The following is a 56629-nucleotide window of genomic DNA, read 5'->3' on the forward strand; positions in this document are numbered from 1 at the left end:
ACGCCACCTTGGCGATCGCGAGCCCGACCGCGATCGTCACCAGTACCCCGATGATGCCGGCGAGCGCGCCGGACACCTGGGCGTTGCCGATCCCGCTCACCCCGTAGTCCGCGAGCGGGCTGCCGGCCACCGCCGAGTCCTTGGCCGCGCCGTCGAACCCGAGCTTCGCGCCGACGAACTCCAGCCCGTCCGGGTGCGCGCTGGCGAACAGGCTGACGACTCCGGCGACCGACAGGGTGGCAGCGATCCCGACGCCCAGAGTCCGGCCGGTGGGCTTCGCCGCGATCGGCCGGTCCGGCGACACCGTCGAGCTGTTGCCGTCGGCATCGACCAGGACGAGGGCCGGCTGCAGGTGGCGGGCGGCGTACACGAGGTCGGGGCGGGTCGCGACGACGGCGCTCAGCACCGCCGCGGTGATCGCGGCCTCGCCGAGGCCGACCAGGAGGTGCCAGCCGACCATCGCGGTGGCGAGCTTGCCGAGCGGGATGTCGACCGCGCCGCCGATCGCGTACAGACCGGTGAACGCGAGCGCGGCGACCGGGACCGAGACGAGGGCGCCGAGCGTGGTCGCGGGCACCACGCTGCCGACCCGCTTGGGCAGCACCTGCAGTACCGCGCGGATCACGAAGTACCCCACCAGGACGGTGATCAGGCCCATCAAGGTGATGTTCGTGCCGAGCGCGGTGAGGCCGCCGTCGGCGAAGAGCAGGCCCTGGACGAGCAGCACCGTCGACATCACCAGCACCGCCGACCACGGGCCGACCAGGGCGGCCGCCAGCGCGCCGCCGAGCAGGTGACCGCTGGTGCCGGCGCCGACCGGGAAGTTCACCATCTGGACGGCGAAGACGAAGGCCGCGGTCAGGCCGGCCAGCGCCGGGCCGGTCTCACGGATCTCCCGGTTGGCCCGCTGCAGGCTGAACCCGACCGCTCCCGCCGCGATCAGGCCGGTGGCGACGGAGGTGGGCGCGTCGAAGAACCCGTCAGGAACATGCATGCCGACATTCTTGATCTACTTGCGACCGAATCGCAACAAGGCGTTCAGAACGCCTTCAGCGCCTCCCCGATCGCGCGGTGGAAGGTCGGGTATGCGTAGATCATCTGTTGCAGAGAGTGAACCGGGACCGCGGCGTGCACCGCGACCGCCAGCGCGGCCATCACCTCGCCGCCGGTCGGTCCCGAACTGGTCGCGCCGACCAGCACGCCGCGTTCATTGTCCATCACGAGCTTGATGAATCCCTCGTTGCCCGCCTTGTGGATCCAGCCCCGGGTCGACGCGGGGATCTGGGTGATCCCGGTCCGTACGTCGAGGCCTTCGTCGCGGGCCTGCTTCTCGGTCTTCCCGACCGCGCCGATCTCCGGGTCGGTGAAGGTGACCCGGGGCATCGCGTGATAGCTCGCCACCGGCGCTCCCTCCGCGCCGAGGATGTCGAGCACGGCCACGTTCGCCTGGTACATCGCGTTGTGGGTGAAGACGCCGACGCCGGTGACGTCGCCGATCGCCCAGATGCCGTCGCCCGCGCGCACGTGCCCGTCCACCGCGATGGATCGCGCGTCGGGATCGAGACCCACTTTGTCCAGTCCTAGACCCTTGATGTCCACCCGGCGCCCGGTTGCCACCAGCAACTTCTCGCCGGTGACCGTGCCGCCGTCGGTCAGCGTCAGGGTGAAGGTGTCGCCGTCGTGCCGCACGGACTTGGCCTGCGAGCCGAGCCGGAAGGTGACCCCGTCCTTCTCGAGCGCGGCCTGGGCCAGCTCGCTGGACTCCGGCTCCTCCATCGCGATCACCCGGTCGGCACCCTCGACCACGGTCACGTCCACGCCGAACCGCGCGTACACCTGGGTCAGCTCCAGGCCGATCGCGCCGCCGCCGAGCACGATCATGGTGGCCGGCAGCGTGTCCGCCTCGATCGCCTCGCGGTTGGTCCAGTACGGCGTACCGGCGAGGCCGTCGATCGGCGGGATCAGCGGGACCGTACCGGTGGCGATGACGATGCCGCGGGATACCTCGTACTCCTGGTCGCCCGCCTGCACCGTGCGCGGGCCGGTGATCGTGCCGCGGCCGCGGACGAAGGTGACGCCCTTCCTCACCAGGCGGTCGACCGCGACCTGGTCGTTCCAGTTGTCCGTCGCCTCCTCGCGGATCCGCTTGGCCACCGGAGCCCAGTCGGGCTCGACGGTCGACGTACCGGCGATGCCTTCGACGCGGCGGGTCTCGGCGATCAGGTTCCCGGCGCGGATCATCATCTTGCTCGGGATGCAGCCGTAGTACGGGCACTCGCCCCCGACCAGCCGCGGCTCCACCCCGACGACGTTCAGTCCCGCCTCCGCGAGCCGCCCTGAGGTCTCCTCGCCACCGACGCCCAGCCCGACAACGACCACATCCACCTGTTCAGCCATGCCGCCAATCTCGCAGACGGACCGTCGCAGGCCAAGCCCTGCCGCGGCGCGTCAGCGGACGGTGAGTACGGGCGCCTGTAGTCACCGTGAGGATTCAGCCGCTGTTCACCGGCCGGTCGTGCGCGCTCCCTACGCTCGGCGCTCCTTCGATGAATGCTGTGGGGGCAATGAGTCTGGCAGTGGACTTCTCCGGCCTGGGGGACATCAATCTCGAGACGGTGATCGCGGCGATCGCGCTGATCGGCACCGTGATCGTCTGGCTGGTCGACAGGTACTTCCTGCGCCGCAAGCGGCTCGTCTACCGGGTCCAGGTCGACGCCCCGATCGGCGTCTTCCCCAGCTCGCACATGGTGGACGTCGAGGTCCGCTACCAGGGCGCGGTGGTGCCAGACCCGAGCATCGTGCTGCTGCGGGTCGACAACGCCGGCGGGATGGACATCGAGCCGCACCACATGCACGAGAAGGTGTCGTTCGCGTTCCCGGACCGCAAGATCGTCGGGCTCGAGGTGACCGAGGCCAAGCCCGAGGCGCTCGGTCAGATGCTGCAGCGCCAGCTCGACTCGGAGAACTTCATCGAGACGAGCAAGCTGATCCTGCCGCGGACCGCGATCAACCGCGGCGACAGCTTCAAGTTCCTGCTGGTGCTCAGCGGCCGCGGCGACGGCGTGACGCACTCGGGCTACCTCGCGGGTGGATCAGCGGGTGGTGGGGTCTATCACGAACCCCGGCCGCGCGGTCCGGGGCGGCGCACCCTGATGTTCGGGGCGTTGTCGCTGCTCCTGGTGGGTGCCCTGGTCGCGCTCTTCGTGGTCGACGTGCTCCAGCCGCCGGACAACTGCGCCTCCGGCCGCCTCCAGATCATCGGCTCGACCGCGGTGGAGCCGACCATGAAGGAGCTCCGGAGCGCCTATGCGGCCGAATGCACACAGGCCGACATCACGATCGCCGCGAACGGCAGCCGCAGTGGCACCCGGGCGCTGAACGAGACCGCCACGCGGGACCCAGCGGCCGCCGGACAGCTGATCGCCATGTCGGACGGCCCGGCCGAGGACTCCCCAGACCTCCGCGGCCGGTCGATCGCGGTGGTCGTCTTCGCGGTCGTCCTGAACCGCTCGACGGACGTGACCGCGCTGACCGTGACCCAGTTGCGGGACATCTACGCGGGACGGCTGACCAACTGGAAGCAGCTCGGCGGGCGGGACCTGCCGATCCGGATGGTGAGCCGCGTCGGCCCCGACTCCGGCTCGCGCCGCACCTTCCGGGACAAGGTGCTGGCCGGCGACCAGGAACTCGGGATCTCCTCCGACGACTGCCGCACCAAGGACGACCCGGTCGCCAAGCACCACCGCTGCGAGGTCGGTACGACGGAGGAACTGCTGTCCCGGCTGAACGACATCGAGGGCGCGATCGGGTACGCCGAGCTGGGCGGCTCGCGGAAATACCCCGTCGTCACGGTGGCGTCGATCGACGGGGTGGTGCCGGACGCGTCGAAGGTGGCGGACCGGTCGTACCGGTTCTGGGAGGTCGAGCACGCCTACACCTACAAGGCGCCCGGACAGGACTCCCTGCAAGAGGCGTTCCTGGATTACCTCGGTTCGATGCAGGCCCGCCCGATCCTGGCCCGCGACGGTCTGGTGCCCTGCCCTGAACTGCCTTCCGCGTTCTGCGGGTGAACACCCTGGCGATAAACCTGTATCCGGCGGAAGGCTGCTAACGGTAGGTTGTGGATCTGCCGTTAGACTGCTGGAGGTTGCCGTGTTCGTGATCGCTCATCTCAGTGACCCGCATCTCGACGGGTCGGCGGAGGCGCGGGATCGCCTGCGCCTTGTCACGACGTACCTGCGGGAGTTCGCACGACCGGTCGACGTCGTGCTCGTCACCGGCGACCTGGCCGACCACGGCGCGGAGTCGGAGTACGCCGAGGTCGCGGCCGAGCTGGAGCTCGACGTACCGGTGTTGATGCTGCCCGGGAACCACGACGTCAGCGGACCACTGCGCGCCGGACTCACGGCGTACGTCGAGTCGCCGGGTGACGGGCATCCCGTGCATCAGGTGCGGGATGTCGCGGGGGCCAGGTTCGTGCTGCTCGACACGTCGGTGCCGGGTGAGGACCACGGGCTGTTGAGCGCGGAGTCACTCGAGTGGCTGTCCGCAGTACTGGCGGAACCGGTGACCGGGCCGTTGTTCGTGGCGTTCCACCATCCGCCGAACGAGCTCCAGCACCCGGTCCTCGACCAGTGGATCCTGCAGTCGCCGGACGGTTTCGAGGCGGTGCTCCGCGACAAGCCGATCACCGCGCTGCTCGCCGGCCACGTCCACAACGGGGTGTCGACCACCTTCGCCGGGTTCCCGCTGTTGGTTGCACCTGGCATCAGGTCCACCGCTCCCCTGCCCTTCGAACCGGCTGCCGCCGCGGGGCTGGTCGACCTGACGGCGCCACCCGGGCTGGCGCTGCACGTCGCCGCGCCGGGTCAACCTCTTGTCACGGTTTACCGCCATCTGACGTCAAGCTGAACGTGAGGGCCTACCCTGCCTCACCCTCGACCTCAAGCTGAGACTGGAGCCCGGCTGATGAGCGATGAACTGATGGTCCGGCCGATCGGCCGGGTGGAGTCCGTACTGACCGATCGGCAGGACGCGCCGCGTCAGGCCGACGAGGGAGCACCCGACGCGTGGCTGGTGTTCGACGAGGGAGTGCGCGCGGCGCTGGCCGACCTCGGCATCGGCGACGAGATCCTGCTGATCACCTGGTTCGACCGCGCCGACCGTGACGTTCAGGCGGTGCACCCGCGGGGAGACGAGAACCGTCCGCTCACCGGCGTCTTCAGTACCCGCTCGCCGGACCGCCCCAACCCCCTCGGCCTCCACCGAGTCACGATCACCGCGGTCGCCGGCCTGCGCCTCCAGGTCGATCACCTCGAGGCACTTGACGGCACCCCGATCGTCGACGTCAAACCCGTCCTCGGCGACTCCACCGAGCGCTGACCGACCTGCTCTGCGCGAGGCTTCTCAGTCGAACAAGCGGAGCAACTGGCTGCGATAGCGGGGATTCCACAGGACTTCTCGGAGTTGGTCGATGTCGCCGACCGGCCAGCGTTCGGCGAGCTGCTTCACCGCCGGGTCTTCGATCTGGGCACTGAGTGTGCCCGGGAAGTCTCCCCAGAAGACCTTGAAAGGCCGGTTCCACATCTGCTCGACGTCTGTCGAGACAGGTGGCGTGATCTGCAATGCGTTGTGCATGGCGGCCACCAGTTCGTACGCCGCCGTCAGCGCCTCCTCCCGCTCCGGCCAGGTTTCGGCCCGGAGAACCTTCCGCAGGATCGGCGACAAGTCGGCGGCGCAGGCCAGCCGGGAGAAGGCCGTCCCGAACCACTTCGAGTACGGCGCGTACTGCCGCTCCATCAGGAAGCACAGCCGCATCAGGTCGTGCACGAGCCGCGACGCGATCACCGCCGAGCCGAGCTCGTCGCCGACGAAACCCGCGCGGCCGACCAGGTTGACCTCCGGGTGGACGCGCCACCAGCCCGCCACCAGCAGGTAGAGCCACACGTCGTGCGGGTAGTAGGCGAAGCGATCGCGGACGGCTTCCAGGCCGACCTCATCGTGATAGACCGCGCCGGCGGTGATCATCCGGAGTCGCTGTTCAGGGAGAGTGAGCCAGTCGCGCGCTTCGATCTCGCGGTCGACGTCGAAGTCCAGGTGATCCAGGAAGTAGCCGCGCACAGTGTGGATCCCGTAGTCGGTCGGACGGTCCGCGAACCGGGGCGGCACCTGCTGACGCAGGGTTTCTGCGATCGCCTCGCCTTGGCGGGCCTGGTCGTCGTCGCGCACGAAGAGAAGGACGCGTGGCTCCCAGTTATGGTCTCCGGACATCTCGTCGTCGAAGCCCAGGACCTCTGAACCGCGGCCGAGTAGCGCCGCACTGTGCGGCAACGAAGGAAACTCCGCCGCCAGGATCGGCAGCACCGCCTCCAGGTAGAAGCGCCGGCTCAGCTCCAGACCGGGAACGAACGCAGACACGAGGCGGACTCCTTGGTAGGCCAGTTGCCGAGAACTGGGCGTTAAGGTCGGCGGCATGGTCGTTCACCACCTCACCAAGGACGAGGCTCGCCGGATCGCGATCCACGCGCAACTGCTCGATGCGCCGCGCCCGACCGATCTCGTCGCCGTCGTCGAGCGCCTCACGCTCCTGCAGATCGACCCGACCGCGGCCATCGCACCGAGCGCCGACCTCGTCCTGTGGAGCCGGCTGGGCTCGACCTATGAACCCGCCGAGCTGACCAAGGCCGTCGAACACGACCGCTCACTCGTCGAGACCGTCGCCTACATCCGCCCGCCGCGAGACGTGCCGGCCGTGATCGCCGAGGTCCGGGACGCGGAGCCGCACCCCTTCACCGCCGCGTGGCTCGCGACGAACGAGCCCTTCCGCCGCGACATCCTCGCGCTGCTGGAGAAGGAGGGCCCGCTGCTCTCGCGCGACATCCCTGACACGAGCGTCGAGCCGTGGCCGTCGACGGGCTGGACCAACAACCGCAACCTCACGAGGATGCTGGAGGCCCTCACCCTCCGAGGGCAGGTCGCGATCTCGGGACGCAGGGGCCGTCAGCGCTACTGGGACCTCCCTGAGCGGGTCTACCCGGCCGGCCTGCCGACCCTCGACCTCGACGCCGCCATCCAGCACCGAAACGAACGCCGGCTCGCGGCGCTCGGCATCTCGCGATCCACCGGCACCCAGATGCCAGGCGAGCCGCCGTACGTCGGTGACGCGGGTGAAGAGGCACACATCGAGGGCGTCCCCGGCACCTGGCGCGTCCACCCGGCGTACGTCGGTCTGCCGTTCGAGGGGCGTACTGCGCTGCTCTCGCCGTTCGACCGGCTCATCCACGACCGCGTCCGCGCCGAGCAACTCTTCGGCTTCGAGTACATCCTCGAGATGTACAAGCCCAAGGACAAGCGCCGCTGGGGCTACTTCGCCCTCCCCGTCCTGCACGGCGATCGCCTGGTCGGCAAGCTCGACGCCACCGCCGACCGCAAGGCCGGCACCCTCGTCGTCAACGCGATCCACGAGGACGTCCGCTTCACCAAGCCCATCACCGCCGCAGTCCGCGCCGAGATCAACAACCTCGCCACCTGGCTCGGACTCAAGGTCACCCACCCCTGAGCCCGGCGCCGGCGGACGTTCGGTCAGAAGTTGATCTAGTGGCCTTCCCGAGCGTGATTCTGGCCCGATTTCGCCTCAGATGACCGAGGTACTCGCTCACGGCCGGCTGTACCGAGTTGGACCTAGACGTGCAGGGTGGGCCGGTAGATGAGCTCTTGGATGTGGCCGTCGAGCGTCCGGCTCTCGATCAGCTCGAGGTCGAAGTCGGCCGCACCCCGGAAGATCGGGTCCACTCCGGTCTGGCCGGTGATGACAGGGAAGATCGTCACCTGGACGCGGTCGACCAGACCGGCCGCCATCAGCGCCCGGTTCAGCGACAGGCTGCCGTGCGAGCGCAACGGCACCTCGGACTCCTCCTTGAGCCGGGCCACGACGTCGACGGCATCGCCGCTCACAAGGGTCGCGTCCGGCCAGTCGAGGGGTCCTTCAAGGGTGGTCGACACCACCGTTGTCGGCAGGTTCCTCATCCGGGTGTTCACCGGGTCACCCACCTCGGACTCTTCGGTGCTCGGGCCGAGCAACTGCACGAATTGCCGAAAGGTCTTGGCCCCGAGGACCATCCGCTGCTCCTCGCTGTACACGGCGAGGCGGCGGTCGTCCAACTCGGGACCTTGCTTGCCCCAGTAACCGCCCCAGTCGCCACTGCTGTTGTAGGAGCCGAAGCCGTCCAGGCTGGAAAAGACGTCGAAGGTGTAAGTAGCAGTCATGATGCTCTCCTTGAATACGGTGGCGCGCCCTCGTGGGCAGCCACTCACTCCTGCTACGAACACATCGGCCCCGCTCCGACACCGCATCCCGGACTTTCTTTCGACGACTTTCTCGTCTTCACTGACAGATTCCGGCGCGCTATCCCCTGCCGTGCGGGAGGAGCAGCGTCGAAGACACTCAGCGCCGGAGGTGCGCCATGCTCGTCTTCCTGCTGGTCATCTCGCCCATCGTGCTCCTAGCGATCTGGGCCATCGTCTACGACGTAAAGCACCGTCGGGCGCCGCTGACGGACAACAACCCGCGAGCGGTCGCAAAGAAGGTGAGGATCGAAGGTGAGGGCAAGTCGTCCGAGTGGGGAGCAGGAGGAGGAGTCTGACCGGCGACCTCCGATCGGCCAAAGTCGATCCACGACGGGCGACCGCCCGGTTGCGTAGTGCATGCGCACGCTCGATGCGTTCATCGTCGTTCCACGACGAGGCCGAGCCCTGTAACCGGTGACTGGTATCTCGCCCATGACTCTGCACGGACGAGACCTGCGCACGGGCCGGGACGGTCTCCCTGGGCGGCAGGCCCATGCGGCCTGCCGGCCGAACCCAGCCGCCCCCGGCCCATCGCACGGAGCACGTCCAGGTCCTGACCACAGCAAAACGACGGCAGACGATGGCAGTCGCCGCCAGGCGAGAACCCACGTCTGCCGCCGCAATGGCGGGATCGGAGCGTGGTCACTCCGAGCGTGACCTAGAAGTTGATCATGTGCCCTTCGAGGCCGTGGAAGACTTCCTGGAGGGCCTCGCTGAGGGTCGGGTGAGCGTGCACGTTGCGGGCCAGTTCCTTGGTGGTCAGGTCCCACTTCTGGGCCAGGGTCAGCTCGGGCAGGAGCTCGGTGACCTCGGGGCCGATCAGGTGCGCGCCGAGCAGTTCGCCGTACTTGGCGTCGCTGATCACCTTGACGAAGCCGGTCGGGTCGCCGAGGCCGTGCGCCTTGCCGTTGGCGGTGAAGGGGAACTTGGCGACCTTCACGTCGAAGCCCTCCAGCCGCGCCTGCTCCTCGGTCCAGCCGAAGCTGGCGATCTGCGGCTGGCAGAACGTCGCCCGCGGGATCATCACGTGGTCGAGTTCCATCGTCTCGACTCCAGCGATCGTCTCGGCCGCGACCACGCCCTGCGCCTCGGCCGCGTGGGCGAGCATCAGCTTGGCGTTCACGTCGCCGATGGCGAAGATGTTCGGCACGTTGGTGCGCAGGAATCCGTCGGCCCTGATGGCGCCGCGCTCGGTCAGCTCGACGCCGATCTTGTCCAGGCCGTAGCCGTCGACGCGCGGCTGGAAGCCGATCGCCTGCAGCACCTTGTCGGTCTCCAGCGTCTGCTGGGCGCCGTCATTGCCGGTGACGGTGACCTTGACCTTCTCGCCGGAGTCGTCGATCGAGTCGACCCGGGTGCCGGTGAGGACGTCGACGCCGAGCTTCTTGTAGGCCTTCGCCAGTTCCTTGGAGACCTCGATGTCCTCGAGCGGGACCAGCCGGTCCAGGAACTCGACGATGGTCACCTTGACGCCATAGTTGGCCAGCACGTAGGCGAACTCGACGCCGATCGCGCCGGCGCCGGCGATCACCATGCTGCCCGGCAGCTCCTCGGTGAGGATCTGCTCCTCGTACGTCACGACCCGCTCGCTCAGCTGGGTGCCCGGCAGCAGCTTGGTGGTGGCGCCGGTGGCGATGATGCAGTTGTCGAAGGTGACGGTCACAGTTTCTTCAGCGTTCCCGTCGCCATTCAATGTGACGTCGAGGGTGTTCGCGTCGACGAAGGTGCCCCAGCCGTCGAGCTCGGTGATGTTGTTCTTCTTCATCAGGAAGTGCACGCCCTTGACGCGGCCGTCGGCCACCTTCCGGCTGCGCTGCACCGCGGTCGGGAAGTCGAAGCTGACCTCGCCGCTGATGCCGAAGGTCTTCGCCTCCTTGCGGAAGATGTGCGCCAGCTCGGCGTTGCGCAGCAGCGCCTTGGACGGGATGCAGCCCACGTTCAGGCAGACACCGCCCCAGTACTTCTTCTCGATGATGGCGGTCTTGAGGCCGAGCTGGGCAGCGCGGATCGCCGCGACGTACCCACCCGGACCCGCGCCGAGGACAACAACGTCAAAGTGCGAGGCCATGCCATGAACTTTAGTGGGTCGCACCAGCGGTTGAGACCACCGGGAGCCCAGCGTGACGGCGGTCACCTCCGAGCGGGCCTTCACGCTCATTGTCACCGTCCGTGGTGAGCCGATGGTCGGGGTCCGGCGGCAGGCGCGCGCAGTGGGGTATCGCCAGGACGCCAGGGCGCTTAGGCTGGGCAGGCGCGGGGGGCCAGGTTGCCCACGCATGCTCGTGAGGCGAGTGATGGGGACTTGATGCTGGGGCTGGGGTTACTGCGAGAGGGTCGAGGGCTGCGGTTCGCCGCGCTCGGTACGTTGCTGGCTGTTTTCGCCGTGCCCGCATACGCCGACGACCCGACGCCTCCTCCGCCGGCCTCGGTGACCGATGTGAACCGGTCCCTCGAGCAGCTCCAGGCCGAGGCCGCCGCGATCCAGGCGGACTTCGCCAAGACGACCATCGCCTACACCAACGCGCTGAAGGCGGCGCAGACGGCCGAGGCTGCCGCCAAGCGGGCAGAAGCGTTCGCGGCCGCCTCCAAGACCAAGTCCGACGCCGAGCGTCGCCGCCTCGGCATCCTGACGGCCCAGGCCTACCAAATGGGCATCCCGACGGTGCTCGGCACCGAGTCGATGCTGTGGTCGCTGGCGCCGGTCGCGGAGAACCTGCAGGAGATCGCCGACCGCCAGACCGCCATCAAGCAGCTCGGCAGCACCCAGGTCGCGCAGTACCAGGCAGCGACGGCCGCTGAGTCGGCAGCCGGTACTGCGGCCTCGGACGCGGCGACCAAGCGGGCAGCGGCCGACAAGGCGGCCGAGACGGCACAGCAGCTGAGCAAGGACGTCCAGAGCAAGGCAGCCAGCGCGTCGATGGCGATGCAGGGCCAGCTCGGCGACCTGGCCGGAGCTACCCAGCTGTCTAAGCAACTGCAGACCACCCGGAACCAGCAGGCACTGTCCAACTGGCAGACATACCTGACCGAGCTGGCCGCGACCAAGGTGAAGCCGCCGGCCGCCGCCACGATCAAGAACCCGGCCAAGCTCCCGCGGGGTCTCCAGCCTCTCAAGGTGCGCGGGCGCCCCGTCGCGGGTGCGGCGGCCGTGGTGGATGGCGGCCGGACCGTCCGGGTCCTCCCGGCCGAGACGATCCGCGCGGTCAACCAGGCCTTCGCCCTGCTCGGCAAGCCGTACGGCGTCGCAGCCACCGGCCCGGACAAGTACGGGTGCCTCGGCGCCGCCCGGGTCGCCTGGCAGCCGTACACGACGCTGCCGAACCTGATCGGCAAGGTCTACCCGAACTACCAGAAGGTGACGGGCGCCTCGGTCCAGCCCGGCGATTTGCTGGTGATGGGCAGCAGGACGGTCGGCCTGTTCCACATCGGCATCGCCCTCGACAACGGCGAGATGATCGCCGCCGACGAGGCCAAGGGTTCCGTCGTCGTCACCTCCGTCCCGGACAGCCTGTACGCCACCCTCCGTCCGACGCTCGGCCGACCCACCAAGGCGCAGGTCGCCCCGGCGAGCACCTCCGGCGCGTATGCCTTCCGCTGCGGCAACACCACCACGTCGTACGACGTCGGTACCGGCGAGTGGACCTGGCCGCTGGCCGAGGGCACCTACCAGATCGGTACTTCGTTCGGCCAGGCCGGGGCGATGTGGGCCACCGGGTTCCACACCGGCCAGGACTTCCCGGCTCCGGTCGGTACTCCGGTCCGGGCTGTCACCGCCGGCACTGTGCGGATCGAGCACCCGGCCTGGGCTGGCAACCTGGTGCGCATCGATCACGGCAACGGCCTCGAGACGCTCTACGCGCACCTGGACTCGATCGACGTCGCCGACGGAGCGCGGGTCTCGGCCGGCCAGCGGATCGGCGCCGTCGGCACCCAGGGCAACTCGACCGGCCCCCACCTGCACTTCGAGGTACGCCTCGGTGGTGACGCGGTGAACCCGATGCCGTTCCTGGCGACCGGCAGCGCGAGTCTCGGCTGGGGTGGCTACAGCAACGGCCTGATCCCTGCGTCCAAGCTGTGCGGGATCACCTCGGGTCATGCGCTTCGCTGCGACGCGGCGGCGGCGTACCAGCAGTTGGCGAGCGCCTACAAGAAGGCCTTCGGCAAGACGCTGTGCATCACCGACTCCTACCGTTCCTACGAGTCCCAGGTCGACCTGTACGGCCGCAAGCCGTCTCTGGCCGCCCTGCCCGGTACGTCGAACCACGGCTGGGGTGTAGCCGTCGACCTCTGTGGCGGCATCGACCGCTTCGGCACAGCGCAGTACCGCTGGATGGCGACCCACGCAGCCGCCTTCGGCTGGGTCCACCCAGCCTGGGCCAAGCAGGGCGGCACCCGCGAAGAACCCTGGCACTGGGAATTCGGCAACCCCGCAAGTGCCTGACCGCCCCCTCCGCTGGATCCGCAAGCACCGGTGGCTCTCCGCAGCCGGCGCTGTCGTCCTCGTAGTCGTATTCGGCGTCGCCGCGACTCCCTACCTGTCGGCCTTCGGCACCACCCAGGGCTGGCAGGGCTACGGCAACGGCATGATGCCGGCCTCCGAGCTCTGCCGGATCGCCGGTGGCCACAAGCTGCGGTGTGACGCAGCCGCGGCGTACGGGGCGTTGGCGGAGGGCTACGAAGCGCACTTCGGGAAGGAGTTGTGCATCACCGACTCCTATCGGCCCTATCGCGCTCAGGTTGAGCTGATCAGGCGGAAGCCAGGGCTGGGTGCCTTTCCCGGTACTTCGAACCACGGCTGGGGCATCGCGGTGGACCTGTGTGACGGGATCAACGATTTCGGGACGCCGGAACACCTGTGGATGCAGGCGAACGCGGAGGCCTACGGCTGGGTGAATCCGGAGTGGGCGCGCGAAGGGGGCTCGCGGCAAGAACCTTGGCACTGGGAGTTCGTGCCGGCTGCCGGGCGGTAGACCGGCGACCACGTACGCTGGGGAGGTGGCCGAGAAGACCAGTCCCGACCGCACGGATCACAACATCACGCTGGACGCCCAGGACGATCGCTGGGAGTGGCGCCGCAAGATCCGTGCGAACCCGCGCAAGCACCTGATCTACCGGATGGGGGTGGGGGTGGTCGGTGGCCTGCTCCTCATCGCCGCGCCACTGACCGGTTGGCTGCCCGGACCGGGCGGCATCCCCTTGTTCATCCTGGGTCTGGCTGTGCTGTCGAGCGAGTTCGAGTGGGCGCAGCGGCTGCTCTACCGGGTGAAGGGCTGGGTATTCGAGTTCACCGCTTGGACCGGCAAGCAGCCGGCCTGGCTGAAGGCGCTCGGCACCGTTGCGCTGTTCCTCTGCGTACTGGTGGCGATCTGGCTCTACCTGGCCGTGCTCGGCGTCCCCGGCTGGCTGCCCGACTCGTGGGAGTCCTTCCTCCACAAGCTGCCCCTGCTGGGGTAATGAGCTTGAGCGTCACATCAGTGTGATGGTTTGAGAATGGGCGGCATGAGCCGCCCGAACTCGTCCGCCGCGACCCTGGCCGTGCTGTCCGTCGCGCAGTTCCTGATCGCTCTCGACTACTCGATCATCTACATCGCGTTGCCGAGCGTGGCCACGGACCTCACCCTCGACCCAGCCCTCGCCCAGTGGGTCATCAGCGCGTACGCCGTGCTGTTCGCCGGCTTCCTGGTGGTCGGTGGCCGGCTCACCGACCGGCTCGGGGCGAAGCGGTTGTTTGTCAGCGCGATCATCGGCTTCGGCCTCGCCAGCGCGGTCGGCGGTGTCGCCTCCGACGGCACCGCGCTCCTGATCGCGCGAGGCGCCCAAGGCCTCGGCGCCGCCCTGCTGCAGCCGGCGATCCTCGGCTTGATCGGCACCACCTTCACCGCCGGACCCGCCCGCAGCCGGGCCCTCGCCGTCTGGGGCTCGGTCGGCGCCTCGGGCCTGGCCGCCGGCGCGATCCTCGGCGGCGTACTGACGAGTGCCTCCTGGCGACTGACCTTCCTCGTCAACGTGCCGCTCACCCTGCTCGCGGCAGTGGGAGCGACCATCTGGATCACCTCCAACTCGTCGAGAGTCGCCTCTCGGGTGCCCTTCATAGCCTCAGCCCTCGGTACTGCGACCGTCCTGGCGCTGGTGATCGGCCTGACCCTTGGCACCGATCACCAGCCGGCCGCGATGGTCAGCCTCGCCCTGGCAGCCGTCCTGTTCCTGGTGTTCGTCCGCAACGAGCGCAGGTCCACGAATGCCCTGATCGAGCGCGGGCTTCGCAGTACGGCTTCGTTGAAGACAGGTGCCGCCGCAACCGCGCTCTACATGGCCAGCGTCGGCTCAGAGTTCTACGTGCTGACGCTGCTCCTCCAATCCCAGAAGGGCTACACGCCCCTCCAAGCCGGCCTGGCGTTCCTCCCGCTCGCAGTGCTCGTCACTGCCGGCAACACGGCCGCCGAACGCGCCGTACGTCGGTACGGCCCGGCTGTGGTTCTCGCCGCGGGCTTCGTGATCGCAGCTGTCGGACTCCTGTGGCTAGCAGTCGCTCTGGACGGCACCTCGTACGCCGCGAGCCTGCTGCCCGGGTTGCTGCTCAGTGGGTTCGGGCACGGGGTGATCTACACCTCCATGTTCATCATCGGCACCCACGACGTGGCTCCTGCCCAGCAGGGAACGGCCGGAGCCCTGCTGACAACGTCGCAGTACCTAGCTGGAGCCCTCACGATCGCCGTGCTCACTCTGGTACTCACCGCGTCCCCGGGTCCCGCCGAGTTCCGCACAGCCTTCCTGCTGACCACCGCAGCCGCAGCGGGTGGCGCAGTACTGGCGCTGAGGCGGTCTGTCGTGCGGCAGGCGGTCACGCAGGAGTGCTGACGGCGTAGTCGCGGATCGGGAGTCCGCTGCTCCTCTTCTGGCCCATCCGGAGCATCTGGTTCAGCAGGAACGCGTTGCCGAGCAGGTGGTTCCGCGCCACGAGGCCGAAGCGAGTGCCCGGCGCCAGGAACTTGCCGGTGCGGTTGCCCCCGGACTGGCAAGCCTGGACCGGTTTGCGCAACTGCTGTTCGTACGCCGCGAATGCGGCCGCGTGGTTGCCACCTGACCTCGCCAACTCCCCGGCGAGCACGTAGGCCGCGACGATCGCAGTACCGGTTCCCATGCCGCCGACGGTTGCTCCGTAACCGGCGTCGCCCAGCAAGACCACCCAGCCGGACGACCAACCCTCCGCGTCGACGCGGCTGATCGAGTCGAAGTACAGCTCCGTGGAGTCGGCCAGTCCGTCCAGGATCTGCGGCACGTGCCAGCCGAGTCCGCTGTAGGCCTCGCGGAGGATCGCGTGCTGCTGCGCCACGTCCCGCCGGTCGTAGGTCAGTTCGGGCGAAGCGAAGATGAACATCGCGCCCGCCTTGCCCGGATCCCGGTGGTCCACGCCGACACTCGCGAGCCGGCCGGGCACGTTGTACATCAGCGACTCGCGCTCGATGCCGAAGGAGTTCGGCAACTCCCAGCCGGCGATGTAGTAACCCAGGTGGCTGACGTAGTCCCGCTCCGGCCCGAAGGCGAGCCGCCGTACGACGGAGTGCAGGCCGTCCGCCCCGACGACCAGGTCGAACCTCCGCGCGGTTCCACTCTCGAAGGTGACGTCGACGCCGCCTTCGTGCTGGTCGAGCGTGGCGATCGAATCCCCGAAGATGTACTCCGCGTCGTGCTTGCTGTGGTCGTAGAGCACTTGAGAGAGATCCGAGCGCAGGACCTCCAGGTCTCCCCCGGCGAACTCCGGCGGTAGCCGCAGTACCTGCTTGCCCTCTTCGTCGACGAACCGCATCGCACTGCCACCGGTCTGCCGGGCGCGGAGATCGTCGAGCACGCCCATCCGCTCGAGGACGACCTTGTTCACATCGCCCCGGAAGTCGACCGCGTACCCGCCCTGGCGCAGCGCCGGAGCGAGCTCGACGACGGTCACGTCGTGGCCGTAACGCCCAAGCCAGTAAGCGATTGCGGGGCCGGCGACACTCGCGCCGGAGATCAGGATTTTCATCGGAGTCCTCTCGGGAACTAAAATTGTGTCCGGCGGACACAATAATGTGTATGGTAGACACAGTTGTCCGCCGACGCCAACCCGAGGAGCGAGGACCACCGCGATGACCGACCTGCTCTGGGGGCGTCAGCAGCCGCCGAGCCGCGGGCCGAAACCCGCGATGACGCTGGACGGCATCGCCCGCGCCGCGATCGCGATCGCCGACGCCGAAGGTCTCGACGCGGTCTCCATGCAGCGCGTCGCCGGCGAGCTGCCCTTCACCAAGATGGCCCTGTACCGCTACGTGCCCGGCAAGGCGGAACTCGTCGCCGTGATGACCGACCTCGCGATGGGCCTGCCGCCCGAACACCCCGAACGCCCGTGGCGAGAGGCCCTCAAGACCTGGGCGCTCGACCTCTACGCGGGCTTCGAGATGCACCCCTGGCTGCTTCTCTCGACGGTCGGTCGCCGCGCGCTCGGACCGAACGAGCTCACCTGGATGGACCGCGGAGTACAGGCTCTGGCCGGCAGCGGCCTGAACGGCGGCGAGCAGCTCGATTCCCTGGCGGTGATCGCCGGACACGTGCGGACGATCGCCCAGCAGTCACTGACGCTGCCCGGCGGGACCACGGGAACGACCGAGGAGGACATCACCGCCACCCTCACGGAGGTCCTGAGCGCACAGGCCGAGCGCTTCCCCAGCCTGGCGGCGGCGATGGGAACGGCCGCGGGCTCGGAGAATCAGGGCCTCGAGTTCGGGCTCGACCGCATCCTCGACGGGATCGAGCTGCTGATCACCGCACGGAAGGGCTGAGCCTGGGCGCGTTGAAACGTTGCCGATAGGTGGACGCGCTCAGCCCGTAGTGGGACTTGAACCGCCGGGCGAAGTAGTTCTGATCCGGCCAGCCCACCGACTCCCCGATCCGGCTGATCGGGTCGTCGGTGTGCAACAACCGATCGGCCGCGAGCTCGACGCGATGCCGGGACAGATAGGCCATCGGCGGCAGACCCGTGGCGGACTTGAACAGGCGCACCAGGTACCCCGGCGCGAGGTGCAGCTTGTCAGCCAATTCGGTGAGCGTCCACTGCCTGGCCGGATCGGCCTCCATCATCCGCATCGCGTCCAGAACGGCGGGATGTGTCTGGCCGCGGAGATCGTCACGGTCGCCGATCGTCCGCGCGACGCAACTCAGGTACAACGACAACCGGCCGACGATGTCGCCGCGATGCCGGCTGACCGGCTGGTCGCGCAACTGCCGGAGCCCGTCGAGGTGCTCGACACCCTCGGCGAATGTGGCCGGATCGAGATGGGTGGTGAGGATGCCACGCCGCTGCGCCGAGAACGGTCCGGTCCACAACAGGTAACCCAGCAAGGGATCCTCGCGGGTCCAGGCCAGTTCGCGCTGCACCAGGTCGGCCGAGAAGCAGCAGTTGTAGATCTCGAGCGCGCGGCAGCCCTCGTACTCGTGCCAGACCCCCGGCCGGAGCAGGATCAGGTCGCCGACCGCGAGTTGCTGGCGTCCCGCGAGGCTGTGGTGGACGCCTTCTCCCCCGGTCACCAGGGCGAGTTCGAAGAAGCTGTGCGTGTGCAGCGGATGCGATTCCTCGTGCACGTGCGGACCTGCGTGCACCAGCGTCCCGTCGACGAAGTGCAGCAGCGTCCCAGTGGTCCTGACAGGCTCGTCGGCCATGCCTCACGTTACCGCCCGAGGTGCATTTTGTGCTACCACGAGTGCACTGCGGGCTAGCCCCCGGCGGCCGTCGGCCGCAGGATCGTGGGACAGGCGAAACCTTCCCGCCACCCATCCGAAACAGAATCAGGTCCTTCGCCACAGCACCCACTGAATCGTTTCACTCGCCCGCTTGGAGTCTCATGTCGAACGTCGCCGCAGACAGCCCTCGCACCCCTGCCACCCCGCTCGCCACTCCCTCCTCTCCCCGCTTCGAACACCGGACCGACGCCGGGCCCGTGCTGGGCATCGGCACCGCCACCCCGCGCTTGTCCTGGCAGGTCCCGACGGCTGCCGATGGGTACGAGCAGACGGCGTACGAGGTCGAGATCCTCACCAGTGGCACGGCGGAGGCCCATCCGGTCGAGTCCAGTGAGCAGGTGCTGGTTCCCTGGCCGGGCGAGCCGTTGAGGTCGCGGGAGTCGGCGCAGGTCCGGGTACGGGTCCGGGGTGACAGTGACTGGAGCGACTGGAGCGAGCCCGCGACGGTCGAGGCCGGACTGCTCGGTGCCGACGACTGGACCGCGCGGTTCGTGAGCCCGCGCGAGATCGGTGCCGTGGGTTCACCCGCGCCCGTGCTCGGTGGGGTGCTCCAACTGCCCGAGGGGATCAGCCGCGCCCGGCTGTACTCCACCGCGCACGGCATCTACCTGCCCGAGCTCAACGGCGAGCGAGTCGGCCAGGACGAGCTCGCACCCGGCTGGACGGCGTACCAGCAGCGACTTCGCTACCAGACGTACGACGTGACCGACCTCGTGCGCGCCGGCGAGAACCGGCTCGAGTTCCTGGTCGGCAACGGCTGGTACCGCGGCCGCCTCGGCTTCCACGGCAAGAACTCCCTGTACGGCGACCGGCTGGCCGTCCTCGCGCAGCTCGAGGTCACCACCACCGACGGCGAGGTTCACGTCTTCGGCAGCGACGACACCTGGACCGCGCACGAGAGCGCGATCACCGCCGACGACCTCTACGACGGCCAGAGCACCGACCTCCGCCGCGTCGCGGGTCAGGCCACAGCTGTCGACGTGCTCGACGCCGACCTCAACCTCCTCGGCGCCCCCGACGGTCCGCCGGTGCGAGTCACCGACGTACTGCCGGCCGTCGAGATCACCACCTCGCCTGCAGGCAAGACGTTGGTCGACTTCGGGCAGAACCTCGTCGGCAGGGTCCGGCTCAAGGTCCGCGGCGGATCCGTCGGCGACGAGGTCGTCCTGCGGCACGCGGAAGTGCTGGAGAACGGCGAGCTCGGCGTACGACCGCTCCGCACTGCCAAGGCCACCGACTCCTACATCCTCGCCGGGCCCGACGAGGTGACGCTCGACTCGCCACTCACCTTCCACGGCTTCCGGTACGCCGAAGTCACCGGCGTGCCGGACCTTCGGAAGGATGACCTCGAGGCCGTCGTGATCAACTCCGACCTGCGCCGGACCGGCTGGTTCGAGTCGTCGCACGAGCTGCTCAACCGCTTCCACGACAACGTGGTCTGGGGGATGCGCGGCAACTTCGTCGACGTACCGACCGACTGTCCGCAGCGCGACGAGCGGCTCGGCTGGACCGGCGACATCCAGGTCTTCTCCCCCACCGCGAGCTTCCTGTTCGACACCGCCGGGTTCCTCACCGGCTGGCTGGCCGATCTCGCCGCGGAGCAGCAGAAGGACGGCTCGGTGCCGTTCGTCGTACCGGACATCCTCCGGCAGGCCGGGCCGGCCACCGCGGCCTGGGGCGACGCGGCAACGATCGTCCCGTGGGTGATCTACGAGCGGACCGGGGACGTCGCTCTGCTGGCTCGTCAACTGCCGAGCATGCGGGCGTGGGTGGACCGGATGGCCGACCTGGCCGGCAACGACCTGCTCTGGGCCGGCGGTTTCCAGTTCGGCGACTGGCTCGACCCGACGGCGCCGCCGGAGAACCCCTTCCGCGCGAAGGCGGACCCGGACGTCATCGCCACCGCGCACCTCGCCCGCTCCGCCGAGGTGGTCGCGCAGGCGGCCGAGCTGGTCGGCGATGCCGAACTGGCCCGGGAGTACGCCGACCTGGCCGCCCGCGTCCGGCAGGCGTTCGCGGCGGAGTACACCACGGACGGCGGGCGCGTCCTGAGCGATGCCGCGACAACCTACGCCCTCGCCCTGCAATGGGCCTTGCTGCCGACCGACGAACAGCGCCGGCGCGCCGGGGAACGCCTCGCGGATCTGGTCCGTACGGCGGGCTTCCGGATCAGCACCGGTTTCGTCGGTACGCCGCTGATGGCCGACGCTTTGGCCGATTCCGGACATCCTGACCTGGCATACCGGCTTCTGCTGCAGACAGGCTGCCCCTCTTGGCTGTACGCAGTGACGATGGGCGCGACGACGGTCTGGGAACGCTGGGACAGCATGCTGCCGGACGGCAGCATCAACCCCGGCCAGATGACGTCGTTCAACCACTACGCGCTCGGCGCGGTGGCCGACTGGATGCACCGCCGGGTCGCCGGTCTCGCACCAGGCGATCCGGGCTACCGCACGATCGTCGTACGCCCGCTTCTCACCTCGCAACTCACCAGTGCGGCGGCCAAGCACCTCACGCCGTACGGCGAGGCCGCCGTCTCGTGGAGCCGGGCCGACGGACAGGTGCGGCTCAGCGTCACCGTGCCGGTCGGATCACGGGCAGAGGTTCACGTACCCGGCGAAAGCGCACCGATCAGCGTCGGTCACGGCACGCACGAGTGGACTGCCGACGACCCGTACGCCGTGGCGCGGCAACTGCCGGCCGATGCGAGCATCCGGCAGCTGATGGACCACGAAGCCAGCTGGGACGCGGTGGCGACCGCGGCCCGGAACCACGAGATCGTCACCGATGACGCCGAGCTCGCCGCCCGGCTCGAGCGCTACCTCGACCAACCGGCCGCTCAGCTGGTCGAAGCCATCAGCCCACGGGGCTTCTCGCCCACCGCCGAGGCCCTGCAGGCCGAGCTCGACGGTCTACTCCACCCCTGATGAACATCCCTTGGAGGTCATGATGACGTTCCGCCCACGCATGAGAGGACTTGCCGTCGTTGCGGCCGGCTCGCTCGCCCTGACCGCCTGCAGCGCGGGCAGTCTCGGTTCCAGTGACGATGCAGGCGGCGCCGCATCGGTCAGCATCACCTACCTGGCCGGCAACCTGGAACAGGACGTCAAGGAGGCCAACCAGCTCATCAAGGACTTCACCGCCAAGAACCCCACCGTCACGGTCAAGCTCGAGACCCGGCCGGGCGGCAGCGAGGGTGACAACATCGTCAAGACCCGGCTGTCGACCGGCGACATGTCCGACGTGTTCGCCTACAACACCGGTTCGCTGTTCCAGGCGATCGCACCGGAGAAGAACCTCACCCCGATCAGCGACCAGCCCTACATCGGTGATCTGGACGAGAACTTCAAGAAGACGGTGACGGCCGGCGACAAGGTCTACGGGGTGCCGTCCGGCGGCTTCATGGGCGGCGCCGTCCTCTACAGCATCCCGGTCTACACCAGGCTCGGGCTGAAGGTGCCGGCGACGTGGGCCGAGTTCATGGCCAACAACGCCAAGATCAAGGCGGCGGGGATCGCGCCGGTGATCCAGACCTACGGCGAGACCTGGACGTCGCAGCTGTTCGTCCTCGGCGACTTCCACAATGTCGCGGCGGTCGAGCCGGACTTCGCCGACCGGTACACGAAGAACCAGGCGAAGTACGCCACCTCCCCGGCCGCCCTGAAGGGCTTCGAGCACACCCAGCAGGTGCACGACTCCGGCTACGAGAACAAGGACTTCGCCTCGGCCAAGCTCCCCGACGGTCTCCGCATGCTTGCCCAGGGCAAGGGTGCGCACTACCCGATCCTGACCGGTGTGGTCAACGACATGGTCTCCACCTACCCCAACGCCGCCAAGGACGTCGGACTGTTCGCGCTGCCTGGTGACGACGCGAGCAAGAACGGCCTGACCGTGTGGACTCCTGGCGGCGTCTACATCCCGAACACCACGACCGGCGAGAAGCTGGACGCGGCGAAGAAGTTCCTCGCCTTCATCGCCAGCCCGGACGGCTGCAAGTCCCTGGCCACCACGGGCGTCCCGACCGGCCCGTACGCGGTCAAGGGATGCGAACTGCCGGCCGACGTACCGCAGTCGATCAAGGACATGCAGCCCTACCTCGACAAGTCCGGTGGCTCCAGCCTGGCGCTGGAGTTCGTGTCGCCGGTCAAGGGCCCGTCGCTGGAGCAGATCACCGTCGAGGTCGGCTCCGGCATCCAGAAGGCCAAGGACGGCGCCGCCCGGTACGACGAGGACGTCAAGAAGCAGGCGCAGCAGCTCGGGCTGGCGGGTTGGTGAGGTCTGTGACCGTCACCTCGATCCGCCCTCGCTCACGCGCTGACGCGACCCCGGCCGCACGTGCGGCCGGGGGGAAGATCTACACGCCGTACAAGTACTGGTTCTACCTGCCCGCCGCGGTGCTCTATGGCGTGCTGTTCGTCGTTCCGACCTTCGCCTCGTTCTACTACAGCCTGACTCGATGGACCCTGTTCGATTCGAAGTTCATCGGCCTGGACAACTTCAGGCTGTTCTTCTCCGAGCCCCAGCTGGTCAAGGGCTTCACCAACACGCTGATCTATGCGTTCGTCACCTCCGGGTCGAAGGTGGTCCTGGGCCTGCTGCTGGCCGTGCTGCTGACCTCCCGGATCGTCGGCCGCGCCTATCTCCGGTCGGTCGTCTTCTTCCCCGTGCTGGCCAGCACGATCGGCGTCGCGATCATGTTCACCGTGCTGATGAACCCCGAACGCGGGCTGATCAACGGCGCGCTGGGCCTGATCGGCATCGACGGGCCGGGCTGGCTGACAGACCCGAGGTACGCGCTGATGTCGGTCGCGCTGGTCGACGTGTGGAAGGGCGTCGGGCTGGCCACCCTGATCTACATCGCAGGCATCGTGTCGATCCCGCGCGAGTACATGGAGGCCGCCCGGGTCGACGGAGCCGGCGCCTGGGAGACGTTCCGCCGGATCGTGCTGCCGCTGTCCCGGCCGGCCACCGTCACCGTGATCATCCTGTCCCTGATCGGCGGCCTGCGGTCGTTCGAGCTGATCTGGGTGATGACACGCGGCGGTCCCGGCTTCACCTCGGACGTGATCGCCTCCGTCATCTACAAGCAGTACCAGGCCGGGTTCTACGGTCTGTCGACGGCCGGCAACGTGGTGCTGTTCCTCGTGGTCACCGCGATCGTCCTGCCGCTGTCATGGTTCCTGAACCGCAAGGAGGTGGACATGTGAGCACCGCCGAACTGGTGAATCACAAGCCGGGCCGCAACTATCTGCTCAGCGCGGTCGCGATCCTGGCCTCGATCGTGGTGTTCGTCATCCCGTTCGCCTTCATCGTGCTGACCGCGGTGAAGGACCGGCAGCAGTCCGCGCTGCTCGACTTCTCCTGGCCGCACCAGCTCCGCATCGTCCAGAACTTCGTCGAGGTCGTCCAGGCTCGCGACTACATGCTGGTGATCGCCTACATCAACAGCACGATCCTGACCGTGGCCAGCGTCACCGGCATGGTGGTGCTGGCGGCGATGGCCGGATTCGTGCTGCAGCGACGCCGGAGCCGGTGGAACCCGTTCATCAACTTCCTGGTGCTGTCCGGGCTGATCATCCCACCGGCCGTGGTCCCGACGATCTGGGTGCTGCAGAGCCTCGGCCTGTTCCGGACCATGTCCGGGCTGATCCTGATCGAGATCGCGTTCGGGCTGTCGTTCTGCATCCTGCTCTTCCGGGCGTTCGTCGCGACGATCCCCCGCGAGCTCGACGAGGCGGCGATCATCGACGGCGCCGGACCGCTGCGGCTGTTCTTCCGGGTCATCTTCCCGCTGCTGAGATCGGTCATCGTGACGGTCGTCGTGGTCCAGTCGGTGGCGGTGTTCAACGACTTCGTGAATCCGCTGTACTTCCTGCCCGGCGACCAGAACGCGACCGTCCAGCTGACCCTCTACAACTTCCAGAGCCAGTTCAGCACCCAGTACAACCTGCTCTTCATGAACATCCTGCTGATCACCATCCCACCCCTGATCATGTTCATGTTCTTCAACCGCCAGATCGTCGCCGGTCTGACGTCAGGAGCCGTGAAGGGCTGATCCGTACGATGTCGGGATCGGCATCGGAGGATTGCGATGGGGTTCTACACCGAACGCGTCGTACCGCGGATCGTCAACGTCGCGTGTGGGACGAAGTCAGCGGTTCCACTGCGGCGAAGGGTCTGCGAAGGACTGACAGGTGAAGTCGTCGAGATCGGGTTCGGCACGGGCCACAACGTTCCCTACTACCCGCCGACGGTGACGAGCGTGACCGCCGTCGAGCCGTCCGATCTCGGCTGGCGACTCGCGGCCGATCGGGTCGCGGCGGCCGGTGTCCCGGTGCGGCGAGCCGGCCTCGACGGCCAGTCGCTGCCGTTGGACGACGACACCTTCGACGCGGCCCTGTCCACCTGGACGCTCTGCACGATCCCCGATGTGGACGCCGCCCTCCGCGAAGTACGGCGGGTGCTCAAGCCAGGTGGGACCCTGCACTTCGTCGAGCACGGGCTCGCCCCCGAGACGGACGAGTCCGTACGCCGGTGGCAGCGGCACCTCGATCCACTGGAGCAGCGGCTCTTCGGCGGTTGCCACCTCGACCGGCCGATCGTCGAGCTGGTGACCGCAGCGGGGTTCACGATCACCGAGCTCGACGTCTTCTACGAGAAGGGGTCACCGAAGACGATCGGCGCTTTCTCCCTCGGAGTGGCGACCTCAGGCAGTCTTTCGGAAGAGTAGGTAGGCCTCTACAGGTCCGCGTAGTACCGCTCGACGGCGTCGTAGTCCACCGAGCTGTCGGGCTTCATGCCGAGCGCGTCGTAGTGCTTGCGGCGCGCGCGCATGTCGGCCAGCAGGATCGCCCGCGCGTGCGTGGCCACCTCCTGGGCCACCTCGGCCGGTACGACGATCACGCCGTCGTCGTCGCAGCCGACCATGTCACCCGGGCTCACCTGGGTACCGCCGCAGGCGATCGTGGTCTGCGTCTCGACCACCTTGATCCGGCCCGGGATGATGGTGCGGCCGCGGTGCCGCGAGCAGATCGGAGTGCGCTGCGCGGTGATCTCGGCGGTGTCGCGGCAGTACCCGTCGGTGACGATGCCGGCCGCGCCGCGGGAGACCGCGCCCATCCCGTTCTCCGAGCCCCAGAAGCCGACCTCCTTGCCGCCGCCGGCGTCCATCACCACGACGTGGCCGGGCTGCAGGTCGTCCGGCAGCTTGACGTTGCCGGTCTCCTCGAACCAGATCCGGTGCGCCTCGACGATGTCCTGGGTGTTGTCGAGCCGCCACATCGGCCGGTTCGACGGGACGGCCCGGATGGTCGCGGCCTGGCCCCAGAACTTCATCCCGAGCCATAGCGGCCGCACGTCCGGCGACATCAGGCCGATGTCGAAGTAGCCGATGCCGTCGAGTGCGTCGGCCACGTCCACCACCCGCAGGTGCCGGTACAGGCTGGACAGGTCGTTGGCGTCGGCGGTCTCGGTGGATTGGCTGGTGACAGTCATGGACAGACCTTTCAGTTGATCCGGTAGAAGTGCGCGGCGGTGCCTCCGAGGACCGCCGCTAGATCGTTCGGGTCGTCGAGCAGGCGCTCGACGGAACCGCGCAGACTTCTCCACGCGGTCTGGTAGTCGGCCCGCAGCAGCACGACGGGCCAGTTGCTCGCGAGCATCAGCCGCTCCGCGCCGAAGCAGTCGACAGCCCGCTTCAGGAAGGGATTCAGCTCGTCGTCGGGCCACCGAGGCAGTGCGGTCAGCAGGTCGATGCCGAGGGACACCTTGAGCGCGATCCCTGGACACTCGGCCAACTGCCGCAGCTGCCCGGCCCACGGCTCCCACCCGCCCGAGTCGAGCGGTGGCCGGCCAAGGTGATCCACGATAATCCGCAACTCCGGTACTGCGTGCGCCAGCGCCGTCACGGCCGCCGTCTGTGCCGCGGTGACTGGTACGACGTCCCAACTCAACCCGGCATCGGCGAGTTCCCTGAAGAGCTCGACCGAGTCCGGTTTGGTGAGCCAGTCCAGGGGGTCTCGCGCGATCAGGCAGCGCACTCCCCTGAGGTAGGGATTCCGCTGTCGCGCCAGCTCCGCGCGGGCCGCGGTGGGATCCGACAGCGGCAGCCACCCGACGACCGCGTGGACGAATGGCGCGTCGACGGCATACGCGGCCAGTCGGTCGTTCTCGGCGGGTTCGTCGACGGACTGGATCAGCACGGTGCCGTCCACGCCCGCCGCGGCGAGTTCGGTGCGCAGCTCGTCCGGGGTGTAGTCCCTCGCGATCGCCCCGTGCCGGTCGTCCCGCCAGGGCTGTTCCTGCGCGGCCACCCGCCAGAAGTGATGGTGCGCGTCGATCACGGGCATCTCAGCGTCCTTCCCACTCGATGGTCCGGTGCTCCAGGAAGGCGGCGACACCTGATCTGAAGTCCTGGCTGGCGTAAACAGAGGCGAGCACGTCGTCCGCGTCGGCGTTCGGGCCGTCCCGGTCGATCCGTCGCTCGACCTCCTTCAACGCGGCCAGCGTCAGTGGGGCGTTCCTGCAGATCAGCCGCAGCAACTCGTCCACCTGCTGGTCCAGCGAGTCCCGTTCCATGATCTCCGCGACGAAACCGGCTGTCAGCGCTTCCGTTGCCGGTAGCAACCGTGCGGTCAGCAGCATCGCCATCGTCCGGCCCGCTCCGAGCCGCTGCCGGAGCCTCGCCACCACGGCCGGCGGCAACGTGTTGCCCAGCGTCCGAGCCACCGGTGCGCCGAAGACCGCATCGGGCGTGGCGACCACCAGATCGCAACAGGCGGCCAGGGCCAGCCCTGCTCCCACCGCTGGACCTTCCACGATCCCGACCACCGGTACGCGAATCTCCAGCAGGCTCGAGATCACCCGGCCGACCCGATGCTCGTACTCGACGCCTTGCTCGCCGGTCTCGAAGTCCGCGAACTGCCGGATGTCGGTGCCCGCGGCAAACGCCTCGCCGCCCGCGCCGCGTAACACGACGACCCGGATCCCGGGGTCCTCGGCCACGAGATCCCGCACCCGCAGCAGGCCGTCGTACACGGGCCAGGTGATCGCGTTGCGCCGCCCGGGGTTCGACAGCCACAGCCGCAGGATCGGGCCGTCGCGCTCGACCACCAGCTCGCCTGAGCTCATCGCGCCCGCTCTTCGGCCGCCGGCTCAGCCTGTTCTGCTGCCGCCGGCTCACCCTGCTCTTCTGCCGCGAGCTCACCCAGTACTTCGGCCGTGTGCTCGCCGAGCAGGGGCGGGTGTCGCCGGATGCCGGCGGGAGTGCCGCTCAGCCGCACGGGTGAGCCGAGGACGCGGACCTTGCCCTCCACCGGGTGGTCGATCTCCTGGACCATCCCGCGCGCCCGGACGTGCGGATCCTCGTCGAGCACCTGCCGGTAGTCGCGGATCGGCCCAGCCGGTACACCGGCCGCCAGCAACAGGGTGACCCATTCGTCGGTGGTCGCCGCGGCCAGCTTCTCCTCGAGGTCGGCCGCCAGTTCGTCGCGGTGTGCCATTCGGTCGGTATTGGTGAGGTAGCGCGGATCCTTCCTCAAGTGGGCGACCTCCAGGGCCGTGCACAGTCGTTGCCAGAGGCGCTCGTTGTTGGCGCCGAGGGTCAGGTACCCATCCTTCGTCCGTAACGCCTGGTAGGGCGCCGACATCCGGTTGGCCGAGCCCAGCGGCTGCGGCACCTGGCCGGTCGCCCAGTACTCGGTCGACTCCCAGACCGACATCGCCAGCGCGGACTCGAACAGCGACGTCTCCACGTGCTGCCCCCGCCCGTTGCGGGCCCGGGCGTGCACCGCCGAGACGATGCCGAACGCACAGAACATGCCCGCGCCGAGATCCCCGACCGGCAGTCCACACTTCACCGGTACTCCGTCCGGCGTGCCGGTGATGCTCATGACGCCCGACATCGCCTGCGCGATCAGGTCGTACCCGGGCCGGTCGGCGTACGGGCCGGTCTGGCCGAAGCCGGAGACGCTCGCGTAGATGAGGCGCGGGTTGAGCTCGGCGAGGGTCTCGTAGTCGACGTTGAGCCGCTTCGTCACACCGGGGCGGAAGTTCTCCACCACGACGTCGGCGGTCCGCACCAGCCGGTGGAAGTCCGCGAGGCCCTCGGGCGACTTGAGGTCGAGGCAGACGCTGCGCTTGTTCCGGTTCAGGGCGAGGAAGGCGCGGCTGTCCTCGCCGTGCACCGCGTAGCCCCAGGACCGGCGGGTCTGGTCACCGGACTGCGGGTTCTCGATCTTGATCACGTCCGCGCCCAGGTCGGCCAGCAGCATCGTGCAGAACGGTCCCGCCATCACCTGGGTCAGATCCAGCACCCGTAGTCCGTCCAGGGCGCCCTCGGTCGCAGTCACTTCAGCCACCGAGCCCCGCATTCGCCTCCGTGAAGAAGGAGTCGGCGGCCTGCTGCACCGTCTTCTTGCCGAACGCGATCTCCTCGTACGCCCGGGTGAAGGCCGACTCGAAGGTGGCCTGGTAGCCCGGCGGGTAGAGGATCGTCGGCGGCTTCTTCGCCACGATCTGCGCGTACAGCTCCAGCTCGTGCTTCTTCAGCGCCGGCAGCTCCGGGTCGTTGATCTGCGCGTCGAGCACCTTCGTGTTGGTGGCGGCGCCGTTGTCGGACTTGAACACCTTGCCGGCCTCGAGGTCGTTGGTGAAGAAGTCGATGAAGGCCGCCGCGGTCGGCACGTTGTCGCAGTTGGTCGGGATCGCGAAGCCTGAGGTGAACATCGCGTTGCCGGAGCCGCTCGGGCCGGACGGCATCGGCAGCGTGGTCAGCTTCTGGCCACCGGCCTTGCTCGCCAGCGTCGCGGAGGCGGGCGTCAGCGCATTGCCCGGCATGCTGTCGGTCATCAGCCGGCCCTGGGCGATGAAGTTCTGCTCGGCGCCCTCCGGCTCGTCGGCCTGGGTGTCGGCGCTCATCGTCACCCCGGACTTGCGCAGCGTCTCCCACATCTCCCAGTACTCGACGAGGGACTCCTTGGTGAAGCCGAGCTTGCCGTCGTCGGTGAACAGCTGCTTGCCGTTGGCCAGCTGGTAGGCGATGAAGTAGTTCGGCAGGCCGCCGCGCGCACCGGCCGCGAAGACCCCGGCGGGCAGCTTGCCCTTCGCCTTCGCGATCCACTCGGTGTACTGCTTCCAGTCGTAGCCCTCGGGCGGCACACCGATCCCGGCCTGCTGCGCGAGCGACTCGTTCACCCCGACCGCGTCGTACGCCGCGCCGTACGGGAGGAAGTAGAGCTTGCCGTCCGGGCCGCGGCCGGTGTCGACGACCTCCTTGGGGATGTCGTCCACCTTGATCGCGCCGGACTCGATCATCGGGTCCAGCGGGAGCAGCACCTTGCGCTTGGTGTAGTCGTTCAGCTGCCTGCCCTGCAGTTGCATCACGCACGGCAGCGTCTTGCTGGACGCCTGGATGTTGAGCTTGTTGAAGTAGTTGCCGAAGTCGGCGTTCTGCCGGTCGATGGTGACGCCGGGATGGGCCTTGACGAACATGTCCGTGACCGCGTTCGTCTTGGCGGCCCGGCTCGCGCCACCCCAGAAGGTGAGCTGCAGGCTGCCGGTGATGTCGCCCTTGCCGTCCTGGCCGCCGGTCGCGCTGTCACTGCCGGTGTCACCGACCGAGGTTCCGTTGCAGCCGGCCACTGCCAGCAGGGCCGCGCACGCCACGGCCGCGGTACCGAGTCTTCTCATCACAGTCTCCTAGTCACTTGAGTCCGGTGGTCGCGACGCCCTCGATCAGCAGCTTCTGGGCCCCCAGGAAGAAGCCGACGATCGGTGCCAGCGCGAGCGTCGACATGGCGAACAGCGAGCCGTAGGCCGACTCACCCGTCACGTCGAGGAACGAGTTCAGGCCGAGCGAGACGGTCCACAGCTCGGGCCGGTTCAGGTAGAGCAGCGGACCGAGGAAGTCGTTCCAGCTGTTGATGAAGGTGAACAGCGCGGTGGTCCCGAGGGCCGGGAGCGCCAGCGGCATGATGATCCGGAGGAACGTCTTCCAGTGCCCGCAGCCGTCGATCCGGGCCGCGTCGTCCAGCTCCCGCGGCAGCGTCCGGATGAACTGGACCATCAGGAAGATGAAGAACGCCTCGACGCCCAGCCACTTGGGCACCACCAGCGGCAGATAGGTGTTCATCCAGGCGAGCTCGTTGAACAGGATGTACTGCGGCACCAGCGTGACGTGGTACGGCAGCAGCATCGTAGCCAGCAGCAACCCGAAGAGCACCCGCTTGAAGGGGAACTCCAGCCGGGCGAAGGCGTAGGCGGTCAGCGAGCAGGAGAACAGGTTGCCCGCGATCGACAGCGCCGTGATCGCGATCGAGTTGAGGAAGTAGCGGGAGAAGTCCAGCTGGCCCGCGCTCCAGCCGTGCTTGTAGTTGTCCAGCGTGTAGTGCCGCGAGAACAACCCGAGGCTGTTCATCACCTCGGCCGACGGCCGGAACGACGCGGCCACCATCCAGACCACCGGGTACAGCATCACGATCAGCACGGTGATCAGCACCGCGTGCCGGACCAGCCCGAGGACCACGGGGTTGCGGGTGGCGCGCCGGCCGAACAGCGGGCGTGCCCCGATCGACACAGAAGTCATCGTTCGTCTCCGTAGTAGACCCAGCGCCGGGCGGTCAGGAAGAGGAACCCGGTGAACGCGGCGAGCACGATCACCAGCGCCCAGGCCATCGCGGAGGCGTAGCCCATCTTCAGCTCGGCGAATCCCTGCTGGTAGAGGTAGAGCGTGTAGAACAAGGTCGAGTCGGCCGGTCCGCCGGAACCGCGGCTGACCACGAACGCGCCGGTGAACGCCTGGAACGCGTGGATCGTGTCGAGCAGCAGGTTGAAGAAGATCAGCGGCGTCATCAGCGGCAGGGTGACGCTGAAGAACCGCCTGATCGGTCCGGCTCCGTCGACGGCGGCCGCCTCGTGCAGTTCCGCCGGGACCTGGCGCAGCCCCGCCAGGAAGATGATCATCGTGGCGCCGAACGCCCACAGGTTCAGCGTCACGATTGTCCACAACGCGGTGCCCGGATTGCCGACCCAGCTGCCGTGGGTGATCCCGAACAGGCTCAGCACCTGGTTCACCAGCCCGGTGCTGCCGAAGATCTGCCGCCAGAGCACGGCGATCGCGACGCTCGCGCCCATCAGCGACGGCAGGTAGAACAGCGCGCGATAGCCGGAGAGGAAGTTGATCCCCTTGTTCAGCAGCAGCGCCAGCGCCATCGAGACGATCAACAGCAGCGGCACCGACACCACGACGTACACGAGCGTCACCCGGACCGAGGACAGGTAGCGTGGGTCGGCGGTGAACATCCGCTCGAAGTTGTCCAAGCCGATCCACCGCGGCGGGCTCAGCAGGTCGTAACTGGTGAAAGCGAGATAGGCGGAGTACAGCATCGGGCCGATCGTCAGCAGCAAGATGCCGATCAACCAGGGGCTCAGGAAGAGATAAGCGGTCAGCCCCTCCCGCCCGGTCCGGGACGTCTTCACGATCCCGCCCCCTTCCGTGCGCGGTCCTCCACCCGATCGGCGAGGTACTGCGCGAGCAGGCCGGCGACCGGGAGCGGTACAGAGCGCTCTCTCGCCGCTGCCACCACGTCCCAGAGGTCCTTGCTCCACGGCCGGTCCCGCACCGGCGTACCGGCCTGGTCGTAGGCGGCGGCGACGTCATCGAAGAATCCCCAGTTGCGGGTGATCCACGACTCCCCCGTGCTGCTCGCGACCGCGTCGAGCACCACCTGCTCCGGTACGTCGTACGCGCCGGCCAGGTCGAGCGCCTCCTGCACCCCGGCCAGCGCGGAGAACATCATCAACTGGTTCGCGAGCTTCACCGCTGCCCCGGCACCGGCCGGTCCTGCATGGATCACGTCATCGGCCACTGAATCGAGCACCGGCCGGACGCGTTCCAGCAGTTCGGCGCGGCCACCGGCCATCACCGTCAGAGAGCCGGCGAGCGCTCTCTCGGCTCCCCCACTCACGGGTACGTCGAGGAACCCGAGTCCCCGGTCTTCCAGCAGCCCAGCCAGCCGTCTCGCCGTGCCGGGGAGGATCGTGCTGTGCGCCAGGACGACTGATCCCGGAGTCAGCCTCGAGAGCAACTCGTCCACGATCTGGGTGACGGCCTCGTCGTCCGGAACGGCGAGAGCGATCACCGTGCAGTCGGCCAGATCTGCCGATCCCCCGACCGTCAGGGCGTCCAGGCCGGCGGCCCGCGCAGGATCGCGGTCGTACACCGACAAGTTCCAGCCGTCGCGTGCGAGGGCCTGGCTCATCGGCTTGCCGAGATTGCCCAGACCGACGAAGCCGAGCCGGTCCGAGCGGGTGACAACTGTGGGGATCTGGGCCACGGAACGCCTCCAGTTCACTTGACCGGGATGTCTATGAACTATTGTCTACAATAGATAGTCGACGCTGACAAGATCGGCGACCACAATGGAACCGTGGACCCGCTACCTTGCGGGGTCGGGATGGGTGACTAGGAGTCGGGTGGGTATGGGCGAGCCGCAGCAGGGTGCACTGGAGTCGCTGAGCCTGGTTCAGCTCGCGGCCAACGCGATCCGCCGGATGATCCTGGCGGGCGAGCTGGCCGAGGGTGAACGGCTGATCGAGGAACGGCTGACCGAGCAGCTCGGGATCAGCCGTCCCCCACTGCGGGAGGCACTCCGGGTGCTGGAGCAGGAAGGGCTGATCGTGACCCGGCCGCGCCGCGGGTCCATGGTGGCCACCCTGACCGACCAGGACGTCTTCGAGATCCTGACGCTGCGGTCAGCGCTGGAGCGGCTGGCGATCGAGCTCGGGGTGCCGGTGCAGGTCCCGGAGCGGCTGAAGGTCGCCCAGGAGGCCTTGCTCGAGATGGAGCGCTGTGCCGCGGCGCAGGATCGCGGCAGCCTGGTGCAGGCCGGCTACCGGTTCCACTCGTCCCTAGTCGCGCTCGCCGGACACCGCCGGCTTGAGGAGGCCTACGCGTCCGTGCAACAGCAACTCCTGCTCTGTATGGCGCGCAACCTCTACGCCCGCGAGCACTACCACGAGGGACTCCCCGAGCACGTCGCCCGGCACCGGTATCTCCTGGAGCTGGTCGAGGCCGGCGACCCGGCCGCCGTACTGGCCGAGCTGGCGGTGCACGGAGAGCGGTCCTTCAGCGAGCTTCAGAGCAACGTCGGCAAGCGCTCGGCGAGCAGCTCGTAGTCCTTCGGGCCGTTGTAGGCGTGCGCTGACAGCCGGGTGAACACCCGGCCGTCGAACGCGGTCAGCGTGATCTCGGCCTTCAGGTCGCGGGACACCCGGATCTTGAAGGCCTCCCCCGCCTCCGGGCTCGGCACGCCGTCGAAGGGCAGCTCCACCAGCCGCATCGTCGCGGCCGGGTGGGCGACCTCCGCCACGCTCGTGCCGAGGGCCTTCGCGACGATCTTCGCGCCCTCGTCGATCACTCCGGACAGGTGCATCCGGCGCCGGGGCCAGTCCAGCTCCTCGAGCACGCGCAGCGACTCGGGCGCCGCGATCCACGGGGCATAGTCGAACGTGCCCTGCATGTCGAAGCGCTCGGGCAGGCGCTCGTCGTACTCGGACCAGGAGACGATCAGCGGGAGGGTCTCCGTCCGCCACTTCTCCGCGACCACCAGACCGGCGGTAGCGCGGGGCGAGGCCGGCCACTTGTGGAAGTTGCCGGTCCAGAAGTCCGCGCCATCCTCGGCCGGCGCGTCGATCAGGGCGGGCGCGTGGGCGCCGTCCACGATCGTCGGCACATCGAGGGTCTTGCAGAGCTCGACCAACTGCCGGATCGGGAACACCATCGCCGTCGCCGAGCTGATCTGGTCGACGATCAGAGCCGCCGTCCGGTCGTCCAGGGCGGCGCCGATCATCGCGACCACCGTGGCGTCGTCGGCCTCCAGCGGTACGTTGACCACGGCCACCTCGGCCTGGTTCGCCCGGGCGAACCTCTCGGCGGCGTACAGCACCGCGCCGTACGCGTGGTTGGTCAGCACGATCCGGCTGCCGGGGTGGATCGGCAGGGCGGCCAGCGCGGCGGTGACCCCGGCGCTCGCGTTCGGCACCAGTGCGAAGCCCGCCGGGTCCGTCCGCAGGAAGGCGGCCAGCTCCAGCCGGCTGGCGGTCAGCCGGTCCCCGACCGAGCGGAACCAGCGCATCGGGTTGGCCTCGGTCTCGGCGCGCAGTGCGGCCATAACCTCCAGCGTGCGGCGCGGAACCGCGCCGTACGAGCCATGGTTCAGGTGCAGGACGCCGGGATCGAGGGACCACAGGTCGGGGCGGGGTGCGCTGAAGGCGGTCACCCTCACAACGGTACTGAATAGCCCGGCGCCGCGAGCCGGACGTCCCCCTGGTCGGACATACTTCGGCGTGTGTATCCCTACCTCGACCACGACGGGCCGATCGCGATGGCCCACCGCGGCGGCGCGTTGCACCCGGACAACATCGGCTTCGAGAACTCGATGCACGCCTTCGAGCAGGCGGTCGGCCTCGGCTACCGGTACCTCGAGACCGACCTGCACGCCACCAGCGACGGTGTCGTCGTGGCCTTCCACGACCACCGGCTGGACCGGGTCACCGACCGGACCGGGGAGGTCTCGCAGCTGCCCTGGTCGGAGGTGCGCAAGGCGAGGATCAACGGGCACGAGCCGATCCCGCTGCTCAGCGAGGTCCTCGAGCGGTTCCCCGAAGCCCGGCTCAACCTGGACATCAAGGCCGACAACGGCGTGCTTCCGACCGCGAAAGTGCTGCGAGACCTGAACGCGATCGACCGGGTCTGCGTGTCGTCGTTCTCGCAGGCCCGGGTCCGGCAGATCCGCCGGGAGGTCGGCGAACGGCTGGCCACCGGGTTCGGCCACCAGGAGATCGCCCGGCTGCGGTTCGCGCCGCTCCGCCTCTCCTCCCCCGGCGCCTGCCTGCAGATCCCCGAGTACTTCGGACGCCTGCGGGTGCTCACCCCGGGGCTGCTCCGCCGGGCTCATGCCCTGGGCAAGCAGGTGCACGTGTGGACGGTCGACGACCCCGCCCGGATGCACCGCCTGCTCGACGCCGGTGTGGACGGGCTGATCACGGACCGGACGGACCTGCTCCGCGCCGTCCTGATCGACCGCGGCCAATGGAAGAGCTAGCCATCCCTCAACCGGTGTCGGCCTGGCGGTTCGGGGCCCACAGGCGGTCGGCGTCGCCGGCTTCGAGGCGGCCTCGGTAGACGTCGATCTTGTGGTCGATGAGCTCGAGGTTCTCCTCCAGCTCGGCGATCCGGGCTCTCACGTCGGCGCGATGGGCTTCCATCAGAGCCAGCCGCTTGTCCTCGTTGCCGTGCCCGGCGGCCACGAGTTCGGCGTACCGGCGGATGGTCTTGATGGGCATGCCGGTGGCCCGCAGTCTCGTGCAGACGGTGATCCACTCGAGGTCGAGCTGGTGGTAGCGCCGGCTGCCTCCGGCGGTGCGGTCGACCGGTGTGACGACCAGGCCGGCGCGTTCGTAGTAGCGCAAGGTGTGCGCGGTGACTCCGGTGCGGCGAGCTGCCTCGGCGATGCTCAGCCCCGCCTGGTTGACTTCGAGCATGCTCTAAATCCTAGCGTCGCGAGCATGAGCACTTCCCTCCTTGCCACCCACCCGCCCGACCTCGGCCGACGCCGCCGCCTTCTCGTGCTGGCGATCTGCTGCGCCAGCATCGTCGTCGTGGTGATGGACATATCCATCGTCAACGTCGCGTTGCCGGCCATCCGCCGAGACCTGCACGCCTCTGTGTCCGGCCTGCAGTGGACGGTCGACGCGTACACCCTGGTCCTGGCCGGCTTCCTGCTGCTGGCCGGGTCCACCGCCGACCGGGTCGGCCGCTGCCGGATCTTCCAGTTCGGCCTTGCCACCTTCGGGCTCGGCTCGCTGCTGTGCAGTCTGGCGCCGAGCATCGGCTGGTTGATCGGGGCGCGCGCTGTCCAAGCCGTCGGCGGCACGATGCTCAACCCGGTCGCGATGGCGATCGTTGCCAGCACGTTCCCTGACCGGGCCGAACGGGCCAGAGCCATCGGGGTGTTCGGTGCGATGTCCGGGCTTGCGCTGGGGCTGGGTCCGATCCTCGGCGGCGCTTTGGTCGACGGCTTCGGCTGGCGCTCCATCTTCTGGGTCAACGTGCCGATCGTGGTCGCCGCGATCGTCTGCACCAGGCTGTTCGTGCCCGAGTCCCGCGCCGCCCGGGCACGCCGGTTCGATCCGGTGGGCCAGACTCTGGTCATCCTCGTGCTCGGCAGTCTCGTCTACGCGATCATCGAGTCCAGGAAGCTGGGCTGGACCTCTCCGGTCATCCTCGTCTTGTTGGCCATCGCGGTGCTCGGCGTGGGCGGAGTCCTCGCCTACGAACCGCGCCGTACGGACCCGCTGCTCGAGCTGCGCCTCTTCCGCAGCGTGCCGTTCAGCTCGGCGATCCTGATGGCGCTCTTCGCCTTGTGCGGGTTCAGTGCCTTCCTGTTCGTCACCACCCAGTACCTGCAGGACGTGCGCGGTCTCTCGGCGCTTACGGCCGGCCTGTGCCTGCTTCCGGTCGGAGTCCTGATCATCGTGCTCTCCCCGCTCACCGGTCGGATGGTCGGCTCGCGAGGTCCCAGGCTGCCGCTAGTGGTTGCCGGTACCGCGCTGGCGCTCGCCGGCGGCACGTCGCTGTGGCTCGAACCGGACACGCCTCTGCCGGCGGTGCTCGCGATCTACCTGCTGGTCGGCATCGCGCTCGGCACGGTCAACCCGCCGATCACCAACACGGCGATCTCCGGTATGCCGACGTCGATGGCCGGTGTGGCGGCCTCGCTGGCCTCGGTCGGCCGGCAGACCGGTACCACGCTCGGCGTCGCGATCTCCGGCGCGATCCTGGCACCGGCCGCAGCCGGCGGTGGGATGGCGTTCACCCACGCGGAGCACAGCGTGTGGTGGCTGGTGGCCGGCCTCGGCATCGGCGTACTCGTGCTGGGGTTGCTCAGCACCGGGCGCCGGGCCGCGGACACCGCCGCCCGTGCTGCGACATTGTTCAGAGGCGCGGACTGAAGTGTTATCGAAGAAGACACCGAGTCCGCCTCTCACCTGGGACACTCCTCCGCATGGGATTCCTCTCGGCGCCTGCCACCGTCGACAAGCGTGAGTACTGGGGCTTCAGCCTCTACGACTGGGCGAACTCCGGTTACGTCACCACCGTCGGCACGGTGCTCTTCGCGCCGTACCTCACCTCGGTCGCCGAGACCGCCGCCTGCGGCCGGGTCGGTACGACGGAAGACCCGTGCCACACCAACCTCCAGGTGCTCGGGCTCGGCATCTCTCCCGGCTCGCTCGCGTTCTACGTCGTCACGGTGGCGACGCTGATCTCTGCGCTGTTCCTGCCGGTCGTCGGCGCGATCGCGGACCGGTCGCCGCGCAAGAAGCTGCTGATGTGCGGCTTCGCCTGGGTCGGGGCGCTCGCCGCCTGCAGCATGGTGTTCGTCACCGACGGCCGGTGGGCGCTCGGCGCGCTGCTGCTGTTCATCGGCAACCTGTGTCTGGGGTCGTCCCTGGTCGTGTACGACTCGATCCTGATCGACATCGCCGGACCGGACGACCGCGACGACGTCTCCTCCCGAGCCTGGGCCTTCGGCTACCTGGGCGGCTTCATCCTGCTGGCGATCAACCTGGGCGTGGTCACCGCGCACGACGCGCTCGGCATGAGCCAGGCCACCGCGGTCCGGCTGAGCCTGCTCAGCGCCGGACTGTGGTGGGGCCTGTTCACGTTCATCCCGTACCTGCGGCTGCGCGACCGGCCGCCCGCGAGCGTCGTACCGGTCGGTGGCGGAAGCCTGATCAGGCAGAGCTTCGGGCAGCTGTTCGCGACCCTGCGGCACATCCGGACCTACCCGATGACGTTGCTGTTCCTGGTCGCGTACCTGTTCTTCAACGACGGGATCCAGACCGTCATCTCGGTCTCCTCGACCTACGGCGAGAAGCAGCTCGGGTTCGAGACCCAGGTGCTGATCATGACGATCCTGCTGGTCCAGTTCATCGCGTTCTTCGGCGCGCTCGCGTTCGGCCGGTTCGCCCGGCGGTTCGGCAGCCAGCGCACGATCATGGGCGGCCTGGTGATCTGGATAGTGATCGTGATCGCCGGGTTCCTGCTGCCGGCCGGGCAGATCGTGCCGTTCCTCGCGATGGGCGCGGCGATCGGCATCGTGCTCGGCGGCACCCAGGCGCTGTCCCGGTCCGCGTTCAGCCAGCTGATCCCGAAGGGCCGCGAGGCGGAGTACTTCAGCCTGTACCAGGCCGGCGAACGGGGCACCTCCTGGCTCGGCACCCTCGTCTTCGGCCTGGTCCACCAGATCACTGGCTCCTACCGCCCGGCGATCGTTGCCCTCGGCCTCTTCTTCGTCATCGGCCTGGTCCTGCTGTCTCGGGTGGACATGCGCCGAGGAATCCGCGAAGCCGGCAACATCCAACCCACCCTCGTCTAACCCACCCACTCCACCCCGAACACCGCTCCGAGCCGCGGTCACCGCCCCCACCCCCGCGAGTCACGCCGGGCTAAACCACCGCATCCACGCGCCACCGCGGTCAACCCGCGCCGCCGCCGACGCGCAACCGTGGGGCCTGCTACCGCCACCGCCTCCACCCGCACGCCGCCGCCGGGCCTACGCCGCCTCCTCCACCCGCCACTGCGTCAGACCCACGCCAGCAGCGCCGCCCGTAGCCGGCGCCCCGCACCTTTAAGGGGTTAACTCTTCGGTTGTGGGTTCGCCCACCTGCGGTCCAGGGGGGTAACCCCAACCGGAGGGGTTGACCCCCGAAAGGCGTGGAGGTGGTGGTGGGTCAGCGGGGTGGGCGCGCGCAGGTAGCGGGGGCACAGGGACCGGGCTGGGACGTGGTGGAGCGACGCCACTCCGAGTAGCCGAGGCGCACGCACCCGCGCCGCATGAGGGGTTAACCCTTCGGTTGTGGGTTCGCCCACCTGCAGTCCAGGGGGGTAACCCCAACCGGCGGGGTTAACCCTCATGCGGCGCGGGTGGTCGGCAGGTGGGCGTGGCGGTGTGGTGCCGTTGGCCCGGGGGCTAGGTGGGTAGGCGGGTGACGTGGGCGGCTGGGGTCGCGGGCGGTTGGGGTTGAGGGTGGTTGGGGTTGAGGGTGGTTGGGGTTGAGGGTGGTTGGGGTTGAGGGTGGTTGGGGTTGAGGGTCAGCGGGTGGATGGGGTGGTGCTGGGGTTGCGGTTGAAGCCGGCGGTGGGGAGGTTGCCCTGGCGGACGGTGCGGGCGGTCAGGGAGCCGTCGGTGGTCTCGCCGCTGACGATCACCTGCTGGCCTGTTTTCAGGTCGGCGGCGGTGCCCTTGTCGGTGATCTCGATCGACGTGTCGCCAGTGAGCTTCACTGTGACGTCGCCGTTCTGGGTCTTCACGACGAGCTGCGACTGGTTCGCCGAGACGACCGTGCCGATCGCGGCACTCCCCTGCCCGCCGCCCGGCTGCCCCTGGCCCTGACCTTGACCTTGACCCTGTCCCTGGCCGCGGAAGCCGCCGTACCCACCGGCGCCGCGTCCCGCCTGCGGGGTGGTCGTCGTACTGTCCGAGGCGAAGGCCGCGTGCAGCCCGGCTCCTCCGGCCAGGCCGACCGCCAGCACGACGATGCCGGCCAATACGGCGGTTGCCGCGGGCAAGTTCACGGTCTTCTTCGGCTTCAGGGCCGTGTCCAGCTCTTGGTCGTTGCCGAGCTGGGCGAACTCGTCGGGCGTCTGCCGGTCGGCGTTCTCGTGGTGCGGCGTGGTCATGCCTGGTACCTCTCTGGGAAGGGTCCTACTCGTGGCGGAGCGCGTCGATCGGACGGAGTCCGGCGGCGCGGTGGGCGGGCATGCTGCCGAAGAACAGCCCGACCGCGGCGGAGACGCCGAAGGCCAGCGCGATCGACGACGGGACGAGGACGGGCTGGACGCCGGCCAGCTGGAACCGGCTGACGATCAGGGCCGCGGCGACCCCGACCGCGCCGCCGAGCAGGCTCAGCAGGCTCGCCTCGATCAGGAACTGGCCGAGGATCGCGCGGCGGCGGGCCCCGAGGGCCTTGCGGATGCCGATCTCCCGGGTCCGCTCGGTGACGGTGACCAGCATGATGTTGGTGACGCCGATGCCGCCGACGATCAGGCTGATCGCGGCCACCGTGGCCAGCAGCGCGGTGAAGGTCGCGGCGGTGTCCTGGCTGGTCTGCAGGATCTGCGCGGAGTTCGTGATCCGGTACGGCGAGGTCTGGGTGGCTGGCACCTGGTGCCTGGCGGCGAGGAGTTGCGTCACCTCGGCCTGGGCGGTGTCCACCTGGTCCTTGTCGGCCGCCTGCACCACGATCTGGTTCAGCGCGCCGTACCCGGCCTGCGTCGCCCGGAGCGTGCTGATCGGCACGATCGCGGTCGCGTTCGGATCGGTGAACCCGGTGCTGTCCTTGCTCGCGAGCACCCCCAGTACTGCGAAGTCGACCGCGCCGAGCTTGATCGTCTGGCCGACCGCGCTCGCCGGACGCCCGAACAGCTCGGTGGCCGCCGTCTGCCCGAGCAGAACCACTCGCTGCGAGGTGTCCACGTCCTGCTGCGTGAACGAGCGCCCGGTGCCGACCGGCGTGTTCGTTGCCGGCATGTACTCCGGTGTCGTCCCGATCACCTGGTTGATGGTGTAGCTGGTGTCACCGTTGGTCGCAGTACCGGAGCTCGTCATCACCGGCGCGACCGCGGCGACGTCGGGCGCTAGGCGGTCGTCGGCCAGGGCGGAGGCATCGGCCATCGTCAGGCTGTACTGCTGCGCCGACGGGCCTGCCTGGCCGCGGGCGAAGCCGCCACCGCCGCCGGTGGTCGAGACCGTCAGCAGGTTGGTGCCCATCGCCTCCAACCTGTCCTGCACGGCCTTGCCCGAGCCGTTGCCGACAGCAACCAGCACGATGACTGCGCCAACACCGATGGCGACACCGAGCACAGTGAGCAATGAGCGCAGCTTGTTGGCGCCGAGACCGCGCAAGGCAGCCCCGAACAGGTCGCGGGGTGACATCAGCCGGTCACCTCGTCGGCGACGATCCGGCCGTCGGAGACCCGGATCAGCCGGCGGGCGCGCCGGGCCACCTCGGTCTCGTGCGTGATCACCACGACGGTGCGGCCCTCGGCGTTCAACTCGTCGAACATGCCGAGCACCTCGTCGGTCGAGTGCGCGTCCAGGTTGCCGGTCGGTTCGTCCGCGAGCAGGATCCGGGGACCGGTGGCGAGCGCGCGGGCGATCGCCACTCGCTGCTGCTGACCGCCCGACAACTGGTTCGGCCGATGGTCCGCTCGATCTGCCAGCCCGACCAGCTCGAGCGCGCGACGAGCCCGCTTGCGTCGGTCCGACCGGCGCAGGTGCGCGTAGGTGAGCGGCAGTTCGACGTTGGCCAGGGCACTGGTCCGCGGGATCAGGTTGAACGACTGGAAGATGAAGCCGATCTTGCGGCCGCGGACGAGCGCCTGCTGGTCCTCCGTCAGCCGGGCCACGTCGGTGCCGTCCAGCCAGTACTCGCCCCGGCTCGGCACGTCGAGACAGCCGAGGATGTTCATCAGGGTCGACTTGCCGGAGCCGGACGACCCCATCACCGCGACGTACTCGCCGGCGTCCACCCGCAGGGACACCCCGCGGAGGGCGTGCACCGCGGTCTCCCCCGCGCCGTACGTCTTGGTGACGTCCCGGATCTCGATCAGGGCGTCAGCGGCCACGGTTGGCCCCCGCGCCCGTCCCCGCACCGGTGCCGGCTCCCGGGAACTGGCCGGGCTGGAACTGCCCCGCCCTCCCCTGGCCCGTGCCCGCTCCCGTTCCACCTGCGGCCCCGATGACGCCTTGGAGCAGTTCGATCCGGTCGCCTTCGTTCAGTCCCGAAGTGATCTGGGTGAAGCTGTCGCCCCGTACTCCGATCTGGACCTCGCGGGTGCCGCCGCCGTCGGCCATCGTCACGGTGTGGGTGGTCCCACTCGTCACGATCGCGGTGCTCGGCACGTAGAGCGCGTTCGCCGCCTTCGCCGTCTGTACTGCGACGTTGGCGGTCTGCCCGATCCGTGCGCTCGCGGGGACCTTGGCGAGGGTGAAGGTCGCCGAGTAGGAGACCACGCCGTTCGTGGTGGTCGGAGTCGGCGACACCGACGTGAGGGTCGCGGTGAGGTTGGTGCCGGGCTCGGCGTTGAGGGTGACGGTCGCTGTCTGCTTTGCCTTGATCTTGACCGCGTCGGCTTCGGGGAACGCCGCGACCACCTGCAGGGTCTTGAGGTTGGCGATGTCGACGAAGCCGCTGCTGGAGGCGGTGCTCGTCGAGCCGCTCGAGCCGCTCGAGCCGCCGCCCGCAGTACTGGTGCCTTGGCCGGTCGAGCCGGACGTCGTGCCCGTGCTGCTGGAACCGCTGCCGGCGACGGAACCGACCGAGCCGTTGATCGCGGTGATCGTCCCCGCGATGGGCGCCTTCAAAGTAGTCGCCTCGACGTCGGCCTGGGCGGCCTCGAGGTTCTGGTCGGCTTGCTCCTTGTCGGCCTTCGCCCGGGCGAGGCTCGCCTTCGCGTTCGTCACCGCGACCTCGGGGCTCTGGCCCTGGCTCTGCGTCTGGGTCTGAGTCTGTTGGCCGGTGGTTGGCGTCGGGCTGGCCGCAGCAGCCTCGGCCTCGTCAGCCGCCTCCTCCGCGTCGTCGAGCGTCTCCACGGCGGCCGTGACCGAGTTCGCCGCCGCAATTTGATTCTGCTCGGCGATCCGTACTTCGCGTTCCGCCGCGGCCGGGTCGATTCTCGCGATCGCGGCTCCCTTGGCGACGACCTGGCCCACCTTCACCAGCACGGCCGTCACCGTGCCGGAGGTCGCGAACTGCGGGGACGCGTTCTGCGAACTCTGCAGCGTGCCGCTCGAACTGACGCTCGCGGTCACCTGCCCACGAGCCACCGCGACGGTCGGGCGCGTCGTACCGGCGGCCTGCGAGTCGCTGCGGAAGAAAAGGAGGTAGGCGGTCGTTGCAATAGCCAGTACGACGGCTACCAGGGCCACATTGAGCAAGCTGAGACCACGGAGTCTGTGGCGTGGGAGGACCATGAGCGCAGACGTTAGGGACCTTTGCTGAGGAATGGGTCCCGGCTTCCTGGCAACTGGCTGTGAAGTCGGGCTACCGCTTTCGCTGTGGTTTGCGACACACAGTGATTTGTGAACACTTGATGACAGTGGGTGACGACGGTGCTGTCAGGTGCGTACCTTGAGCTCGGGCATGCCAAAATGGGAATGATCCGGGTCGGCCGACCGTTGGCACGGATGACGAATCTCGGAGGTTTGACATGTCTAATCGCGTTCTGCGTGGTTCGGGGCTGGGTGGGGTCAGCTTCGAGGATGACCGCGGCGTGGAGTTCGCGCCGCGCCAGATGATCACTTACGACTGCCCGCGCGGCCATGTGGTCGAGGTCACCATGGCGCACGACGCCGAGGTGCCCGCGGTCTGGGAATGCCCTCACTGCGGCAGCGAGGCCGCCCGTTCGACCGGTGAGAAGCCGGAGCCGAAGCAGGAGAAGCCGGCTCGCACGCACTGGGACATGCTGCGTGAGCGTCGCAGCATCTCAGAGCTGGAGGAGCTGCTCGCGGAGCGGGTCCAGTTGCTGAGGTCCGGTGAGATCGGACCGGCGCACCTGCACCGCACCCGCTCCACCGGCAAGCGAAGCGCCTGATCAAGACCCCGAACGGGCCGTCACCGCACCAGCGGTGACGGCCCGTTCAACATGTCCGGGTAGTCGCGGCCGGCTCTACGGCTTGGGCTGGTCTTTGGGCTGGTCCTTGGGGTGGTCGTCGGGCTCGATGACCTCGCCCTGGATGATGTCGTCGTTGGTCCGGCGGGCGTTCTCCGCCTGCTCGGCCGTCGGCGGACGATACGTGCCCGGCATGAAGCCGGTGATCGGGTTGCCGCCGAGCTGGCTGACGATCCGCCGGCCGAGGAACGCGGACAGAACCTTGCGGGCCAGTGGCCGGGTGAACGGCAGCACGAAGAAGAACCCGAAGATGTCCGTGACGAACCCGGGCGTCAGCAGCAGCGTGCCGCCCACCAGGATCAGCGCCGCGTCGGCGAGCTCCTTGCCCGGCATCCGGCCGGTCTGCGTCGACGTACGGAGCTCGTTCCAGGCCCGCCGGCCCTCGCGCTTGATCAGCCAGGCGCCGAGGGCGCTCTCGATCAGCAGCAAGCCGACCGTCGGCCAGCCGCCGATCACCTGACCGATCTGGATGATCACGTAGATCTCGACGATCGGGACGACCAGCAGTAGGACCGCGACGAACCAGGGCATCTCAGCCTCCCTTGTTGGCAGCAGTCTTACCGGTGAACAGGCCACGGACCTGCCCGGCCCGGTACGCGAGTCCCCAGCGGCCGACCCGCGCCATCGCCTCGATCACGATCGACTGCGACATCTTCGACTGACCGCGCTCCCGCTCGACGAACGTGATCGGTACTTCGACCACCTTGAAGCCGGCCTTGATCGCCCGCCAGGCGAGATCGACCTGGAAGCAGTACCCGGCCGAGGCGACCTCGTCCAGCCCAATGCCTTCCAGGGTCGCGCGCCGGAACGCGCGGTACCCGCCCGTGGCGTCCTGCAGGGGGATGCCCAGCGCGAGGCGGGTGTAGATGTTGCCACCGCGGCTGAGGATCTCCCGTGACCGCGGCCAGTTCTGCACCTCGCCGCCCTTGACGTAACGCGAGCCCAGCACCAGGTCGGCATCGCGGAGCGCGTCCAGCAGCCGGGGTAGTTGCTCGGGCTGGTGCGAGCCGTCGGCGTCGTGCTCCACGAGCACGCCGTACCCGTTGTCGAGGCCCCAGCGGAAGCCGGCGATGTAGGCGGCGCCCAGGCCCTCCTTGCCGAGCCGGTGCAGCACCTGCACGTTGTCGTCGCTCGCGGCCAGCTTGTCGGCCAGGTCGCCGTGCCGTCGGGCGAGTTGTCGTCCGCGATCAGCACATGCGCCTCGGGCACCGCGTCGCGGACCCGCGCCACGATCGGCTTGATGTTCTCGGCCTCGTTGTACGTCGGGATGATGACCAGGATCCGGCCGAGCTCGCCGAAGCCCTGCTCGGCGGATCCGTCGGGCGTACTCACGTTGCTGGCTCTCCTAGCTCCGGCGTCCAAAGTGGCACCGGGGTCCGGTGTCCCGGCCAGGGAAAGTCAGGCCGGGACCTTTTCGCGGCTGGGCGTCGACGCCGGTGGGGTCTCCGGGCCGTCGCGGCGCTGGCGTCGCGCGAACAACGCCAGCACTGCCCCCATGATCCCCAGGCCGGTCAAGATCCACTGCGGCCAGCCGCCGAGGGTGGTGGCCAGCGTCTTGGCATCGCGGACCGGGACCTGGGCGACATACACGTCGGGGACGAACTGCGACGACTTGTGCTCCACCTTGCCGTCCGGCTGGATCACGCCGGAGATGCCGCTGGTCGAGGCGATCAGCACGGTCCGGCCGGTCTCGATCGCGCGCATCCGGGTGATCGCGAACTGCTGCTCCGGCTGACCGGTGCCGCCGTACGTCGCGTTGTTCGTCTGCACCACCAGGACCTGCGCGCCGCCCTTCATCACGTCCGCCACCACGCCGTCGTACGCGACCTCGAAGCAGATCACGTCGCCGTAGGTGACGCCGTTGATCGGCAGCACGCCGGGGGTCTTGCCGGGCGCCGTCTGGCGGCCGACCATCTCCAGCCGCTTGATGTAGGGCAGCAACTGGTCGCGGAACGGGATGTACTCGCCGAAGGGCACCGGGTGCCGCTTGGCGTAGACCTGGCCAGCACCCTTGACCGGATCCCAGACGATGCCGGTGGTCTGGCGCTCGTTCGGTCCGGGACCCTCGAGCACCGCGCCGACCAGGATCGGCACGTTGACCGCCTTGACGGCCTCCTCGATGTCCTGCTTGGTCTCGGCGTCCTTGTAGGGGTCGATGTCGGTCGAGTTCTCCGGCCAGATCACGACGTCCGGCTTCAACTGCGTCCCGGCCTCCACCTGCTTCTGCAGGTCGAGCGTCGCGGTCAGGTGGTTGCGGGTGACCGTGCGGGCGCGGCCGAGGAACTCCAGCCCCTTGCCCGGGACGTTGCCCTGCACCATCGCCGCGGTGACGTCCTTGCCGTTGCCCTCGGTGGACAGCGAGATCAGCGAAGCGCCGCCGAAGATCGCGATCGCGCCGACCAGCGCGACCGCCCGCAGGCCGAGCCCGCTCTTGCGCCGCAGTACGGCGTAGAGGAGGACGCCGATGAGGGCGACGGCGAAACTGAGGCCGGGGATGCCGACCAGCGAGGCGAGCTTGCCGAGCGGCGAGTCGGCGAAGGCCCAGGCGAGCCGGCCCCACGGGAATCCGCCGAACGGCACCGAGGCGGTGGCGAACTCCGTGGCCACCCAGAGGCAGGGCACCCAGAGGATCCAGAGTTTGTGCTTCAGCGCCTGGCTCGCGAACATCCCGAAGACGCCGTAGAAGAGGCCCTCGAGGATCGCCAGCGCGATCGCCGCGTCCCCGCCGATGATGCTCAGCCACGGGACCAGCACCGCGTAGTACGTGATGCCGAAGCCGGAACCGATCAGGAAGCCGGCCTTCATCGAGACGCCGTTCAGCGCGGCGAGCAGCAGCGGTACGGCGAGGAAGGCGAGCCACGGGTGGTCGTGGGGCTCGAAGGCCAGGCCGAGCAGAGCACCGGCGCCGACGGCCACGATCAGCCTCGGCAGGATCCGACCCAACGCCTTCAGCCGCTCCACTCAGGTACCCCTTCGCATCACCGTCCCGGCACACACCGGTCGCACGACGGTACAACGTACGACGGACCGGGATGTATCCGGTCAGTAGCCGTGAGGTGCACGGCAGGGGATACGAGACCGAACGGACCTCATCAGCGTAGCGAGGGCTCGGTAGACGTAGCGGGCGCTCCGGCCCGAGCGTGGTGCCGAGGTCGGGTGTTGGCCGGGAAAAGGAAAGAGGCTCGGCGCTCCTTCGGACCAACCGGGGACCCGCTGGTTGCGAGCCCGTCGGCTGTTGTCTACTGGGCGCCGAGCCTCTTCCACCTCTGCCCGCGGGGGGCTTACCACCAGCGATCTCAGCCCCCGTCGACTCAGGCCTGGCACTGGCCTGGTCAGCGTCGCGGGATCATCCGGTGGCCGAACTTCTTGTATCCGTTGGAGAAACGGGATATGACGACTCCCAAAACGATGCGCGTTCGCAGGCGTGGTGTCAACCTCTCCGAGGGGTCCTTCAAGCCGTTGTAACACTTTTTCCTGCCCACCAGGCTTAACGCCGCTCAGTGACCGGGGTCACGTTACAGAGCCGTCTGGGCACTCGCTGTGTTCGTTACCCAGGGCAGCCAACTGTCACCGACAGTGAATCATCCAGCCGGTACGACGACGGTGCCGGTGGCCCGGGTGATCTCCAGCGGCTCGGCCAGCACCTCGGCCGCGGACTCCGACAGATCCGTCCGGCCCCGGCAGACGACGGTCGCGACGAACTCGAGCTCGCGGCTGCGGTTGCCCACCCGGGTGATCGTTGCCTTCGTCTCCACCACGTCGCCGGCCCGCAACGGCTGCAGGAACTGCACGTCGGAGTAGGAAGCGAAAAGCCCCTCGTCTCCGTCGGCCTGGATGCACACCTCGGTCGCGACGTCGCCGAACAGGCCGAGCACGTACGCCCCGTCGACCAGGTTGCCCGCGTAGTGCGCGTGGCTGTACGGCACGTAGCGGCGGTGCGTCACGGTCAGGCCGATCGTTGCCTTGGTCATCGACATGGTCATGCGCTTCTCCGGCTCGGGGTGTGCTTGCGACGGGTGACGAGGGCATCGACCAGGTAGCTGGCCACCTCGCCGGGCGTGGTACCGCGGCCGAAGACCCGGTCCACCCCGAGCTCGCCGGCCATCGCCTCGGTGAAACGGGGGCCACCGGCAACCAGTACCGGCCGGGCGTCCTCGGAGTACGCCTCGCGGAACGCGGCCGACATCTCCTTGGTGTTCAGCACGTGCGCCTCCCGCTGGGTGACCACCTGCGAGACCAGGATCGCGTCCGCCTTCTCCGCTTTGGCCCGCCGGACCAGCTCCGGTACGGCGACCTGGGCGCCGAGGTTGACCACCTTCAGCTCCCGGTAGTACTCCAGGCCCTTCTCCCCCGCGAATCCCTTGATGTTCATGATCGCGTCGATCCCGACGGTGTGAGCGTCGGTCCCGATGCAGGCGCCCACCACGGTCAGCCGGCGGCGCAGACCCTTGCGGATGGCAAGGTTCGCGTCCTTCGGCGACAGCAGCGGGTAGTCGCGCTCGATCACCTCCACCTTGCTCGTGTCGACCAGGTGGTTCACCGGTCCGTAGACGACGAAGAAGGTGAAGTCCGGACCCATCGGCTTGGCGTGCACGACCAGTGCCGGGTCCATCCCCATCTTGTTCGCGAGCTGGATCGCCGCGCCCTCGGCCCGCTTGTCGTGCGGGACCGGCAGCGTGAACGACATCTGCACCATGCCGTCCCCGGTCGTGTCGCCATACGGCCTGACGATGCTCACTGTGCCTCCTCGAGCAGCTCGATCGCGGGGTTGTAGTACTCCGAGGAGCGGCGGGCAACGCCGTCTAGACCGCGGCCGGCGTCCTGCGGGCGCTTCATCAGGCCGAAGGTGCCGTCGCCGATCGCGTTGAGCAGGCCGTCGTCGACGATCCTGTCCAGCAGGTCGATCGACTCGGCGAGCACCTGCCGGGCCCGGTTGGCGATGAAGCCGTCCGGCGCCGGGTGGAAGTCCTCGTGAAGGTTGCCGGCGGCACCCAAGACGTAGCGCACGTTCTGCAGCGCCAGGTCGCGGTCGGAGATCCACGGCGTCACCACGGCCTCGGTCATCATGCCGACCAGCAGGATGCCCTGCCCGGTCATCGCCCCGACCAGGTTGAAGAACCCGTCCAGCAGATAGCCGCGGAACACGTCGCCGGTCATGTGCCGCGTCGGCGGCATCCATTTCAGCGGCGCGTCCGGGAAGAGCTGCCGGGCCAGCATCGCGTGCGCCAGTTCGAGCCGGAACGAATCAGGGATCTCCGGGGTGATCTCGAAGGCGTGCCCGAGGCCCAGCTGCCAGTCCTCGAGACCCGCCTCCTTCGCGAAGTACTCGTTCAGCAACTGTGACACCGTCACCGTGTGCGCGGCCTCGACCGCGTCGGCGGTGGTCAGGTAGTTGTCCTCGCCGGTGTTGATGATGATCCCGGCGCGGGCGTGGATCTGCCGGCTGAACCGCTGGTCCACGAAGGTCCGGATCGGGTTGATGTCGCGGAACAGGATCCCGTACATCGAGTCGTTCAGCATCATGTCCAGCCGCTGCAGCCCGGCCAGTGTCGCGATCTCCGGCATGCACAACCCGGAGGCGTAGTTGGTCAGCCGGATGTACCGGCCGAGCTCGCGGGACGACTCGTCCAGCGCGGCCCGCATCAGCCGGAAGTTCTCCTGCGTCGCGTACGTGCCCGCGAAGCCTTCCCGCGTCGCCCCTTCGGGCACGTAGTCGAGCAGCGACTGCCCGGTCGAGCGGATCACCGCGATGATGTCTGCGCCCGCGCGAGCAGCCGCCTGCGCCTGCGGGATGTCCTCGTAGATGTCGCCGGTGGCAACGATCAGGTAGATCCACGGCCGCTGTTCCGGATCGCCGTGCTTCTTGATCATCCGGTCGCGTTCACGACGCCGCCCGTCGACCTTCCTGAGTCCGGCCGCCGCAGCCTTCCTAGCCGCCGCCCGAGCCCGTACCGCGTCGCGCCCCTCCGGCAGGCGGAACGTCACCGAACCCGTGGCCGCCTTCTGCGCCAGCACCGAGAGGTCCTCGGCCTCACCGCGGACCAGCGCGTCCCACACCGGCAGAGCCAGCCCGTGCTCCAGACCGACATCGGCCCGCACGGTGTCCGCGAGCCGGTTCACCCACGGGATGCCCTCGGTGTCGGCGCCGGCGAGCCCGGCCAACCGCAGTACGGCGCGTTCGACCGAGACGGTGGTGTGCTGCTTGGCGATGTTCACGATCGGCCGCCCGGCCTTGCGTGCCAGGCTGCGGGCCTTGCGCACGGTGACCGGGTCGAGGTCGAGCTTCTTCACTGCACGGGTCACGAGGACCATCCTTCGGAGTCGTACACGATGCGGCCGCCGACCACGGTCCGCCGACAGTCAGGCACGGGTGCCTCATCGCTCAGGTCGGGCAGTACGGGGACGCCCGCCCGCGGGTCCGTCGACCAGGCCGCCACGCGCTGGTCGGGCGTCTGCACGACGAGCTCCGCGTCGCTCTCCCAGACCGCGTACGTCGCCGCCGTACCGGGTGCGAGTACTCCGGCGTCGTCGATCCCGGCGGCTCGCCAGCCACCGCGGGTGTGCGCCGCGAAGGCTGCCCGCACGGTGATCCGCTGGGACTCCTCGTGGTGGAACGCGGCCGCGCGAACCGCCTCCCAACCGCCGAGCTCCGTCACCGGCGAGTCCGACCCGAAGGCCAGCACCACCCCGGAGCGAGCCAGTGAGCCGAACGGGTTCATCCCCGCCCAGCGGTCGCCCACGCGCTCGGCGTACATGTCGCTCGGGCCGCCCCAGAGCCGGTCGAACATCGGCTGGACGCTCGCGACGACGCCGCACCGTGCCAACGTGGCGATCGCGGCGTCGTCGACCATCTCCACGTGCTCCAGCCGGTGGCGCGCGGCAACGAGAGCCTGTACGCCGACCTTCTCGGCGGCGAGTTCGAAGCCCCCGGCGATGTTGTCGAGGGCGACGTCGCCGATGCAGTGGAATCCCGCCTGGACGCCTCGTTCGGTGCACGCGACGACGTGCTCGGCGATCTGCTCCGCCGTGAGATACGCGTGCCCGCGGTGCTCCGCCCGGTCGGCGTACGGGTCGCGGAGCGCGGCCGTGCGTGAGCCGAGGGCGCCGTCGGCGTTGAGGTCTCCGGCCAGTCCGGCGAGGCCGAACTCGTCGATGCGGTCGAACATGCCGGGCTCACCCCAGTACAAGGTGGCGGCCAGACCTGCTTCCTCTGCGGCCTGGCGAACCAGCGGAAGCTCCCACACCGGGCCGATGTGCGGCGCGGCCATCTCGTGAAAGGCGCCGATGCCGCGCTCGGCCATCGCCTTCACTGCTGCGCGCGCGTCCTGCAGCCGCTGGTCCGCTCCGACGAGTTCGCCGAGCGCGTCCCGTACGGCGTGGTTGGCGGCCCGCTCGACGCGGCCACTGGCGTCGTACCCGGCTTGCGAGCTGAGGTTCTTTACCGCGGCGGCGAGGGAGGACGAGACGACGCCGGAGTGGCCGTCGACGCGCGAGAGGTAGACACGACGGCCGTCGGCAGCGCGGTCCAGCTCCTCACTCGTGGGCGGACGACCCTCGGGCCACCTGGTCTCGTCCCAGCCCTGGCCGTCGATGATCTCGTCCGGTCCGAGCGTCTTCGCGAAGGCGGCCAGCCGGTCCAGCGCTTCCGTCAGGCTGGTCGTGCCGGCGAGGTCAAGGCCGGTGAGCAGGGCGCCGGTCTGCGCGGTGTGCACGTGGGCGTCGACGAAGGCGGGGGTGACGAGTTTGCCGCGCAGGTCGATCACCTCGTCCGCGCCGTTCGCGTAGGAGGCCGCGCTGCTGTCGTCACCGAGCCAGGTGACCACGCCGTCGTCGAACGCGATCGCGGTCGCGTGGGGATCGGCGGGTGAGTAGACGGAACCGTTCGTCAGAAGTGTGCGCACAGGGCTAATCCTGCCCCTCCGCCTTCAGCCTGCCCTCGAAGAGGTTGCGCACGCCGGGCTCGGACCGCAACAGGTCGATCGCGTAGTCCGCGTGACCGGGCACATATCCGTTGCCTACAAGCATCGTGACGTCCGCGGCCAGCCCCTCGGCGCCGAGCGCGGCGGCCGAGAACGAGGTCGCCATCGAGAAGAAGATCACCGTGCCGCCGGCGGCCGTCGACAGTACTGCGCCGTGCTCGCAGCCTGGCACGTCGACACAGACGACGGTGATGTTCGCCGGCCCCCCGGCCTCCTCCACAGCCTTTGCGAGCGCGACCGGATCACGAGCATCTGCGAGCGCCACGACGTCGGCCAGACCCGCGGCGGTGAGGCGATCGGCCTCGGCCTGAACCGGCACGATGCCGATGGTCCGGGCGGCCCCCGCACGACGCGCCGCCGCGAGTGACAGCGACCCGCTTTTCCCTGCCCCGCCAATAACTGACACGACAGGCTTTATGTCTTTGTCGACATACTGCTGTACTACGCGAGCGGTCAGCGCGGGCGCTCCGCACACGTCCATCACCGCGAGCGAGAGCTCGGGAACCAGGTCGTCCGGGAGCTTGGCAACGATAGATCGCGCGAAGAGGATCGCGTGTCCGGCGGCCGGGACCTGCTCGCCGCGCCCGTCCCAGTCGGCCAGGCCGTCGGTGATCTGCAGCGGCGTCAACGTCAGCGACACCAGCGTCGCCACCCGGTCACCCTTCTGTACTCCGAGGGGCGACTCGGGGCCGACCTCGTCGACGACGCCGACGAGCATGCCGCCCGAGCCGGTGACGGGGTTCTGCATCTTGCCGCGCGTCCGGACGATCTCCAGCACGGCCGCTCGCACCGCGTCACCGTCTCCCCCGTGCGCCTCGGCCAACTGCCGGTACGACGCGGCGTCCAGGTTGAGCCGCTCGACCGAGATCCGCACCTCGTCCGGCCACAGCTCGGCCCGCGCGTCCAGCCGCTGGGCCGCCTGCGGCAACACGCCGGCGGGCTCGATCACACGGTGCAGTCCTACCGGCGAACCGGGGGTGTCCGACACGGGGTCTCCTTGGGGCAAATGTGGCCAGACTTCGGTTGAGCCGGGCAAAATACTACTGTGGTTGATTCAGAGAGGAAATCTTGCGGTGTTCTAGTGGATCTACCATAAGTTCTATCGCTATCCTCACATGAGACCGACGCCGTAGTGGAGCCCCCTGGAGGACTCGTGACCGATCTGATCAGCCCGGAGCTTGCAGCTGCCGAACTGAACGGGCAGCCGTACGCCTATACCCGGGCCGAACTGGTCGAGCCTGACTGGACCCGGATCCCCGGCTTCAAAGACGTGACCGCCGAGGAATGGCGGTCCGCCCAGTGGCAGCGCTCGCACTGCGTGAAGAACGTCAAGCAGCTGCGCGAGGTGATGGGCCACCTGCTCGAGGAGCGCGTCTACGAGGACCTGACCCGCGACCAGGCCGAGCGCGCCACCATGTCGATGCTGTTGCCCCCGCAGATGCTCAACACCATCGTGCCCAACGATGACTACGCGGGGACCTTCACCGAGGCGTTCTACGCCGATCCGGTTCGCCGCTACATGCTGCCGATGTTCAGTGACCGCCGCGCTGACTGGCCGTCGCATCCCCACGCGACGAGGGACTCCCTGCATGAGCACGAGATGTGGGCCACGGAGGGGTTGACCCACCGGTACCCGACCAAGGTCTTGGCGGAGATCCTGCCGACGTGCCCGCAGTACTGCGGCCACTGCACGCGGATGGACCTGGTCGGGAACTCGACGCCGGTGATCGACAAGCTGAAGTTCACGATCAAGCCGCAGCAGCGCCTCGACGACATGCTCGACTACCTGCGCCGTACGCCGGGTGTCCGCGACGTGGTGGTGTCCGGCGGCGACGTGGCGAACATGCCCTGGCCGCGACTGGAGTCGTTCCTCACCAGCCTGCTGGAGATCGAGAACATCCGCGACATCCGGCTGGCCACCAAGGCCCTGATGGGGATGCCGCAGCACTGGCTCGCCGACGACGTCCGCGCAGGCGTCGAGCGGGTCGCCCAGCTCGGCCGGAAGCGCGGCGTGATGATCGCGATGCACACGCACGTGAACGCGGCCCAGTCGGTCACCCCGCTGGTGGCCGAGGCGACCAAGGCGATGTTCGAGGCCGGCCTGCGCGACGTGCGCAACCAGGGTGTGCTGATGCGCGGCGTCAACGACTCCGTGCCGCAGTTGCTGGACCTGTGCTTCGCGCTGCTCGACGGCGCCACGATCACGCCGTACTACTTCTACATGTGCGACATGATCCCGTTCTCCGAGCACTGGCGGGTCTCGGTCAAGGAAGCGCAGCACCTGCAGCACGGCATCCTCGGCTACCTCCCCGGCTTCGCCACCCCGCGCATCGTCTGCGACGTCCCGTACGTCGGGAAGCGCTGGGTGCACCAACTGTCGGAGTACGACGAGGTCCGAGGCATCTCCTACTGGAAGAAGAACTACCGCACCGGTATCGAGCGGCAGGACCCCGAGGCACTGAACCGCACCCACGAGTACTACGACCCGATCGACACCCTCCCGACCGAGGGCCAGAACTGGTGGAAGCAGCACGCCGGCGACTCCCTCGCCGAAGCCGAGAAGCGCGCGGCCGCCTCCCGGGATGCGGCCGAGTCCCAGAAGTTGCTGCACATCAGCTGAGGTCCCGACAACTGCTGCACATCAATTGAGGGTTTCCCGCTAGTGTCGTCGGACAGGGGACGGCGGCGCTGGCGGGGAGTGGGTTCGATGGGGTGGTACAGCGTCAGGTGTGTGTTCCGGCTCGATGAGGGGCGGGACGCTGATTCGGCGTACGAGGAACGGGTCACGCTGTGGCGGGCCGACGACTTCGAGTCCGCGATCGAGCTGGCCGAGCGGGAGGCACTCGGGTACATCGAGGACACCGACTGGGCGTACCTCGGCCTGGCGCAGTGCTTCTTCCTCGGCGACGACGTGGACAAGATCGTGCCGGGCGTCGAGGTGTTCTCGCTGATCCGCGACAGCGATCTCCCGCCTGAGGAATACCTCGACGAGTTCTTCGACACCGGGACCGAGCACCAGCGCCACAGCTCCTCGACTGACTAGAGTCCCGCCGGTGACCGACCACCTTGCCGCCACCAGGGCGTCGTACGACGCTGTCGCCGCCGACCACGCCGAACTGTTCAAGGACCAGTTGCCGGGGCATCCGTGGGAGAAGGCACTGGTCACCGTGTTCGCCGACCTGGTGCGGGCCGACGGCAACCTTCGCGTCGCCGACCTGGACGGGCATGACGGTTAGTGGGTAGCCAGGACCGCCGGCACCCACCAACCACACACGAATCTCGGGCACGCCGCCTGGCGACGCCGCGTCCGTGAACCAGCGGCGAGGTTGCTGAGTGGTGGCGGTCCGCCGGATCACCAACTAGAGCGCCGGCGGGCGCCGCTCGTACGGCGTGCTGAGGACGATCGTGGTCGTGGTGGAGACGTTCGCGCGGGCGCGGATCACGGCGAGCAGGTTCTCCAGGGCCGCGGGAGTGGCGACCCGGACGATCAGGATGTAGCTGGAGTCGCCGGCCACGGAGTAGCAGGACTCGATCTCCGGGACGTCCCGCAGCCGCTCGGGTGAGTCGTCCGGCTGGGACGGGTCGATCGGGCGGATCGAGATCAGCGCGGTCAGCGGCAGGTCGAGCGCGGTGTGGTCGATGGTTGCCGCGTACCCCAGGATGACGCCCCGCTGCTCCAGCCGCTTGACCCGCTGGTGCACCGCCGACGTGGACAGCCCGGTCGCCTTGCCCAGGTCGGTGAAGCTCATCCGCCCGTCGGACGCCAGCAACGCCACGATCCTGCGATCCAGATCCTCCATTCCGCAGACCCTACTCTGGGAAACCCTTCCCAAGCATTCATCCACCCTCCGCCGGACACCCCGAGGAAGGCGCTCCCACACCACCCACCCTCCCTCCAGTCATCCGGTCGCGCAGGGGTGAGACGGACGAGGTGCGTGGGAATGGTCGGTGGGTTGTGAAAGCATCGCGGCATGGGTGAGACGAGGTCCGCTGCCGGGCAGCGGTTGATGTTGCTGGATACGGCTTCGCTGTACTTCCGGGCGTTCTTCGGGGTGCCGGACACGATGAAGGCCGCCGACGGGACGCCGACGAACGCGATCCGGGGGTTGCTGGACTTCATCGCGCGGTTGGTGGAGAACCACCGGCCGACCCACCTGGTGGCCTGCTGGGACGACAACTGGCGGCCGTCGTGGCGGGTCGCGCTGATCCCGTCGTACAAGGCTCAGCGGGTGGAGTTCGTCACCTCCGGCGGCGACCAGGTGGAGGATGTGCCCGACCGCCTCGAGGTCCAGGTGCCGTACATCCGGGCCGCGCTGGAGGCGCTCGGCATCGCGATCGTGGGGGCCGCCGACCACGAGGCCGACGACGTGATCGGCACGTTGTCGCACCGCTCGAAGATGCCGGTCGACGTGGTCACCGGCGACCGCGACCTGTTCCAGCTGATCGACGACTCCCGCGACATCCGCATCGTCTACACCGCGGCCAAGGGCGTCGGCCGGGCCGATGTGCTCGACGAGAAGGCCCTGCTGGCGAAGTACGAGATCCCCGCCAGCCGGTACGCCGACTACGCCACCCTGCGCGGAGACGCCTCCGACGGGCTCCCGGGGGTGAAGGGCATCGGCGAGAAGACCGCCGCCTCGCTGATCACGACGTACGGCGACCTCGACGCGATCCGCGCCGCCGCGGCCGACCCCGGTACGCCGATGTCGCCGGCGGTGAAACGCAAGATCCTCGAGGCGAGCGACTACCTCGACGTGGCTCCCAAGGTGGTCGCCGTGGCGACGGACGCGCCGGTCGG

The 56629-nt window shown here is 68.8% G+C and carries 53 protein-coding genes and 1 pseudogene (2 of these 54 cut by a window edge); 24 read left to right on the forward strand and 30 right to left on the reverse strand.

The genetic code is table 11. From position 1 onward, the window contains the following. Together EV644_RS28625 and EV644_RS28630 are read right to left on the reverse strand one after the other, a co-directional pair. Window positions 1-994 carry the 5' portion of an energy-coupling factor ABC transporter permease gene (locus EV644_RS28625; protein WP_132192070.1) on the reverse strand. Its footprint begins 38 nt before the window's first position, so only the first 994 of its 1032 coding nucleotides appear in the window; its start codon is at window positions 992-994; the stop codon falls past the left edge of the window. Between the two features lie 44 nt (window positions 995-1038). After that, window positions 1039-2397: a dihydrolipoyl dehydrogenase family protein gene (locus EV644_RS28630; protein ID WP_132192071.1), complete on the reverse strand. Its 1359-nt coding sequence runs from the start codon at window positions 2395-2397 to the stop codon at window positions 1039-1041. Window positions 2398-2564: 167 nt separating this feature from the next. Between EV644_RS28630 and EV644_RS28635 the strand changes: the two genes are divergently transcribed. The 3 genes from EV644_RS28635 to tsaA all read left to right on the forward strand — a co-directional run bounded on the left by EV644_RS28635 (window position 2565) and on the right by tsaA (window position 5382). Beyond that, window positions 2565-4070: a PstS family phosphate ABC transporter substrate-binding protein gene (locus EV644_RS28635; RefSeq protein ID WP_158292949.1), complete on the forward strand. Its 1506-nt coding sequence runs from the start codon at window positions 2565-2567 to the stop codon at window positions 4068-4070. Between the two features lie 88 nt (window positions 4071-4158). Next, complete coding sequence (locus EV644_RS28640; protein ID WP_241998923.1) at window positions 4159-4911, forward strand: metallophosphoesterase; 753 nt, start codon at window positions 4159-4161, stop codon at window positions 4909-4911. Between the two features lie 57 nt (window positions 4912-4968). After that, window positions 4969-5382, forward strand: coding sequence for a tRNA (N6-threonylcarbamoyladenosine(37)-N6)-methyltransferase TrmO (gene tsaA, locus EV644_RS28645; RefSeq protein ID WP_132192074.1), 414 nt, complete (start codon window positions 4969-4971; stop codon window positions 5380-5382). 24 nt (window positions 5383-5406) lie between these two features. Here the strand turns inward: tsaA and EV644_RS28650 are convergent, their stop codons facing one another. Continuing rightward, window positions 5407-6417 carry a DUF4037 domain-containing protein gene (locus EV644_RS28650; protein WP_199240035.1) on the reverse strand — a complete coding sequence of 337 codons (1011 nt, stop codon included), beginning with the start codon at window positions 6415-6417 and terminating at the stop codon, window positions 5407-5409. Window positions 6418-6472: 55 nt separating this feature from the next. Between EV644_RS28650 and EV644_RS28655 the strand changes: the two genes are divergently transcribed. Continuing rightward, window positions 6473-7558 carry a DNA glycosylase AlkZ-like family protein gene (locus EV644_RS28655; RefSeq protein ID WP_132192076.1) on the forward strand — a complete coding sequence of 362 codons (1086 nt, stop codon included), beginning with the start codon at window positions 6473-6475 and terminating at the stop codon, window positions 7556-7558. Between the two features lie 122 nt (window positions 7559-7680). Here EV644_RS28655 and EV644_RS28660 read toward each other — a convergent pair whose 3' ends face one another. Continuing rightward, the gene (locus EV644_RS28660; RefSeq protein WP_132192077.1) at window positions 7681-8265 is read right to left on the reverse strand and encodes a dihydrofolate reductase family protein; all 585 of its coding nucleotides are present in this window, start codon (window positions 8263-8265) and stop codon (window positions 7681-7683) included. 197 nt (window positions 8266-8462) lie between these two features. Between EV644_RS28660 and EV644_RS28665 the strand changes: the two genes are divergently transcribed. Next, window positions 8463-8642 (forward strand): hypothetical protein, encoded by a 180-nt coding sequence (locus EV644_RS28665; RefSeq protein WP_132192078.1) that lies wholly within the window; start codon window positions 8463-8465, stop codon window positions 8640-8642. A gap of 362 nt (window positions 8643-9004) precedes the next feature. On the opposite strand, the gene lpdA is transcribed toward EV644_RS28665, so the two are convergent. After that, entirely contained in the window at window positions 9005-10414 is a 1410-nt protein-coding gene (gene lpdA, locus EV644_RS28670) for a dihydrolipoyl dehydrogenase (RefSeq protein ID WP_132192079.1), read from the reverse strand. 237 nt (window positions 10415-10651) lie between these two features. On the opposite strand from lpdA, the gene EV644_RS28675 reads away from it, so the two are divergent. Genes EV644_RS28675 through EV644_RS28690 form a run of 4 tightly spaced genes read left to right on the forward strand, consistent with a single transcriptional unit; the run spans window position 10652 to window position 15204 of the window. Continuing rightward, entirely contained in the window at window positions 10652-12787 is a 2136-nt protein-coding gene (locus EV644_RS28675) for a peptidoglycan DD-metalloendopeptidase family protein (RefSeq protein ID WP_241998927.1), read from the forward strand. Continuing rightward, a complete protein-coding gene (locus EV644_RS28680) occupies window positions 12780-13316 on the forward strand; it encodes a M15 family metallopeptidase (RefSeq protein ID WP_241998929.1) in 537 nt (178 codons plus the stop codon). Before EV644_RS28675 ends, EV644_RS28680 begins: the two co-directional genes overlap by 8 nt. A 25-nt stretch (window positions 13317-13341) precedes the next feature. Beyond that, window positions 13342-13800 carry a PGPGW domain-containing protein gene (locus tag EV644_RS28685; protein WP_241998930.1) on the forward strand — a complete coding sequence of 153 codons (459 nt, stop codon included), beginning with the start codon at window positions 13342-13344 and terminating at the stop codon, window positions 13798-13800. 45 nt (window positions 13801-13845) lie between these two features. Then, window positions 13846-15204 (forward strand): MFS transporter, encoded by a 1359-nt coding sequence (locus tag EV644_RS28690; RefSeq protein WP_132192081.1) that lies wholly within the window; start codon window positions 13846-13848, stop codon window positions 15202-15204. On the opposite strand, the gene EV644_RS28695 is transcribed toward EV644_RS28690, so the two are convergent. Further along, entirely contained in the window at window positions 15188-16366 is a 1179-nt protein-coding gene (locus tag EV644_RS28695; RefSeq protein WP_132192082.1) for an FAD-dependent monooxygenase, read from the reverse strand. The genes EV644_RS28690 and EV644_RS28695 overlap by 17 nt on opposite strands. 103 nt (window positions 16367-16469) lie before the next feature. Between EV644_RS28695 and EV644_RS28700 the strand changes: the two genes are divergently transcribed. Beyond that, window positions 16470-17159: a TetR/AcrR family transcriptional regulator gene (locus EV644_RS28700; protein ID WP_132192083.1), complete on the forward strand. Its 690-nt coding sequence runs from the start codon at window positions 16470-16472 to the stop codon at window positions 17157-17159. On the opposite strand, the gene EV644_RS28705 is transcribed toward EV644_RS28700, so the two are convergent. After that, a complete protein-coding gene (locus EV644_RS28705; RefSeq protein ID WP_132192084.1) occupies window positions 17140-18036 on the reverse strand; it encodes an AraC family transcriptional regulator in 897 nt (298 codons plus the stop codon). The two genes, EV644_RS28700 and EV644_RS28705, sit on opposite strands and share 20 nt — an antisense overlap. A 182-nt stretch (window positions 18037-18218) precedes the next feature. On the opposite strand from EV644_RS28705, the gene EV644_RS28710 reads away from it, so the two are divergent. The 5 genes from EV644_RS28710 to EV644_RS28730 are packed head-to-tail and all read left to right on the forward strand — an operon-like array spanning window position 18219 to window position 24847. Then, complete coding sequence (locus EV644_RS28710) at window positions 18219-21044, forward strand: family 78 glycoside hydrolase catalytic domain (RefSeq protein WP_132192085.1); 2826 nt, start codon at window positions 18219-18221, stop codon at window positions 21042-21044. 40 nt (window positions 21045-21084) lie between these two features. Next, on the forward strand, window positions 21085-22392 hold the full coding sequence (locus EV644_RS28715) for an ABC transporter substrate-binding protein (protein ID WP_241998932.1): 1308 nt from the start codon (window positions 21085-21087) through the stop codon (window positions 22390-22392). A gap of 5 nt (window positions 22393-22397) precedes the next feature. Next, on the forward strand, window positions 22398-23324 hold the full coding sequence (locus tag EV644_RS28720; protein WP_241998933.1) for a carbohydrate ABC transporter permease: 927 nt from the start codon (window positions 22398-22400) through the stop codon (window positions 23322-23324). After that, on the forward strand, window positions 23321-24172 hold the full coding sequence (locus EV644_RS28725; protein WP_241998934.1) for a carbohydrate ABC transporter permease: 852 nt from the start codon (window positions 23321-23323) through the stop codon (window positions 24170-24172). Before EV644_RS28720 ends, EV644_RS28725 begins: the two co-directional genes overlap by 4 nt. A gap of 36 nt (window positions 24173-24208) precedes the next feature. Next, window positions 24209-24847 (forward strand): class I SAM-dependent methyltransferase, encoded by a 639-nt coding sequence (locus EV644_RS28730; RefSeq protein WP_132192087.1) that lies wholly within the window; start codon window positions 24209-24211, stop codon window positions 24845-24847. 8 nt (window positions 24848-24855) lie between these two features. Here EV644_RS28730 and EV644_RS28735 read toward each other — a convergent pair whose 3' ends face one another. Genes EV644_RS28735 through EV644_RS28770 form a run of 8 tightly spaced genes read right to left on the reverse strand, consistent with a single transcriptional unit; the run spans window position 24856 to window position 32450 of the window. Continuing rightward, window positions 24856-25611 carry an RraA family protein gene (locus EV644_RS28735; RefSeq protein WP_132192088.1) on the reverse strand — a complete coding sequence of 252 codons (756 nt, stop codon included), beginning with the start codon at window positions 25609-25611 and terminating at the stop codon, window positions 24856-24858. 11 nt (window positions 25612-25622) lie between these two features. Next, window positions 25623-26465: an amidohydrolase family protein gene (locus EV644_RS28740; RefSeq protein ID WP_132192089.1), complete on the reverse strand. Its 843-nt coding sequence runs from the start codon at window positions 26463-26465 to the stop codon at window positions 25623-25625. Window position 26466: 1 nt separating this feature from the next. Continuing rightward, complete coding sequence (locus tag EV644_RS28745) at window positions 26467-27246, reverse strand: enoyl-CoA hydratase (RefSeq protein WP_132192090.1); 780 nt, start codon at window positions 27244-27246, stop codon at window positions 26467-26469. Further along, complete coding sequence (locus tag EV644_RS28750) at window positions 27243-28475, reverse strand: CaiB/BaiF CoA transferase family protein (RefSeq protein ID WP_241998935.1); 1233 nt, start codon at window positions 28473-28475, stop codon at window positions 27243-27245. The genes EV644_RS28745 and EV644_RS28750 overlap by 4 nt, the downstream gene beginning before the upstream one ends. Continuing rightward, window positions 28468-29805, reverse strand: a complete 1338-nt coding sequence (locus EV644_RS28755) for an ABC transporter substrate-binding protein (RefSeq protein WP_132192092.1) — start codon at window positions 29803-29805, stop codon at window positions 28468-28470. The genes EV644_RS28750 and EV644_RS28755 overlap by 8 nt, the downstream gene beginning before the upstream one ends. Window positions 29806-29818: 13 nt before the next feature. Further along, entirely contained in the window at window positions 29819-30700 is an 882-nt protein-coding gene (locus EV644_RS28760) for a carbohydrate ABC transporter permease (protein WP_132192093.1), read from the reverse strand. Next, complete coding sequence (locus EV644_RS28765) at window positions 30697-31593, reverse strand: carbohydrate ABC transporter permease (protein ID WP_241998936.1); 897 nt, start codon at window positions 31591-31593, stop codon at window positions 30697-30699. The genes EV644_RS28760 and EV644_RS28765 overlap by 4 nt, the downstream gene beginning before the upstream one ends. Next, window positions 31590-32450 carry an NAD(P)-dependent oxidoreductase gene (locus tag EV644_RS28770; protein WP_241998937.1) on the reverse strand — a complete coding sequence of 287 codons (861 nt, stop codon included), beginning with the start codon at window positions 32448-32450 and terminating at the stop codon, window positions 31590-31592. The genes EV644_RS28765 and EV644_RS28770 overlap by 4 nt, the downstream gene beginning before the upstream one ends. A gap of 145 nt (window positions 32451-32595) precedes the next feature. Here EV644_RS28770 and EV644_RS28775 point away from each other — a divergent pair, with 145 nt between their 5' ends. Next, window positions 32596-33291, forward strand: coding sequence for a GntR family transcriptional regulator (locus EV644_RS28775; RefSeq protein ID WP_132192094.1), 696 nt, complete (start codon window positions 32596-32598; stop codon window positions 33289-33291). Here the strand turns inward: EV644_RS28775 and EV644_RS28780 are convergent. Then, window positions 33252-34394 carry an aminotransferase class V-fold PLP-dependent enzyme gene (locus EV644_RS28780; RefSeq protein ID WP_132192095.1) on the reverse strand — a complete coding sequence of 381 codons (1143 nt, stop codon included), beginning with the start codon at window positions 34392-34394 and terminating at the stop codon, window positions 33252-33254. The two genes, EV644_RS28775 and EV644_RS28780, sit on opposite strands and share 40 nt — an antisense overlap. Window positions 34395-34463: 69 nt before the next feature. Between EV644_RS28780 and EV644_RS28785 the strand changes: the two genes are divergently transcribed. Continuing rightward, a complete protein-coding gene (locus EV644_RS28785; protein ID WP_199240037.1) occupies window positions 34464-35219 on the forward strand; it encodes a glycerophosphodiester phosphodiesterase family protein in 756 nt (251 codons plus the stop codon). 7 nt (window positions 35220-35226) lie between these two features. Here the strand turns inward: EV644_RS28785 and EV644_RS28790 are convergent, their stop codons facing one another. Then, window positions 35227-35658 carry a MerR family transcriptional regulator gene (locus EV644_RS28790; protein WP_132192097.1) on the reverse strand — a complete coding sequence of 144 codons (432 nt, stop codon included), beginning with the start codon at window positions 35656-35658 and terminating at the stop codon, window positions 35227-35229. A gap of 24 nt (window positions 35659-35682) precedes the next feature. Between EV644_RS28790 and EV644_RS28795 the strand changes: the two genes are divergently transcribed. Together EV644_RS28795 and EV644_RS28800 are read left to right on the forward strand one after the other, a co-directional pair. After that, window positions 35683-37128 carry a DHA2 family efflux MFS transporter permease subunit gene (locus EV644_RS28795; RefSeq protein ID WP_132192098.1) on the forward strand — a complete coding sequence of 482 codons (1446 nt, stop codon included), beginning with the start codon at window positions 35683-35685 and terminating at the stop codon, window positions 37126-37128. Between the two features lie 53 nt (window positions 37129-37181). Next, entirely contained in the window at window positions 37182-38555 is a 1374-nt protein-coding gene (locus EV644_RS28800; protein WP_132192099.1) for an MFS transporter, read from the forward strand. A 716-nt stretch (window positions 38556-39271) separates the two neighbouring features. Here the strand turns inward: EV644_RS28800 and EV644_RS28805 are convergent. The 4 genes from EV644_RS28805 to EV644_RS28820 are packed head-to-tail and all read right to left on the reverse strand — an operon-like array spanning window position 39272 to window position 43109. Continuing rightward, a complete protein-coding gene (locus EV644_RS28805) occupies window positions 39272-39859 on the reverse strand; it encodes a DUF5666 domain-containing protein (RefSeq protein ID WP_132192100.1) in 588 nt (195 codons plus the stop codon). A gap of 25 nt (window positions 39860-39884) precedes the next feature. Continuing rightward, window positions 39885-41114 (reverse strand): ABC transporter permease, encoded by a 1230-nt coding sequence (locus EV644_RS28810; RefSeq protein ID WP_132192101.1) that lies wholly within the window; start codon window positions 41112-41114, stop codon window positions 39885-39887. Continuing rightward, the gene (locus tag EV644_RS28815; RefSeq protein WP_132192102.1) at window positions 41114-41806 is read right to left on the reverse strand and encodes an ABC transporter ATP-binding protein; all 693 of its coding nucleotides are present in this window, start codon (window positions 41804-41806) and stop codon (window positions 41114-41116) included. The genes EV644_RS28810 and EV644_RS28815 overlap by 1 nt, the downstream gene beginning before the upstream one ends. After that, complete coding sequence (locus EV644_RS28820; RefSeq protein ID WP_158292950.1) at window positions 41796-43109, reverse strand: efflux RND transporter periplasmic adaptor subunit; 1314 nt, start codon at window positions 43107-43109, stop codon at window positions 41796-41798. The genes EV644_RS28815 and EV644_RS28820 overlap by 11 nt, the downstream gene beginning before the upstream one ends. Before the next feature lie 281 nt (window positions 43110-43390). On the opposite strand from EV644_RS28820, the gene EV644_RS28825 reads away from it, so the two are divergent. Beyond that, complete coding sequence (locus EV644_RS28825; protein ID WP_132192104.1) at window positions 43391-43774, forward strand: RNA polymerase-binding protein RbpA; 384 nt, start codon at window positions 43391-43393, stop codon at window positions 43772-43774. A 75-nt stretch (window positions 43775-43849) separates the two neighbouring features. On the opposite strand, the gene EV644_RS28830 is transcribed toward EV644_RS28825, so the two are convergent. The 8 genes and pseudogenes from EV644_RS28830 to kdd all read right to left on the reverse strand — a co-directional run bounded on the left by EV644_RS28830 (window position 43850) and on the right by kdd (window position 52819). After that, on the reverse strand, window positions 43850-44383 hold the full coding sequence (locus tag EV644_RS28830) for an FxsA family protein (RefSeq protein WP_132192105.1): 534 nt from the start codon (window positions 44381-44383) through the stop codon (window positions 43850-43852). A 1-nt stretch (window position 44384) separates the two neighbouring features. Continuing rightward, window positions 44385-45184 (reverse strand): annotated as a pseudogene (locus EV644_RS28835) (polyprenol monophosphomannose synthase). A gap of 66 nt (window positions 45185-45250) precedes the next feature. Beyond that, window positions 45251-46813 (reverse strand): apolipoprotein N-acyltransferase, encoded by a 1563-nt coding sequence (lnt, locus tag EV644_RS28840; RefSeq protein ID WP_132192106.1) that lies wholly within the window; start codon window positions 46811-46813, stop codon window positions 45251-45253. A gap of 620 nt (window positions 46814-47433) precedes the next feature. Beyond that, window positions 47434-47835, reverse strand: coding sequence for a 3-aminobutyryl-CoA ammonia lyase (gene kal / locus EV644_RS28845; protein WP_241998938.1), 402 nt, complete (start codon window positions 47833-47835; stop codon window positions 47434-47436). After that, the gene (gene kamE, locus EV644_RS28850) at window positions 47832-48590 is read right to left on the reverse strand and encodes a lysine 5,6-aminomutase subunit beta (RefSeq protein WP_132192107.1); all 759 of its coding nucleotides are present in this window, start codon (window positions 48588-48590) and stop codon (window positions 47832-47834) included. The genes kal and kamE overlap by 4 nt, the downstream gene beginning before the upstream one ends. After that, on the reverse strand, window positions 48587-50155 hold the full coding sequence (gene kamD / locus EV644_RS28855; RefSeq protein ID WP_132192108.1) for a lysine 5,6-aminomutase subunit alpha: 1569 nt from the start codon (window positions 50153-50155) through the stop codon (window positions 48587-48589). The genes kamE and kamD overlap by 4 nt, the downstream gene beginning before the upstream one ends. Further along, a complete protein-coding gene (locus EV644_RS28860) occupies window positions 50152-51753 on the reverse strand; it encodes an amidohydrolase (RefSeq protein WP_132192109.1) in 1602 nt (533 codons plus the stop codon). The genes kamD and EV644_RS28860 overlap by 4 nt, the downstream gene beginning before the upstream one ends. 4 nt (window positions 51754-51757) lie before the next feature. Then, window positions 51758-52819, reverse strand: coding sequence for an L-erythro-3,5-diaminohexanoate dehydrogenase (kdd, locus tag EV644_RS28865; RefSeq protein WP_132192110.1), 1062 nt, complete (start codon window positions 52817-52819; stop codon window positions 51758-51760). 165 nt (window positions 52820-52984) lie between these two features. Between kdd and EV644_RS28870 the strand changes: the two genes are divergently transcribed. From EV644_RS28870 to EV644_RS28880, 3 genes are all read left to right on the forward strand, one after another. Next, complete coding sequence (locus EV644_RS28870; RefSeq protein WP_132192111.1) at window positions 52985-54451, forward strand: KamA family radical SAM protein; 1467 nt, start codon at window positions 52985-52987, stop codon at window positions 54449-54451. Window positions 54452-54538: 87 nt separating this feature from the next. Then, a complete protein-coding gene (locus EV644_RS28875; protein ID WP_132192112.1) occupies window positions 54539-54874 on the forward strand; it encodes a DUF4288 domain-containing protein in 336 nt (111 codons plus the stop codon). Window positions 54875-54884: 10 nt separating this feature from the next. Further along, on the forward strand, window positions 54885-55067 hold the full coding sequence (locus EV644_RS28880) for a hypothetical protein (RefSeq protein ID WP_132192113.1): 183 nt from the start codon (window positions 54885-54887) through the stop codon (window positions 55065-55067). Between the two features lie 123 nt (window positions 55068-55190). Here the strand turns inward: EV644_RS28880 and EV644_RS28885 are convergent, their stop codons facing one another. Continuing rightward, window positions 55191-55631, reverse strand: coding sequence for an Lrp/AsnC family transcriptional regulator (locus EV644_RS28885; RefSeq protein WP_132192114.1), 441 nt, complete (start codon window positions 55629-55631; stop codon window positions 55191-55193). Window positions 55632-55838: 207 nt separating this feature from the next. On the opposite strand from EV644_RS28885, the gene EV644_RS28890 reads away from it, so the two are divergent. Then, a protein-coding gene (locus EV644_RS28890) for a 5'-3' exonuclease (RefSeq protein ID WP_132192208.1) crosses the window boundary here: on the forward strand, window positions 55839-56629 show its 5' portion. It continues 136 nt past the right edge of the window; 791 of the gene's 927 nt are visible here — the first part of the coding sequence; it begins with the start codon at window positions 55839-55841; its stop codon lies off the right edge, out of view.

It is taken from the genome of Kribbella orskensis (assembly GCF_004342085.1).
GTDB classification, from domain to species: domain Bacteria; phylum Actinomycetota; class Actinomycetes; order Propionibacteriales; family Kribbellaceae; genus Kribbella; species Kribbella orskensis.

Excerpts from the sequence above, each read along its gene's own strand:
- EV644_RS28635 (WP_158292949.1), top strand. The coding sequence starts at position 2,565 with ATGAGTCTGGCAGTGGACTTCTCCGGCCTGGGGGACATCAATCTCGAG.
- EV644_RS28730 (WP_132192087.1), top strand. The coding sequence starts at position 24,209 with ATGGGGTTCTACACCGAACGCGTCGTACCGCGGATCGTCAACGTCGCG.
- EV644_RS28630 (WP_132192071.1), bottom strand. The coding sequence starts at position 2,397 with ATGGCTGAACAGGTGGATGTGGTCGTTGTCGGGCTGGGCGTCGGTGGC.
- EV644_RS28760 (WP_132192093.1), bottom strand. The coding sequence starts at position 30,700 with ATGACTTCTGTGTCGATCGGGGCACGCCCGCTGTTCGGCCGGCGCGCC.
- EV644_RS28675 (WP_241998927.1), top strand. The coding sequence starts at position 10,652 with ATGCTGGGGCTGGGGTTACTGCGAGAGGGTCGAGGGCTGCGGTTCGCC.
- EV644_RS28790 (WP_132192097.1), bottom strand. The coding sequence starts at position 35,658 with ATGCTCGAAGTCAACCAGGCGGGGCTGAGCATCGCCGAGGCAGCTCGC.
- EV644_RS28875 (WP_132192112.1), top strand. The coding sequence starts at position 54,539 with ATGGGGTGGTACAGCGTCAGGTGTGTGTTCCGGCTCGATGAGGGGCGG.
- EV644_RS28740 (WP_132192089.1), bottom strand. The coding sequence starts at position 26,465 with ATGCCCGTGATCGACGCGCACCATCACTTCTGGCGGGTGGCCGCGCAG.
- EV644_RS28665 (WP_132192078.1), top strand. The coding sequence starts at position 8,463 with ATGCTCGTCTTCCTGCTGGTCATCTCGCCCATCGTGCTCCTAGCGATC.
- EV644_RS28705 (WP_132192084.1), bottom strand. The coding sequence starts at position 18,036 with ATGGCCGACGAGCCTGTCAGGACCACTGGGACGCTGCTGCACTTCGTC.
- EV644_RS28805 (WP_132192100.1), bottom strand. The coding sequence starts at position 39,859 with ATGACCACGCCGCACCACGAGAACGCCGACCGGCAGACGCCCGACGAG.
- tsaA (WP_132192074.1), top strand. The coding sequence starts at position 4,969 with ATGAGCGATGAACTGATGGTCCGGCCGATCGGCCGGGTGGAGTCCGTA.
- EV644_RS28755 (WP_132192092.1), bottom strand. The coding sequence starts at position 29,805 with ATGAGAAGACTCGGTACCGCGGCCGTGGCGTGCGCGGCCCTGCTGGCA.
- EV644_RS28775 (WP_132192094.1), top strand. The coding sequence starts at position 32,596 with ATGGGCGAGCCGCAGCAGGGTGCACTGGAGTCGCTGAGCCTGGTTCAG.
- EV644_RS28885 (WP_132192114.1), bottom strand. The coding sequence starts at position 55,631 with ATGGAGGATCTGGATCGCAGGATCGTGGCGTTGCTGGCGTCCGACGGG.
- EV644_RS28690 (WP_132192081.1), top strand. The coding sequence starts at position 13,846 with ATGAGCCGCCCGAACTCGTCCGCCGCGACCCTGGCCGTGCTGTCCGTC.
- EV644_RS28795 (WP_132192098.1), top strand. The coding sequence starts at position 35,683 with ATGAGCACTTCCCTCCTTGCCACCCACCCGCCCGACCTCGGCCGACGC.
- EV644_RS28745 (WP_132192090.1), bottom strand. The coding sequence starts at position 27,246 with ATGAGCTCAGGCGAGCTGGTGGTCGAGCGCGACGGCCCGATCCTGCGG.
- EV644_RS28695 (WP_132192082.1), bottom strand. The coding sequence starts at position 16,366 with ATGAAAATCCTGATCTCCGGCGCGAGTGTCGCCGGCCCCGCAATCGCT.
- EV644_RS28800 (WP_132192099.1), top strand. The coding sequence starts at position 37,182 with ATGGGATTCCTCTCGGCGCCTGCCACCGTCGACAAGCGTGAGTACTGG.
- EV644_RS28700 (WP_132192083.1), top strand. The coding sequence starts at position 16,470 with ATGACCGACCTGCTCTGGGGGCGTCAGCAGCCGCCGAGCCGCGGGCCG.
- EV644_RS28710 (WP_132192085.1), top strand. The coding sequence starts at position 18,219 with ATGTCGAACGTCGCCGCAGACAGCCCTCGCACCCCTGCCACCCCGCTC.
- EV644_RS28810 (WP_132192101.1), bottom strand. The coding sequence starts at position 41,114 with ATGTCACCCCGCGACCTGTTCGGGGCTGCCTTGCGCGGTCTCGGCGCC.
- EV644_RS28660 (WP_132192077.1), bottom strand. The coding sequence starts at position 8,265 with ATGACTGCTACTTACACCTTCGACGTCTTTTCCAGCCTGGACGGCTTC.
- EV644_RS28830 (WP_132192105.1), bottom strand. The coding sequence starts at position 44,383 with ATGCCCTGGTTCGTCGCGGTCCTACTGCTGGTCGTCCCGATCGTCGAG.
- kal (WP_241998938.1), bottom strand. The coding sequence starts at position 47,835 with ATGACCATGTCGATGACCAAGGCAACGATCGGCCTGACCGTGACGCAC.
- EV644_RS28715 (WP_241998932.1), top strand. The coding sequence starts at position 21,085 with ATGAGAGGACTTGCCGTCGTTGCGGCCGGCTCGCTCGCCCTGACCGCC.
- lpdA (WP_132192079.1), bottom strand. The coding sequence starts at position 10,414 with ATGGCCTCGCACTTTGACGTTGTTGTCCTCGGCGCGGGTCCGGGTGGG.
- EV644_RS28825 (WP_132192104.1), top strand. The coding sequence starts at position 43,391 with ATGTCTAATCGCGTTCTGCGTGGTTCGGGGCTGGGTGGGGTCAGCTTC.
- EV644_RS28655 (WP_132192076.1), top strand. The coding sequence starts at position 6,473 with ATGGTCGTTCACCACCTCACCAAGGACGAGGCTCGCCGGATCGCGATC.
- EV644_RS28735 (WP_132192088.1), bottom strand. The coding sequence starts at position 25,611 with ATGACTGTCACCAGCCAATCCACCGAGACCGCCGACGCCAACGACCTG.